A 55,924-nucleotide genomic window follows, 5' to 3' on the forward strand; every position below is an offset into this window, starting at 1 on the left:
ACTGCTTGCGCACCGAGGTGGTCTTCGCGTCACGGTCGGGGACGTCGATCCACTGCACGGTGTAGCGGACGCCCGGTGCGGTCGCCTGCGAGAGATCGGGCACGTGGGTGCCGTCGAGGAAGCACTTCATCGCCTGCAGGGTGCCGGCGGTGTCCCCGCCCGGCGACTGCGCGAGCGCGTGGAACGCACCCGGGCCACCGACGAAGCCCTGCGGCGGGGTCCACCGGTAGAACAGGCCGTTGGGGCCGCCTGCGTCCTCGGTGAGATAGACGGCGGTCGACGACGGGTCGACGGCGACCGCCTCGTGCGCGTACCGGCCGAGGAACTTCAGCGGAATCGGGCTCTTGCCGATGTTCGCGGCCTGGCTGGTGGGATCGACCTCGAAGACGTAGCCGTGGGCGAGGGTGAAACCGTTCGAGCCGGCGCGCGCCTCGGTCTCCTCGCACGTGAGCCAGGTGCCCCACGGGGTGATGCCGCCCGCACAGTTGTTCACCGTGCCCGCGACGCCGACGTACTGGCCCTGGCGTGCACCGCTGCGGTCGATCGCGGTGGTGGTGGTGCCACCGCGGGCACCCGGGTCGTAGGTGAGCCCGTCGACGGCCGGGACACCGTACGGTTCGTTGCTGCCGACCTCATGGTTGGTGACGATCGTGGTGCCGGTGCCGTTCGCGAATACACCGTTCGCATCGGGATCACTCGGGAACGGGACGCCACCGTCGAGCAGCGTCTCGCCCGAGCGGGAGACGATCGTGTACGAGAACCCCTCGGGCAGGGCGAGAATCCCGTTGGGGTCGGGGACGAGCGGGCCGTAGCCGATCACGCCGCCGGGCGCGGCGCCCGCGAGAGCGGGCCGGAACAGGGTGCCGACACTGCCCGCGAGCGTTACCCCGATTCCGGCCAGGGCGGTGCGTTCGAGGAACGTGCGGCGATTGAGCGGTGAGGTGGTCACTGTGCGGGTACCTCCCATTGGATAGTCAACGACGCGAGGACGGTAGGTCGGCAACCACAACGACGGAATGCCGCCGGATGGCCTGCCGATGAACCGGGCCGGAACTTCCTCGCGCTGGTACCGCCGCGCCGACGGTGACGGGCTCCTGCGCAGAGCCGCAGATCGAGGTCGGAGGCTCTAATCCCTTCGGACGCATATCGGAAATCCCCCACCGGCACCGCTGGTGGGGACGGCAGCTGTCGATCCCGCGGCCTCGACGCCTAGCCTCGGACCCGAGGCCCGGGACGACCGGCCGCACTGCGAAGGAGACCTTGTGACGACACCGATGCTCATCGCCCTCGGCCCGAAGCCCGACGACCTGCTGTCGGACGCCGTCGTCCGCGGTGGCGCTGAACTCGCGGACCTGGCGGACGCGCAGGCGCTCGTGTGGGACGGCGAGGACGCCACGAGTTTCCCGGCCGAGCTGCCCGAGTCGATTCGGTGGGTGCAACTCAACTCGGCCGGCGTGGAGCACTGGTTCGACGCCGGCGTCATCCAGCGGCACCCGGAGGTCGTGTGGACGTCGGCGGCCGGTGCCTTCTCGGCGACCGTCGCCGAGCACGCGTTCATGCTGCTGCTGGCGGGTGTCCGCGCGCTGCCCGAGCACCTGGCCGCGACCACGTGGCGGCAGCGCGAGTTCTTCGGCAAGGTCGGGACGCTGCGCGGGGCGCGGGTCGCGATCGTCGGGGCGGGTGGAATCGGGCGGGCGATGATCCCGATGCTCGCCGCGGTCGGCGCGACGGTGATCGCGGTCAACCGCTCCGGCCGCCCGGTGCCCGGCGCCGCCGAGACGATCCCCGCCGACCGCGTCGACGAGGTCTTCGGGCGGGTCGACCACGTCGTGGTCGCGGCCCCGGCAACCAACGAGACCCGGCACCTGGTCGGGGCCCGGCAGCTCGCCGAACTTGGCCCGCGGTCGTGGGTGATCAACGTCGCTCGGGGGTCGCTCGTCGACACCGATGCGCTGGTGACCGCGCTGCGGGACAACATGATCGGTGGCGCGGGACTGGACGTCACCGACCCGGAACCGCTGCCCGACGGCCACCCGTTGTGGACGCTGCCGAACGCGATCATCACCCCGCACGACTCGAATCCGCCCTCGGTGCGCCACTCCGCGTTCGCCGAGCACGTCGCGGAGAACGTGCAGCGCTTCGTCGCGGGCGAGGAGTTGGTGGCGCGGATCGATGCGTCGGTGGGCTACTGATCCGGGGTGACCCGTAACCGGTCGTGGTCGTCGCGGTGCTGCTGTTCTGGCTGTGCCAGCGGGCGAACTGTGTTCCCCGTGATGAAGTGGAGTTGCCACGCGTGCCAAGTCGGCCCGTGCGACCAGGTTCTCGTCACGTTTGCCCTCGTCACGGGTCCGGGAGAGTGGAACGGAGCGCGCACGTACTCAGCTGAGGTGAAGGACGCGCGAGGCTTCGCGCGTGGCGTCGAGGACGAGCGGGGCGAAGTGCTCGAGCTTGCCCGAACGCGCGTCGCCGCACAGTGAGATCGCGGCCACCGGGCGGTCGCGGAGGTGGACCGCGGCGCCCACGCAGGCGACGCCGCGAACCGCCTCGCCGCGCTCGTAGGCCAGCCCCCGGCGATGGCGGATCCGCCCCAACTCCAGATGCAGCGCGGAGATGTCGGTGATCGTGCGGTCGGTGCAGCGGCTCAGCCGGTTCTCGTAGAGTCCGTCGACCCGCTCCGGGTCGAGCCACGCGAGCATCGATTTTCCACCGGCGGTCGAGTAGGCGGGGCCGCGGCCACCGACGCGGGTCGGCAGCGTCGCGGCGAGGCGCCCGCCGACCTTGTCGAGGTAGACGCTCTGGCTGCGGTCCAGCACCGCCAGGTGGACCACGAGTCCGGTCTGCAGGTGCAGTTCGTGCAGTAGTGGCGCCGCCGCGGCGCGGATCTCGGTCTGGCTGTCGTCGTCGGCGGACAGGGCCATCGCGCGGCCCCCCAGGCAGTAGCCCGACGTCAGGTGCTCGAGCCAGTCCAACTGGACGAGTTTGTCGAGGATCCGGTGCACCGTCGAGCGGGGAAGTCGCGTGCGCCGGGTGACCTCCTCGAGGGTCAGCCGCGACGTGCGGCTGTCGAACGACTCGAGGATCAGGGTCGTGCGCTCGATCATCGAGACCGGGGGTTCGCCGCGTAGTTCGCGGGAAGCCAGGGGGCTCCGCGACCCGCCGACCGTCATCGACACCTCCACGTCTCGCCTTGTCTGGTCAGCCGATTGTTCGGACTGGCCGGATACATCATTGCCGAGAGGTGATGTGGCCGACGAGTCTGCCGCCCGGTTACGGCTATCCGTCGGCGAGCTCCCGCAGGATTCCGGCCAGTTCCTCGATGGCGGCGGAGGATTCCGCTGCGGGTCGTCGGAACAGCCCCACCGGCTCGGCGGTGCCCGGAGTCGGCTGCGGCAGCCGCACGAGAGTGCCGTCGTCGAGGTCGGTCTGCGGCACCCGCTCGGGGGTGAACCACACCGCATTGCCGCGGCGGGCGAGGGTGCGGGCCACGGTGACGTCGAGGGTTTCGACGCAGCCGGCCGGCAGGTGCAGGCCGTGCCGCTGCAGCAGCACCTCGGTGTGGTGACGCGGGACGGTGCCCGCCGTCGCGACCGCCAGGGGGTACTCGAGCACCGCGGGCATCGATGCCGGACCCGTGGACGCGGTGAGCGGGTGGTCGGGGCGGACGATCAACGCCAGCGATTCGGTGTAGAGCAGTTCGAAGGCGACATCCTGCAGCGCAACGGGTTCGGTCATGCGTCCGAGCGCGAGGTCGAGTTCCCCGGCGCGCACCGCGGCGAGCAGGACCGCGTTGGACCCGGTGGTGACCTGGACTCCCACGCCGGGATACCGCTCGTGCAGGCGGGAGATCGCGGCCGGCAGTAGCACGCTGGCGACCGTCGGCAGGGCGCCGACCCGGATCGGTGCGCTGGGGGTGCCCGCGCCGGCGAGGGCCGACGCCGCCGACTCCATCGCGTCGGTCACCTCCACCGCGTGCCGCAGGAACTGCTCGCCCGCGGGGGTGAGCCGGGCGCCGTGCCGACCCCGGTCGACCAGGCGCGTCCCGGCGAGTGCCTCGAGCTCGTTGAGGGTCTTGGTCACCGCCGGCTGGGTCAGGTGCAGCCGCTCGGCGGCCCGGCCGAGGTTGCGCTCCTGTGCCACCGCGACGAAGCACGTGAGGTGCCGCAGCCGGATCCGGTGCAGCAGTCGGGACGCGACGGGGGATTCGGGAGGCGGAACGAACCCGGCAGGCATAGCCGTAGGTTATGGAAATGAGCAGAAATGGTCAATTTACATGAGGTGAGCTCAAAAATAGTGTGGTCGGGAACCCGCTCGACAGGAGTATCACCATGACCATCGGCGAATTCGTCGAACGCGACGCGACGGTGCATCCGCCCGCGCTGACCCCGGGCTACAAGACCAGCGTGCTGCGCTCGCCGCGCAACGCGCTCATCTCGCCGCGGAACACGTTGTCCGAGATCACCGGGCCGGTGTTCGGCGCGCGCGAACTGGGGGAGAAGGACAACGACCTGATCCTCAACTTCGCGAAGGACGGGCTGCCGATCGGTGAGCGCCTGGTGGTCCACGGGTACGTGCGCGACGAGTTCGGCAATCCCGTCTCCGGCGCGCTGGTCGAGGTGTGGCAGGCCAACGCGGGCGGCCGCTACCGGCACAAGAAGGACCAGTATCTCGCGCCGATCGATCCGAACTTCGGCGGCTGCGGCCGGATGATCACCGACAGCAACGGCTACTACGTCTTCCGCACCATCAAGCCGGGACCGTACCCGTGGGCCAACAGCACCAACGCGTGGCGGCCCGCGCACATCCACATGTCGCTCAGCGCCAACGGCTGGGCCCAGCGGCTGATCACCCAGCTGTACTTCGAGGGCGACCCGCTGATCGAGCGCTGCCCCATCGCCAAGACGATCCCCACCGTCGAGCAGGTCCGCAGCCTGATCGCGCAGGAGGATCCGGCGAACCACATCCCGTTCGACGCCCGCACCTACCGCTTCGACGTCACCCTGCGCGGCCGGCGCGCCACCTTCTTCGAGAACACCCTCCCGGGAGCCCCGCGATGACCTTCGCCCTGCCCTCCGTCCCGCTGACCCCGCGCCCGATGGTCACCCGGTTCCCGGAGACGCCGTCGCAGACCGGCGGCCCGTACGTACACATCGGACTCGCGCCGCAGCAGGCCGGCTTCGAGATCTTCGGGAACAACTTCGGCAACGACCTGGTTGCGGACGACACCGTGGGCGAGCGGATCACGATCGAGGGCCGCGTGTTCGACGGCAGCGGCACCCTGGTGCGCGACGCGCTGCTCGAGATCTGGCAGGCCAACGCGTCGGGCAAGTACGCGCACCGCCTCGACCCGCAGGACAAGCAGCTCGACCCGACGTTCCGGGGCTGGGGGCGCACCGGCGCCGACTTCGACTCCGGCGTCTTCGAATTCCGCACGATCAAGCCCGGTCCGGTCGAGGCCGACGGCGGTCGCGTGCAGGCCCCGCACATCTGCGTCGTGGTGTTCGCCCGCGGTATCAACGTCGGACTGCACACCCGGATCTACTTCGACGACGAGGCCGCCGCGAACGCCGCCGACCCCGTTCTGGGCGGCATCGAGTGGGAGACCCGCCGCGAGACACTGATCGCGAAGCGTTCCGAGCGGGACGGAAAGGTGTTCTGCACCTTCGACATCCGGCTGCAGGACACCCCCGACGGCGGCGCGGAGACGGTCTTCTTCGATATCTGATCAGGGGACGGTGACCGGCAGCACGGTGCCCTGCGCGACGGCGCACAGGCGGGTGCTGCCGTCGTCGGCCACCATCTCCAGCTCGCACCGGCACACCGCGCGGCGTCGTCCGGAGTGGATCACCCGCGCGGTGGCGCGCAGTGTCCTTCCCTGGGCGGGGCGCACGTACTCGATGGTCATGCCGCCGGTGAGGACGCCGGGCCCCAGCGCCGTGCCGGCGGCGTAGGTGAGGGTGTTGTCGGCGGCGTAGGCGAGCACCCCGCCGTGCAGGAAACCGTTCTGCTGCAGCAGGTCCGGTCGGGCGTCGACCTCGAGAACGGCGCCGTCCGCGTCGAACGAGACCAGTCGGGCGCCGAGCAGGACGCTGAACGGCTGTGATGCGAGATGGGTGCGGGCGTCCTCGACGCTGAGCCGTGCCCCGCTACTCGACATGGAACCTCCTCGGCGATGTTCGACTGTCCGTCATCGACTATCGCACGTCAGCGACGGCGGTGCCGGTGACCAGTAGTCGAGCATCTCGGCGAACGTCTCGCACGCCGCGCCGGAGACGCCGTACGGCGCCTCGAGGTGCACGCCCAGCGGGAACCCCAGATCGTGGACCCCGTCGATCACGCGTCGGTAGAGATCCAGCAGCGCGTGTCGGCGCTGTTCCAGTGAACCGGCCGCAGTGTGGGCGACGAATTCCTGTTCCTGCCGGACCAGTTCGTTGCCCGTGTCGTGGATGAGCCAATCGATCAGCCGCACCTGCCGCTCCATGCCGGGCACGTATCCGAACGACAGCAGGATCTCCGGGCGGTGTGCGCTGCGCGCGGCGAACGTCTGCAGGAAGTCCACGATCCGGTCGGAGTACAGCAACTGGGTCAGCGCGAAGGTCGCGCCGCACTCGCATTTCTCGTCGAACCGGCCGACTTCGCCTCGGCGCGTGGGGATCATCACCACGCCGCGGTGGGGGATCAGGTCACGGAAGCGCATGAGCGCGTCCTGGGGCGTGATCCCCGGCGCGGCGGCGACCGGCATGCCGTGCGGCTTGCCGACGAAGGTGATGCCGTCCATGCCGGCGTCGCGCAACCGCCGCACGCGGTCGGTGAGTTGGCGTTCGTCCTGGAACACCGTGACCTGCGTGCACAGGCCCGCGACCGGGCCGAGCGCCGGACGGACCGCCGCCCAGAAGTCCAGCACGTCCATCCGCGGCGTCAGCGCGACGGGCCGATCCGCGTCCTCGGCGACGATGCCGGGCAGCATCACGTGGCTCACACGGCCGGTGAGCCCGTGGCGCCGACAGTGTTCGGCGGCCGCGCCGGTCTCCTGCCCGGCCCGGTCCGTGCCGCCGTCGAGTTCCGGTGGCACCAGTTCCAGTGCCACCGTGTTCATTGCGCGCGTACGGCCGTGGCCAGCCAGGCCGGGGCGAGGAGACGGTCCTGGGCGTCGTAGCCGAGTCTGTCGGCGACGGCGGCCAGCGGCGCGTCGGCCTGCCCGGCCATGTCGCCGCGGGTCATCGCGGTGGTGTACGTGGTGCGTTCGAGCCGTCTTATCGCCCATCCCGCACCCGCGAGCGTGTCGCGGAGGTTGCCTTCGCTGATCCGGAAGGGGCCGGGGAACTCGTCCGGAACCAGGTCCGAGAAACACAGGAGATGCAGTCGCGCGCCCGGTCGGCAGGCGCGGTGCAGCGCCGCGACGTAGCGGTGGCGCGTGTCCTCGTCGAAGCAGTGGTACAGCGCGCTGTCGATCGCGGTGGTGAATCGGTCGGTGTAGCCGGTCAGGGTGAGGGCATCGGCGACGTCGAAGTGGACGGCCTTCTCGAGCCCGCGCAGTCGGGCGCGTTCGCGGGCGATGTCGATCGCGGCGGGCGCGGCGTCGAGCCCGCAGACCCGGTATCCGCGGTCTGCGAGGAATATCGTGTTTTCGCCCGGCCCGCAACCGATGTCGAGAACCTCGCTCGCGATCTGACCGTCGGCCTCGAGGTTGCGGATCACCGGCTGGGCCTCGCCGATGTCCCACGGCACCTTGTCGAGCTGGAACCCGGGGTGTTGTGCGGTCTCGGTGGGCTGCGGGTTCTGGTTGAGGGCGTCGAAGTCGCCGCGATACAGCGCATCGAAGTCGGCGGGACCCGGTGGGGTGGGTGGTTGGGGCGCATTCGCGTTCACTTGCTGTTCCTTCCCGACGAGGCGGATGTCGAATCCTGGGTGGAGGCCGGGGCGCGGGCTCGCACGGTGAGCATGTTGCACCGCTGCCGGGTGTAGATCCGTTCACAGCCGAGCTGCTCGAGCAGGATGGCCGGGCCATCCGGGGCGAACATGCGTGCGCCGCCGAAACGTTCGGCCAGGTCCGTCAGCGGGCGGGCGACCACCGCGGCGGGTCCGTCGGGTCGGCACGGGACCATCACCAGCAGCCATCCGCCCGGTTTCACGATCCGGATCATCTCGGTCAGGGCGTCGACCGGTTCGGGCACGAGCATGATCACCAATGTGGCGCAGGCCGCGTCGGCGCAGTCGTCGCGCAACGGGAGGTGTGTCGCGTTTCCGCGGAGAAGTCCGATGTTCGGACGGGGCCGCTGACCCGCTCGCGCCAACATCGGCGCCGACAGGTCCACCCCGACCGCCAGCCCGTGCGGGCCGACCGCGTCGGCCAAGGTGGTGGTGACGTTGCCGGGCCCACAACCGACGTCGACGACCGTCTGCCCCGGTCGCAACCGGAGTTGGGCGGCGACGGTCGAGAATCCGGGGGCCATCACGGCGGCGGTCACCCGTTGCATTCGTTGGTACATCGCCGCGCCGAGCGACGTCTGCCACGCGGCCTGCGCGCGCCCCGGTGGGGGAACGGTCTCACCGGGCAGCGTGTCGAAATACCCGTCCGCCGTCGGCACCCACGTCACACCCGGCCGCAGCAGCTTTTCCAGCCGCTGCGGGGTCGCGAGGGTCGAGATCTGTTCCGGCTCCGTCGATCGATCCACGTGGATCATCTCCCTGGATTGCACCTGCCGAGGCCCGCCGCTGCCTCGGTCACACGGGCGACAGGTCCACTCCCGATGGTACCGAGAACCCGGTGACTGTCGGGGTGGCCGACGGCGACGCCCCCGCCGACAGGTGTCGGCGGGGGCGTCGAATTCGAATGGGTGAGGCGCTACTTCTTCGCCGCGGGCGCGGGCAGCTCGAGTCCCCGCTCGGTGAGGACGGTGCGCAGGCGGTCGGGGTAGTCGGTGATGATGCCGTCGACGTCGAGGTCCATCAGGGCATGCATGGTCTCGGGGTCGTCGACGGTCCACGGGATGACCTTGATGTCACGTGCGTGGGCCGAGTCGACCATCTCCTTCGTCACGTACAGCGTGAAGTTCGGGTCGGACACCTTGCCGTTCTGCGGGGTGCCCTGCACCGGCGAGTACGCCGACGCGCCGAACGTGGAGATCGCCGCGATGGCGTCGCCGCCGAAGTCGTCGATGTCGAGCCCGCCCAGCCACGGCGAGGCGCCGTCCTTGCCGATCTGCAGGAAGTCGCCGTTGGTGAGCGCGACGAGCGGGACGGACGGCGCGAGCTGACGGGTGAGCATGAGCGATCCCCAGTCGAAGCTCTGGATCGTGACGCGGTCGAGCATCCCGGCGTCGCGGATGGTGTTCAGCACGGTGCCGACGAACAGCTCACGGGGCGCGGTCTCCGACGGCGCGCCGGCCTCCACCTTGGTCTCGATGTTCATCTTGACGTCGGGGGCGTTGTACGACTTCACCAGATCGAGCACCTCGGTGAGGGTCTGCATCTTCGCGCCCGGGACCGTCTGCTGACCGGGGTGGTCGGCGAGCCGCAGCGAGCCGCAGTCCATGGTCTTGATCTGCTCGAGCGTCAGGTCCTTGATGTACTTGCCGACGTAGGGGAACTCCGGATCGCCCGGGGTTGCCGGGGCGGTGTCCTGACACTTCTTGTTCGAGATCTTGCGGTCGTGGGTGACGACGGCGATGCCGTCCTCGGTGACCTGCGTGTCCAGTTCCAGTGTGCTGACACCCATTTCGAGCGCGTTGGAGAAGGCGGCGAGGCTGCTCTCGGTGTACAGGCCGAGGCCGCCGCGGTGCGCCTGGACATCGAAGGTGGGCTCGGCCGGGGCGCTGCTGCCCGCCGATCCGAACCAGTCGAGGCTGCCGGTGGCGGACGCGGTGGCCGGGGCGAGGGCCGCGAGTGGCAGCGCGGCGAAGGAGGTGACCGCAAGTGCGGAGATGGCCCGACGAAGATTCATGCCGCGAAAGCTATGCGGAGGCCGTGGCCGCCCGATGGTCGTCAGGTGAACGACGAGTATTGATTCGGTCTATTTCCGGAATCGGAGGCATGATGTCCGCCATGTTCAGTGACACCGAAAATGGCGATCTCGCAATAGAAGCCGGTGACATTCGCGTCGGGATCTCGCCACGGCGCGGCGGCGCGATCACCCGCCTCGTCATCGACGGGGCTGAACTACTCGCGCAGGGCGACGGGTACGGGTGCTTCCCCATGGCGCCGTGGTGCGGGCGAATCGACAACGGCCAGTTGTCCGTCGGCTCGGTGACGCATCACTTCCCGCTCAATGCGGGCCCCCACGCCATCCACGGCACGGTACGGGACGGCGAATGGGACGTCGTCGACGCATCCGCCACACACGTGACGTTGCGGCAAGCGCTGGCCCCGCCGTGGCCGTTCGCGGGTCGGGTGACCCAGAGATTCCGCCTGACCGAGGACTTCCTCGACCTCTCCATGGAGGTGACCGCGGAATCGGATCCCTTTCCCGCACAGGTCGGGTGGCACCCGTGGTTCACACGCCACCTGCGCCGCGACACCGAGCCTGTTCGGATCGATTTCGCGCCCGACTGGCAAGAACTACGCGGCCCCGACTACCTTCCGTAGGGGCGCGCGGATCGCCCCCAGGCCGGGACCGTGGGACGACTGCTTCGGGATGGTCGACGGCGTGCACGTGGTACTGACGTGGCCGAGTCTGCTCCGGTTGGAACTCGGTAGCCCCGAGCAGTGGGTAGTGGTCTACGACATGGAAGATGACGCCGTCTGCGTCGAGCCGCAATCGGGACCACCCAACGGGGTCAACACGATGCCGCAACTCGTGACGCCGGAATCTCCCCTCGTTGCCGACTGCCGATGGACGTGGACGCGGCTCTGAGCCGCCGTGGAGTGCGGACAGGTGTGCCCCTATGCGTCCGGTCGGGTGTTGACCGCGATCAGGTCACGCATCCGTTGGAGCAGTGAGTCGCGCACCTCGGGTGGGGAGAGCACTTCGATGGTGGCCCCCAGGCCCAGGAGGTAGGTGACGAGCATATCGGTGTCGTTGCCGCCGATGACGACGATCGTGGAATCGGAGCCTCGAGCGGTATGCGTTCCGATCGTCGGTGGGACCACTGCCCGAGCACGCTCCATCGGTAGGGGGAGACGAATGGTCGCGTAGATCGGGTACACGACGCTGGAGATTCCTTCTGCCACAAATATTTCCGGATCCGGTGCGTCCAACGGCTCGGCCCGGCTGCCCGTGGTGCGGGTTTCGAGCACGCGATCCGCCCGGAAGCTGCGCCATGCCCCCTTCGACACGTCCTTGGCCACCAGGTACCAACGGCGGTTCCGTCGAACGAGGCGATATGCGTCCACCTCTCGAACGGAGTCCAACCCGCCGTGATTTCGGTAGGCCAGCACGAGCCGCTCGAATCGGCGGCATGCCGTCGCCAATCGCAGCAGGATGTCCGGATCGATCTGTGGCTCGCCGGCCTGTGCCGAATGCACGATCACGGTATCCATCGCACGCAGCCGGTCGGCCACACTCGCAGGCAGTACCCGGTGCAGTTTGAACAGCGCGGACAGCACGGCCTGATCACCGCCCAGCACGCCGGTGCCGGCCGCTTCGCGCAGCGCGACCGCCACCGCGAGCGCCTCGTCGTCATCGAGCACGAAGGGCGGAATCTGGCGACCGGATCCCAGCCGGTACCCGCCCCATGGTCCCGGATCCGATTCCACGACGTAGCCGAGTTCCCGCAACCGCGCGACGTCACGACGGATGGTCCGCGCATCGACATTCATCCGATTCGCCAACTCGGCGGAAGTCCATTGCACACGAGTGGACAGCAGGGCCAGCAGGTCGAGCAGCCGGGCAGAGGTACCGATCACAACACCATCTTCCCGAACAACCAGGACAGTAACTGTCCTTATCGGCTTCTATGGTGGCGCTCATGACGCACAACGTGACATCACCACCGCAAATCCGCTTCCTGTCAGTCGATTTCGACTGTCCGGACCCCGCAGAACTGTCTGCCTTCTACAGCTCGATGCTCGGGCTTCCGGTCCTGTACTCGAGTGACGACTTCGTCCTGCTGGGCCGTGGCGGCGAGCCCGGTCTCGGCTTCATTCGTGTCGCCGACTACCGCAGGCCCACGTGGCCGGACCCGGCAGAAGGAAAACAGGCACACATCGAACTAGGCGTCGACGATCTCGATGCGGCACAGGCGTACGTGCTGTCACTGGGGGCGGAGCTTCCCACGTTCCAGCCCGACATCGCCCACTGGAGGGTTCTGCTGGACCCGGCCGGGCACCCCTTCTGCCTCTCGCGCAACGGCTGAGCGGTCTAGGGGTCGGCCGCCGTCGTCGGATCGTCAGCCCGACATCCCCGTCCGCCATGTCGGGTACTTCGGTTCCCAGCCCAGGCCGCGTGCTTTCGCGTTCGACGCGCCCCGACCGTGGCCGGGCCCCAGGCCCGTCGGCTCCTGCGCTCCCACCCAGCGGCAGAACGTCGGCACCCAGGTGTCCGGTCCTGCGGGCTCGTCGTCGACGATGTTGACGATCCCGGTGGGCCAGTCGAGGGCCGCGACGGTGGGGGCGACGGTGTCGGCGATGTGCAGGAAGCTCTCGATGCCGTTGCCGGCGAAGACGCCGTCGCGTGCGGCGCGGCCGAAGTCGCCGTCGGGGGAGTACCACGTGCCGGGGCCGTACAGCTTGCCGTAGCGCAGGACCACGTGGTTCGGGATCTCGGCGGACTCGTGCTCCATGGCGACCACGCCCTCGACGGTCCGGGCGTTCGGCCCGGTGGCCTCCATGAGCGGGGCGGTCTCGTCGGCGAGACCTTCCCCGTCGGCGTACAGCCACGCGATGGACTGCGTGATCAGTCGCTCGACGCCGTACCGGCGCATCGCGTCGACGAGGGTGCGAGTGCCGACGATGCGTAGTTCCGCGTTGGCCTCGAGGTCGGCGCCGGACAGGTCGGTGAGCTGATGGATCACCGCGTCCGGGCGGGCCTCGGCGATCGCGTGTTCGACGGAGGCCGCGTCGAAGGCGTCCAACCGGACGACGGTGGCGCCCGCGTCGCGCAGTTCGGGACGCGAGTCCGGCTTGCGCGAGGTGCCAACCACCTCGTGGCCCTGCGCGATCAGTTCCCGGGTGAGTGGCAGTCCGACGACGCCCCCGGCACCGGCGATGAGGATCCTCATGGACACGAGCCTAGGAAACTCGCGCCGTCGCCGCCGGTTTCGCGGCCGATTCGAGACCCGCGGTCACGCGCCGGCCAGAGCCGCCTGCACCCGGTCCGCCGCTTCCGCCGGATCCTCGTGCTCCCAGATCCGCACCACGGTCCACCCCGCCGCGGCGAGTCGGGCGTCGGTGTCGCGGTCGCGAACGACGTTGGCCGCCAATTTGTCCGCCCACCACTGCGCGTTGTTCTTGGGCGCGGTGGCGTGCTGCGGGCAGCTGTGCCAGAAACAGCCGTCGACGTAGACCGCGACGCGGCGGCGCGGGAACACCAGATCGGCGCGCCGGCGCAACCCGGTCAGGGGAGCGCGGTCGACGAAGAACCGGGCCCCGCGGCGGTGCAGCTCGCGTCGCAGCGCGACCTCCGGGACGGTGTCGCGGCGGCGCTGCGCCCGCATCCGGGCGCTGGTCAGGGGATCGGTCGAGGGCATCGACACCATCCTCGCACCGGAATCAGGCGGCTGCTTCCGGGTAGCCACCCATCCGGTCGAGGTGGCTCTCGATGTCGTCGAGGAAGCCGGGCACGAAGCGCAGGCTGCCGGTGCGCGCCCGCTTGAGGAACCCGGCGGTGGCCCGGGCCGACAGCAGCTGCGAGTGCTCGAGGAACCCGCTGAGATCCTCGTACGGGTCCTGGACCGGCCAGTGCGACTCGTGGACCCGGAACGCCTGCCGGTTGCGGCCCCACGCGGCGCTGGGCCACGCGTCGCCCGGCTTCAACGGTGTCTCGTGGTCGGGGCTGTAGGGGATGCGTTCGGTGAGGCGGCCGCCCGCCCACGCGGCCATCCGGACGCTCACGGCGTTGCCGACCAGCCGCCAGCGGTGCCCGTTGCGAACCCCCTTGGCCTCGACGGCCGGTGCGGTCCAGTCCGGGTCGAAGCCCTGCAGGCGTTCGGCGTCGATCAGGCCGGGGGTGACGATCTCGCCGGACGGCAACCGCACCGCGGGCGGTGACGCGATCCCGACGGTGGAGCCGCCCTTGAGGGTGGGCACCGCGTTGACCGCCCAGCCGAGACCGCGGATGCCCTCGGTCCAGTAGAAGCCGCACGGATGCAGCGACGGATCGCCCTCGTCGGGGGCGCCGGCGTCCTGGCCGAACAGCACCTCGCGGGGATCGTCGGTGCGCGACGCGAGCATCAGCACGCGCTGGCGACGCTGCGGCAGGCCGAACGCGCGGGCGTCGACCACCCGGTACGCCCACGTGTAGCCGAGATCCTCGAGCGCGTCGGTGATGTGCCGCATCGCCGCGCCGCGGCTCAGCTGCAGCATGAACGGGACGTTCTCGATGAGCAGCCAGCGCGGGCCCTTCTTGCGCTTGACCAGGCGGAACACCTCGTCGACCAGCCCGGAACGGGATCCGGTGATGCCGGCGGTGCGGCCGGCCTGGGAGAGGTCCTGACACGGGAACCCGGCCGCGACCAGCTCGGTACGCTGCGGCAGCGAGCGCAGCCGGGTGACGTCACCGTGTAGTTCGACGCCTGCGAATCGGGTGCGCAGCACCTGCTGGGCGCCGGCGTCGATCTCGCACAGCAGTTCGGTTTCCCAGCCGTGGCTGCGGAGGCCCAACTCCACCCCGCCGATGCCGGCGAACAGCCCCACCATGTTCCCGGTCGACGTCACGGCACCCTTCCTCACGCACAAATACTGGGTGAACGTTACTCGAGAACTCCGACGACTTCGCGCACAGCGCCCGCCCGCCCGGGTCGGCGTCCCCTCGGGGTGGGTGGAAACAAGTTATCTGACTAAAGTCAGGTAAATGAGCGACCTATCGAAGGACACCGCGGCGCTGCGTTCGTTCAACATGGGCATCACCGAGCAGTTGGGCGTGCTGCACGATCGCTACCTGGATCTGCCGCGCCCGTACTCGCAGGCCAGGATCCTGTGGGAGGTCGGCCACGACACTGTCCGCGTGCGCGATCTGCGGGCGCGATTCGACCTCGATTCCGGCTACGCGAGTCGTCTGCTCGGGGCCCTCGCCGACGCCGGGGTCCTGCGGATCGAGCCCGATCCGGACGACGGGCGCGGGCGTGTGGTCACGCTCACCACGGCCGGTCGCGCCGAGTGCGACGCGCTGGAGAAGGCGTCGCAGGATCGGGCGGAGCGGATCCTGGGCGCACTGCCGGACCGTCAACGCGGCGAACTGCTCGCCGCGATGGGCACGGTCACGCGCCTGCTCGATGCCGCCGCCGTCGGCATCGCCGTGGCCGATCCGGACTCGGAGGCGGTCCGCTTGTGTTTCGGCCGCTACTTCGCGGAAGTCGACGAGCGCCTCGACGTCGGCTTCGATCCGTCGGCGAGCACGCCCGCCGACGGCGACGACCTGCGGCCGCCCAACGGGACCGTCCTGATCGCGGATCTGCGCGGCACCGCGGTCGGCTGCGGCGCCGTCAAGCTTCACGACGGGGTCGCGGAGATCAAACGCATGTGGGTGTCCCCGGACGCGCGCGGTCTCGGGATCGCCCGTCGTCTGCTCGACGCTCTCGAGGCCTACGCCGCCGACCACGGCGCACGGCTGGTCCGGCTCGACACCAACGCCGCGCTCAATGAGGCCGTCGCGCTGTACGAGCGGTCGGGCTATCGGCGCATCCCGGCGTACAACGACAACGCCTACGCCACCCACTGGTTCGAGAAGGACCTCATGTCCAGGTTCGAGAAGGGCCTCATGTCCAGGTTCGAGAAGGACCTCGCGTCCGCGGCGGACTGATCGCCCACCGCGGACGCGCGGGCCGCGGTCACGACTCCGACGCCGCGGTGGCCCCCGACTTCTCCGACTTGTCCGGCTCGGTCGGCAGCGAGCCCTCGCCCTTGCCGGGATGCACGACGCCGAGTTCGAGGCCGCCGTTCGCCGACACCCGGACGGTGTCGTCGGGTTCCAGCTCGCCCGACAGCAGCAGTCCGGCGAGCCGGTTGTCGAGCTCCTTCTGGATGGTGCGGCGCAGCGGCCGCGCCCCGAACTCCGGCTGGTAGCCCTTCTCGGCGAGCCAGTCGACGGCGTCCTCGGTGATGTCGAGCTCCACCTTCTGGGCGTGCAGCTGGCGGCGGGTGCTGTCGAGGATCAGCTCGATGATCTGCCGCAGCTCGGTCTGGTCGAGCCGGTGGAACACGATGGTCTCGTCGATCCGGTTGAGGAACTCGGGCCGGAAGTGCGAGCGCAGCCGCTCCATCAGCGTCGGCACCAGATCGTCGATGTCCTCGCTCTTGGCGCCGAGGATCAGGTCGGAGCCGATGTTGCTGGTGAGAATGACGATGGTGTTCTTGAAGTCGACGGTGCGGCCCTGCGCGTCGGTGACGCGGCCGTCGTCGAGCAGCTGCAGCAGCACGTTGAACACGTCCGGGTGCGCCTTCTCGACCTCGTCGAACAGCACCACCGAGTACGGCTGCCGCCGCACCTTGTCGGTGAGCTGCCCGGCCTCCTCGTAGCCGACGTAACCGGGTGGGGCGCCGACGAGTCGGGAGACGGTGTGCTTCTCCTGGAACTCGCTCATGTCGAACCGGATCATCCGGTCCTCGTCGCCGAACACCGCCTCCGCCAACGCCTTCGCCGTCTCGGTCTTGCCGACGCCGGTGGGGCCGAGGAACATGAACGACCCGATCGGGCGGTTCGGATCCGACAGCCCGGCGCGGGAGCGGCGCACCGCCTCGGCCACCGCGGTGACCGCCTCGGCCTGCCCGATCACCCGCTCGTGCAGGACATCCTCGAGCTTCATCAGCCGCTCGCGTTCCTCGGCCGTGAGGTCCGCGACCGGAATGCCGGTCTGCCGCGAGACGACGTGCGCGATGTCGAGGACCGTGACGTCCGGCGTGCTCTCCTCCGCCGTCTCGCCCAGCCGCTCCTCGGCCTCGGTGATCTGTGCCTTGAGCGCGTTGGCCCGCTCGTAGTCCTCCTGGCCGACCGCGGAATCCTTCTCCCGCTTGAGCCGCGACAGCTCCTCTTCCGCGGCGCGGGTGTCGAAATCGGGTGTGCGGGTGCGCAGCCGGACGCGGGCACCCGCCTGGTCCACGAGGTCGATCGCCTTGTCCGGCATGAACCGGTCGGTGATGTACCGGTCGGAGAGCTCGGCCGCCGCGACGAGGGCCTCGTCGGTGTAGTGCACCTGGTGGTGCGCCTCGTAGCTGTCGACCAGGCCGCGCAGGATCTCGATGGTGTCGTCCACGGACGGTTCCGCGACCAGCACCGGCTGGAAGCGGCGCTCGAGCGCGGCGTCCTTCTCGATGTGCTTGCGGTACTCGTCGATCGTGGTCGCACCGATCGCGTGGAGCTCGCCGCGCGCCAACGCCGGCTTGAGGAGGTTGCCGGCATCCATCGCGCCCTCGCCGCCGGCCCCGGCGCCGACGATCGTGTGCAGCTCGTCGATGAACAGGACCAGCTCGTCCGAGTGCGCCTTGACCTCGTCGAGGATCTTCGTCAGCCGCTCCTCGAACTCGCCGCGGTACTTCGTGCCCGCGACCAGCGAGCCGACGTCGAGCGCGACGACGCGCCGGTCCGTGAGCGTCGACGGCACGTCGCCGTTGACGATCCGCTGCGCCAGTCCCTCGACGATCGCGGTCTTGCCGACGCCCGGATCACCGATCAGCACCGGATTGTTCTTGCGCCGCCGGGACAGGATCTCGATGGTCTGCTCGACCTCGTTGGCGCGGCCCACCACCGGGTCGATGTTGCCGGCCCGGGCCTCGGCGGTGAGGTCGCGGCCGTACTCGTCGAGCGTCGGTGTCGAACTCGGCGGCGCCGACGCCTTCTCGCCCTCGATGGTGGCGCCCAGCAGCGCCTTGCCGGCGGGGCTCTCCGAGTTCGCGGCGATGCCGATCAGGATGTGCTCGGGGCCGATGTAGCTGCTGCCGGCCTCGCTGGCCTGCTGCTGCGCGGTCCGCAGTGCGAGCTTCGCGGCCGGACTGAGGCTCGGCGCGCCGGGTGTCGTCTTGGGGGTGCCGTGCTTGTCCAGATGGGCCGCCATCTTGGAGGCCAACTCGTCCGGATCCAGGTTGATGCTGCTGAGCACGCCGCGGGTCGGATCATTCTGCGCCGCCGCGTACAGCAGGTGTTCGGGGGTGATCTCGGTGTTGCCCCATTCGCTCGCCGCATCCCGCGCGACGGCGATCAGTCGCCGAGCGTCGTCATTGAGCAGCCGACCCAGATCGACGCGTTGGACCGGGGGCTGAGACGACAACCCCGATCCGAAGAACCTCGCGAAAATGTCGTCGAAGGGGCTGTCCATGCGTCCCCAGCCTTCGGTCATGTCCTATCCTCCAAATCTCTGACTACAGCTATCTGGTTCGGACTCGTCCTTACTTCCCGGTGGACCACCCTCAACCTTGCGACCACCGCGGGTGAAAGTAAAGAGTCCTCCGCCCCAGTTCGCGGCACGTGCCGCCGACACCTGCCGAAAGGGTTTGTGCCGCATGGTGACCGCGCCTGTTCCCACCCAACACCCGTCCAGTACCCGCAACCCGAGGCTGCTGCGTGACGCGCAGGCCGGCGCGCTGGTCGAGGCGTTCGCCGTCATCGGAATCCTGACGATCCTGGTGACCCGCGCGTACCTGTACGCGACCGGATTCCCTCAGATCGGTGGCGCGACGCTGCACATCGCGCACGCGCTGTGGGGCGGACTCGGGATGGTGGTCGCGCTGGTGGTCGTCTTCTCGTTCCTGGGCGCCCTGCCGCGGATGGTCGCGGTGGTGGCCGGCGGTATCGGCTTCGGTCTGTTCCTGGACGAGGTCGGCAAATTCGTTACGCAGACAAACGATTACTTCTTCCAGCCCGCGGTCGCGATCATGTACGTGGTCGTCGTGGCGCTGCTGCTGGTCAACCGGTGGATTCACGACGCCCGGCAGCAGACCACCGCCGAAGACCTCGTCAACGCCGCCAGCACCGCCGCGGACGGGCTGGTCCGCGGCCTCACGCCGCACCGCCAGGCCCAGGCTCGCCGGCAGTTGCGCCGGGCCGCGGCGTCCGGTGTCGACCCCGCGGCGATCGCGAGCGTCGAGGACCTGCTGTCCCGGTGTGCGCCGCGCCGGACCGGACGCCTCGACACCGTCGCCACGTGGCTCGGCGAGCGCCTGTCGCGGGTGTTCGACGGCACCCGCGCGCTGTGGATCGCCGCGATCGCGCTCGCCCTGTTCTCCACCGCCGGACTGGTCAACGCCGTCGTCACGCTCTCCGAGGACCTCGAGGGCGGCACCGGTACCGACATCACTACGATCGGCCAGATGTGCGGCTCGACCGTCGCGTTCGTGCTGTGTTGGGTCGCGATCGCCCGACTGCGGGGCGGTCGTATCTGGCCGGTCCGGATGCTGCGGGTCGCGGCGCTGGTGACGATCCTGCTGACGGAGGTCTTCAACTTCGTCGCCGAGGAGTTCGGGGCGCTCATCAACGTCGCGGTCGGGTTGAGTGCCCTCGTGGTCTTCTCGCGGCGCATCGCCGTGCTCGAGCGCGCCGAGGGGCGCGGCGAATTGTCCGAATGACGACCCGCGCGAACCAATCCCACCCACGGTCCACGCCTGGACGGCGTTCGTCGCCTACCGTAGACACCGTGAGCAACCCCGTCCCCGGTGCATCCCGGTCGTCCGCGAGCGCCCCGTCGCCTTGGCCTGCCGTTCTGACGTGGCGCGCCCACGCCGCGCCGCGGATGGAATCGGTGCGGGTGCAGTTGAGCGGAAGTCGGATCAAGGCCACCGGCCGCATCATCGGCGGCGAGTGCGCCGAGCATCCCGCGTTCAGCGCGTCCTACGACCTCGTCACCGACGAGAACGGTGTCACCCGGCGGCTGTCGCTGCGCACCGCGCTCGCGACGGGGGAGCGGCAGATGTCGATCAGCCGCGACGAGGAGGGCGTCTGGATGGTCGAGACCGGCACCACCCACCTGCGCTCCGGCTTCGCCGGCGCGAAGGACGTCGACGTCGTGCTCAGTCCGTTCTTCAACACCCTGCCGATCCGACGGTTCGGCCTGCAGCACGAGTCCGAGGACCTCCAGGTCCCCGTCGTCTACGTCAACCTGCCCGACCTCGCCGTGCAGGAGGCGTCCCTCACCTACAGCAGCGGCGCCGACGGCATCCACGTCCTCTCGCCGGTGTCGAGCTCGTCGATCACCGTCGACGAGGACGGCTTCGTCCTCGACTACCCGGGCCTGGCCGAGCGGATCTGAGCGGCCGGCCACCGGGAAACGGTCGACAGGCCGCCCCTGCGAAAGTGATTGCTGCCGTGTTCGATCCGCCGACTCTCGGAGATCTCCACGTCCGCCCGCGACTACCGGATACCCCTACCCCGTAGCTGTCACGTTACTGTCGACGGCATGGCTTGCAACCGGTTCGCGAAGACAGTCACGGCCCTCGTCTGCGCTCTGGCGGGGGTAGCGCTCCTCGCCGGATGTGCCACCACCGAACGCAACGAACCGTCCACGACCGCGGCCGAAGAACTGCTCGCGGAACACGACCTCGACGGACTCGACGCCCGCGAGGTGATCGCTCGACTCGACACCATGCCGGTCGCCGATCGCCCCGCCGATCTGCTCGCCTCGGTCAAGCCCCGCACGGTCGAACTCTCCGACGGCAGCGGTGCCACGGCGTCCCTGGCGCTACCCGACGAGCAGTTCTACGTCTCGATCGCGCCCTACGCCGACCGGACTCACGAGTGCTTCTTCCACAGCCTCACCACCTGTCTCGGCGAGATGCCGAACGAGGACATCCGGGTCGAGGTCACCGACCGCGCAAGCGGCGCCGTGCTCGTCGACGAGACGGTCCGCACCAACGACAACGGGTTCCTGGGGCTCTGGCTGCCGCGAGCCGTCGACGCGACCATCACACTCGAAACCGGCGGCCGCACGACCACCTCGGCGATCTCCACGCACGACGACGACCCGACCTGCGTGACGACGCTGCAGCTCACCTGAGCCGCTGGCGCGGGGTCAGCTGCTCACCGCCAGTGCGCAGGCGAGGGCCGCGGATTCGGCCGGATGCGAGCCGTGCCCGCCCGCGGTGGTGGGCAGGCCGATCAGCTGGATGCCGACCGGCGCGCCGTCGTCGATCGTGACCGGCGCCGAGATCGCCGGGATGCCGAGCGCGTTGAACGGACTGCACATGCGCAGCAACGGGGTTCGGGCCACGGCGGGATCGGTCGAGAGCGCCTGTTCCTGGGTGACGGCACGCAGGGGAGTGGTGGCGGTGATCAGGGCATCCAGGCCCAGGTCGCCGCGCAGCCGTGAGAGCGCCTGGCGGCGAAGCCGTTCCACGGTCCGCAGCGCGTGCAGGTACTCGACGGCGGGGCGATCCTTCTGCGCCGCCAGCAGCGCGGCCGTCGGCGACTGGTAGCGCTCGGGGGCGGATTCGAACCAGGCCCGGTGCGTCTCGTACGCCTCGGAGCCGGTGACGATCGGGTAGGCGTCCAGGAACTGCTGCGTCTCGGGCAGTTCCACGTCCACCACCTCGGCGCCCGCGTCCACCAGGGACCGGCACGCGGCCTCGACGGCCGCCGCGATGGCCGCGTCCGCGACGTCCCAGTTCTCCCCGCGCAGGCGCCCGACCCGCAGCCCCGCGACCGGGGTGCGGACGTGCGCGATACCGGGGATCGCGCCCCACGCGAGCGAGACGTCGAGGACGTCGGCGGCCAGCAGGCCCACGTGGTCGAACGTGGTCGACAGCGGGAACACACCGCCGGTCGGCAGCGCACCGAAGCTGGGCTTGAAGCCGACGACGCCGCACAGGGCGGCGGGAGTGCGTGCGCTGCAACCGGTGTCGGTGCCCAGCGCGAGCGGGACGACGCCCTTCGCGACCAGTGCCGCCGACCCGGACGACGACCCCCCGGTGATGAGCCCCGGATCGTGCGGGTGCGCCGCCGGGCCGGACGCGTTGACGGCACCCGTCGGACCGTAGGCGAACTCGTGCAGGTGCGTCTTGGCGACGACGATCGCGCCCGCCTCCCGCAGGCGCGTCACGATGCGGGCGTCGGACGCGGCGGGCGGGGCGTCGGCGAGGACGGCGCTGCCGCAGCGGGTCGGCATCCCGGCGACGTCGATGTTGTCCTTCACCGCGACCGTCACGCCGTGCAGCGGGCCGATCCAGTCGCCGGCGGCGATCGCGGCATCCGCGCGGGCGGCGGCGGCCAGGGCCGCCTCGTCGTCGCGCGCGGCCACCAGGTTCTCCCACGGCGTGCCCAGCAGGTCGTCGAGCGCGTCGAGCGTGGCCCGCACGTGCTCGGTGGCCGTCATCTCCTTCTTGGCGAGCAACTGGGCGACGTCTCGCAGCGTGGGCGTGCTCACGGCTGCAGCACCCCGCCGCGGCGTCCGGCGTCGCGCATCCGTTCGAGCCAGTTCGCGGAGCCGGGTTCGATGTCGGTGATGGTCCAGCGCTCCCGCTGCTCGTAACGCAGGCGGGCGTCGTGCCCGGACTCCACCAACTCGGCGAGCGTGCCCCGCGCGGCGAGTTCGGTGCGCGCCCGGTGCAGGACGTCGAGGGTCTCGTCCACGGCGGTAAGCAGCGCGTCGCGGTTGCCCTCGCACATCGCGCGCACCAGCCCGGGCGCGCTGCCGGCGACGCGGGTCCCGTCCCGAAACGATCCGGCCGCCAGCCCCAGCGCCAGGTCGCCGCCGGCCGCGCCGGACAGCGCGAGCGCCTCGGCCAGCACGTGCGGCAGGTGCGAGATGCGGGCGACGGCGGCGTCGTGCTCGACGGACTCCGCCGGCACCACCACCGAGCCGCAGTCCAGCGCCAGCCGCGCCACCTGCGACCAGATCTGCGGGTCGACGCCGTCGTCGGCGCTGACCACCCACACCGCGTCGCGGAACAGGTCCGCGTCCCCGGCGTCCCACCCGGACTGCGACGTCCCCGCCATCGGATGACCGCCGACGAACCGGTCCTGCAGGCCGTGCCGGGCGACCGCAGCGACCACCTCGGCCTTGACGCTGACGACGTCGGTGATCGGGCAGCCGGGCGCGTGCTCGGCGATCGCGGCGAGGGTCCCGTCGACGGCCGGCATCGGCACCGCGACCACGATCAGCGCGCCGGACCGCTCGGCGCGGCGCAGCACCGCGACCAGATCGGTGTCGGCGTCGAAGCCGTCCGCCCGGGCGGCGTCCACCGCCCCGGCCGACCGGTTCCAGCCCCAGCCGTCACGGCCCGCCTCCACCGCCGCGCGGAGCAGGGATCCCCCGATCAGACCCAGACCGAGAACACAGACTTCAGGTGCGGAAACGTCGTCAGCCACCCGAACAGGTTGGCACATTTGCCGCTGGACTTCTTATAGCGGCACCGCGCGGGCTACCGTTGCGCGCATGGGTGCACAGCGCGCGAACAATAACAGCGCCTCCGCGGGTTCGATCGAGGACTTGGACGGCTTCGGTATGGCTGTCGTCCGCGAGGAAGGCCGCTGGAAGTGCACGCCGCTGACCGGCGGTGCACTGACGAGTTTGCGGACCGCCGAGAAGGAACTGCTCGAGCTGCGTAGCTCCGGCGCCGTGTTCGGTCTGCTCGACGTCGACGAGGAGTTCTTCGTCATCGTCCGTCCCGCCCCGACCGGCACCCGCCTGCTGATCTCCGACGCCACGGCCGCCATCGACTACGACATCGCCGCGGACGTCCTCGAGTCGCTCAACATCGAGATCCCCGACATCGACCCCGACGAGCTCGACGACGTCGAACCGTGGGAGGAGGGCGACCTCGGTGTGCTCGCCGACCTGGGTCTGCCGGACGCCGTGCTCGGGGTGATCCTCGCCGAGACCGATCTGTACCCGGACGAGCAGCTCGCGATGGTCGCGCAGCGCTGCGGCTTCGAGACGGAGCTGTCGGCGGAGCTCGACAAGCTCTCGTCGCGCTGACCGCGGGCGGCCCGGCGTGAGCCTCCAGGACGACGAGCGGATGATCCGTGTCGCCCTCGACGCGGCCGCCGCCGCATCGGACGCGGACGTGCCGGTGGGCGCCGTGGTGTTCGACGCGGACGGTGTGGAACTGGCGCGGGCGGCGAACGCCCGCGAGGCCGCCGGTGACCCCACCGCGCATGCCGAGATCCTCGCGCTGCGCGCCGCAGCCAAGGTGCACGGCGACGGCTGGCGGCTCGAAGGCGCGACCCTCGCGGTGACGCTGGAGCCGTGCACGATGTGCGCCGGCGCGCTGGTCCTCGCCCGCGTCAAACGGGTGGTGTTCGGCGCGTGGGAACCCAAGACCGGCGCGGTCGGTTCGCTGTGGGACGTGGTCCGTGACCGTCGCCTCACCCACCGTCCGGAGGTGCGCGCCGGCGTCCTCGAGGACGAGTGCGCGGGCCTGCTCGAAAGTTTCTTTCAGGACCAGCGCTGACGGTTCTACCTGCAGCGATGTGGGTGATTGCCGCCCACATGGGCGGAGTTTCTCGGCAGAGTTCCGCAGATCGTGGTCTGGTGGAGGCAGGTGCTCGTGTGGCACCGGGACCGCAAGGTTCACGCAGATTCACGGAGGAGTGCTCATGGGAATCGCAGACAAGGCTCAGAACAAAGCGCAGGACCTCGGGGGCAAGGCCAAGGAGACCGCCGGCAAGGCGACCGGCGACGAGGACCTCAAGAACGAGGGCAAGGGCGACCAGGTCGAATCCGCCGTCAAGGACGCCGCGGAGAAGGTCAAGGACGCCGCCTCCACCGCCAAGGACAAACTGACTGGAAAGTGACGTTGACCTGCCGATTTCAGGCTGAGCGTCGGCTCCGGTACAGTTCTCGGCGGTGGCGTGTCCGAGCGGCCGAAGGTGCAGCACTCGAAATGCTGTGTGCGGTAACCCCGCACCGAGGGTTCAAATCCCTCCGCCACCGCCGAGAAAGTCCCTCACCCCTTCGGGGTGGGGGACTTTTCTGTTGTTCGCTGTGGTCGAAATCTGTCCGCCGAGAACGAAATCGGGGGACGCGGTCTCCATTGCCTACCTACCGTCGCGGTATGCCTCGCCCCGATCTTCAGCAGCTGACGCCTGCGCTGCATCGCCTCCGCATCCCCACCGGCCCAGCGCACCTGTTGAACTGCTACCTCTGGCTCGGCGCCGACGGTGTGACGCTCATCGACACGGGCTGGCCCGACAGCGCCGATCTGATCGCCGACGCGCTGTCGGTGCTCGGCCGGCAGCGCACCGACGTGACGCGGATCGTGCTCACGCATTTCCACGAAGATCACACCGGTTCGGCCGCCGAGATCGCGCGGTGGGCGGACGTCGAGGTCATCGCGGGTGCCGCTGACGCGCCGTTCGTGGCGGGTGCACAGCGCGGTCCTCTTCCCCGTCTGACGGATCGCGAGAAGACCATCCACGCCGAGTTCGACGAGCCGTCCCACGGACCTGCCTGCCGCGTGGACCGTGAGGTCCGCGACGGCGACGTCCTGGACTTCGCGGGCGGGACGCGAGTCATCGGCGTTCCCGGGCACACCCCCGGGAGCATCGCCCTGTACCTGCCCGACGCCGATGCCGTCCTCACGGGGGACGCGGTGGCCGAGTTCGACGGCGAGGTGATCCTCGGCGTCTTCGACGTCGACAGGGATGCTGCGAGCCGTTCTCTCGCGCAGATCGCGGCGACGCGCGCGCGGATCGCGGGATTCGGTCACGGCGAGGCCGTCCTCGAGGAGGCGCATGCGCGAATCGGCACCGCCACAGACCCGTTCGCGCCGTCCGCGGACGCACGCTGAGATCAACGGCGACTGCACGGTGTGTCAGCATGGTGCGCTGCCGCTGCGGCAGTCGCAAGACGATGACGAACGGTGGGGACGCGCACGATGCTGGAAGTGGTCAAGGGTTCGAAGACCGACCTGGCCGAGGATCGGTACACGGTCCGCTTGACCACGGCAGGGCAGCCGGGGATGGTCGACATCGCCGCGGTGCTGCTCGCCGACGACGGCAAGGTGCGTTCCGACGACGACTTCGTCTTCTTCAACAACCCGACGGCGCCGGGTGTCGCGCTCACCGCGGACGACAGCGTCTCGGTCGACCTGACCACGGTGCCGGCGGACATCCATCGGGTCCTGCTCACCGCCAGCACGGAAGCCCAGGGCATCGACTTCGGTGCGGTCACGGGTCTCTCGGTCGAGGTGCACGGTACGTCCCAGCGGCTCCGCTTCACGCCGTCGAGTCTGTCCACGGAGACGGTGCTGCAGGTCGTCGCGCTGTACCGGCGGGGAACCGGTTGGCGGATGGACGCGATCGGGCAGGGCTACAGCCATGGCCTGGCGGCGCTGGCCGGTGAGCACGGCATCGACGTCGACGATCCCGGGACGCCGGCCGACGCCACCTCGGCGCCTGCGTCGCCGTCCGCGCCGCCCACTCCGGAGATCGCGGCGCCCGCCGCGGCCGCGGCACCACCGATCTCCTTCGAGAAGGTGAAGGTGGCGCTCACCAAGGAGTCGCCCGATCGGACCGCGCGGATCGACCTGAGGAAGGGGCAGGGGGATCCGAACTGGGTCCTGACCGTCGGCCTCGAATGGGACGGGCGCGGCGCCACCTACGACCGCAACGGCAAAGTGAAGAAGTACGGCACCGGGGACCTCGACGTGTACTTCTTCTGCCGCAACGAGGACACCGACGAGTACGTCGTCATCAGCGGCGACAAGGGGCACCGGGGGAGCCTCGAGCACTGGCCGTTCATCCACCACTACGGGGACAGCCAGGGCCCGGGCAAGGGCAAGAAGCCGGCCGTCGAGCAGGTGCGGGTGCTGCCCAACGAGAACGGCGACCTGCTGGTCAACATCTATCAGAGCGTCGACAACGGGGCGGGCGCCCTGGACACCTTCGGTAATCCGCGCGTGGCGATCCGCTATGGTCGCGCCGGCAAGGACGGGCTGCCCGGCCCGGATGCCGACGAGATCCTCGTCTACGTGGGCAACAGCAAGAACTCGTTCTGGGCGACGGTCGCGCACATCGACGTGCAGGACGGGGTGCTCACTGTCGACGGCGAGACGCGCTACAGCCGCATCGGCAGCGAACGGATGCCCGGCCTGGACTCGAAGGGCAAGTGGGTGCGTAAGCCGTCCGGTGGTCCCACCGGGCGCAGCAAGAAGCGCAACGGCGGTCTCGGGCTGGACAAGTACAGCGGGAGGTGCCTGGCCTGATCCGGACGGTCGCGCCGGGTCGTCCGGGGCCGCGATCGTCGAATCCCCGACCCTCGGATGGGGATTCGGAGCGCGGCTCGTGTTTGATCGAGGTCGACGAGAGCAACTGAGGGAGGACGTTCGATGGCGGATACGAAGCAGGCCCGGCTCGATCTCGCGGCGGCCCGGCGCGCCGCGGACGCGGCGATCGATGCCGCGCGGCGGGACGGCAACCGGGTCAGCGTGACCGTCGTCGACGCGCGGGGACACGATCTGCTGGTGGTGCGCGACGACGGCGCCGCATGGTTCACCCCCGGGGTGGCACGCGCGAAGGCCGCGACCTCGGCGCTGATCGGCATACCCACGACCGCCTACTCCGGGCTGGCCGACGCCCATCCCGCGCTGGTCGACCTGATCGATGCGCAGACCCAGCAGTCGCTGACGACGCTGCCCGGAGGCCTGCCCGTGAGCGTCGACGGGGAGGTCGTCGGCGGGATCGGCGTGAGCGGCGCGCAGCCGGAGCAGGACGTCGAATACGCGCAGGCAGGTGTCGCCGCGCGCTGACCGGCGCCCGGCGGGCACCGCGAAGGTGTCACCGTCACGGTCGACGCCGTGACGACCCTGATCCGCATCGGGTTGTGTGGGGGTTGTCCCGTAGGCTCCCGATGCAGCTTGGTTGACGAACCTCGGGAGTAACACGTGGCACAGAAGGTAATTGTCGAGCTCATCGATGATCTTGATGGTGAGCCCATCGACTTCGGTGGCGAGACCATCAGTTTCGCTGTCAACGGCGTCGAGTACACCATCGACCTCAATGACAAGAACGCCACCGAGTTCCACCGCAAGCTGGACTACTACATCCGCCATTCCACCAAGGTCGGCGGACGCCAGACGACCCGTGCCGCGAAGCCGACGACAGATGGGGCCAGCACCCAGGAGATCCGGGAGTGGGCCGCCCGCAACGGTTATGTGGTGTCGACCCGCGGCCGGATCTCGGGTGACATCGTCAAGGCGTACGCGGCCGCCCACTAGTCATGGCGACCGTCAGTAAGCGCAAGAAGGCGGCTGCCGCGCCCGAACCCGTGGTCGCGGAGCAGTTGGACGCGGCCACCCCCGCGGTGGTCGCCGCGGATTCGCCCGTGGCGGAACCGGACGCGGCGGGCGCCGACGATGCCGACGATGCCGCCGCCGACGAGGCGCAGGGTTCGGATACGTCCTTTTCCCACGGCGATCCGATCCGGGTGTTCCTGTACGACATCCCGAACGACGGTGGCGAGTGGACCGCCCGCTACGAGGCCGGGATCACGCGCATCCGCAGCAAGAAGGTGGGCCCCGGCGTCTACCTGGATCTGCTGCACCGGGTGTTCCCCAAGCACGAGGTCCTCGTCAAGGGTGAGCTGCTCAGCGTCAAGAGCCGGCCGCATCCGGACGACCCCAAGGTCCTCACCGAGGTCGCGCTGCTCGTCTACCTGGCCACCGAGGTGGCCCTGTTCAAGGCGTTCCTCGACTGGGCCGGACAGGATGTCGCGCCGATGCGGATCACGGGGGACAAGCTCGACGACGTGGCCCGCAAGATCCACACCGACCTCTACCGCATCCACCTCTTCAAGCAGCGGCTCGTCACGGCCGGCATCGAGGACCCCGCCGAACTCGACGAGGACGTCGCGCGGCCGCTCGAGGTCATCAAGAGCGAGATCGACGCCATCCAGGACCTGCGCGTCTCCGTCAAGCGCTACCGCGACCGGGTGGTGACGGCCAAGCGGGAACGCGTGGTCAAGGAGAGCCAGAACCTCGTCGGCAACATCGAGATGGCGACCTGGGACTCGGTGCAGCGGCGCGAGGAGATGGTCGTGATGCGCGAGTGGGTGGACAACCAGCAGCGTCTGCTGCCCGTCGTGCGGGCCGCGAAACTGACCTGACCCGACCCCCTCCCGTGGCTGGTGTCACGCACCCGAGGGTGGAGATCGCCACACCTTCAATGTATGCTTGCCGACAAGCAAGTAAATTGGAGGTGGACGTTGACGAGCCTCTTCGACGACGACGAGGTCTCCCGGCTTCGTGTCGCACTCGGACGCATTTCCCGGCAGGTCGACCGGCAGACGTCCGGCGGTGAGCTGACCAAGACGCAGTTCTCGATCCTGACCACCGCGGTGCGCCGTGGGCCGATCCGGGCCAGCGAGATGGCCGAGATCGAGACCCTCAACCCGACGATGCTCTCGCGGATGATCGGCAAGATGGAGGCCGAGGGGCTGCTCATGCGCTCGGCCGATCCCGACGACGGCCGGGCCGTCGTCGTCGCCGCGACGCCCGCGGGGATCGCCCTGCACTCGCAGTTGCGGGACAAGCGGACCCAGTTGTTCGCCGAGTACCTCGCCCAACTCCCCGAGACCAAGACCCAGGATCTGCTCGACGCGCTGCCGGCCCTCGAGGCGCTCGGCGAACGGATGTGTCAGGCCCGGGCTACGGCCCGCTCATGACGGCCGCGGGAAAACTCGGACGTCAGACGTTCGCGGCGCTCGCGAACCGCAACTTCCGCCGCTTCATCAGCGGCCAGGCCGTCTCGCTCATCGGCACCTGGATGCAGCTCGTCGCGCAGTCCTGGCTGGTCCTCGAACTCACCGGCTCGGGCACCGCGATCGGCCTGGTCGTGGCGCTGCAGACGCTTCCGGTCCTGCTGCTCGGGCCGTACGGCGGTGTCATCGCCGACCGCACCGACAAGCGACGGCTGATGATCGTGCTGCAGACGATGATGGGCGTCCAGGCCCTCGTCCTCGGCGTCCTCACGATCACCGGCACCGTCCAGCTGTGGCACGTGTACGTGCTCGCGCTGCTGCTCGGCCTCAACAACTGCTTCGAGAACCCGGCACGGCAGTCGTTCCTGCTCGAGATGGTGGGTCCGGCGGATCTGCGCAACGCCGTCAGCCTGCAGTCCACGCTGGTCAGCGCGTCGCGCATCGTCGGTCCGGCGGTCGCGGGTGTCACGATCGCGGCCGGCGGGCTGGGCGTGTGCTTCCTGCTCAACGCCGCCAGCTTCGTCGCGGTGGTGACGTCGCTGCTGCGACTGAACGTCTCCGAGCTGCACCGCTCGCCGCCGATGGAACGCGCCCGCGGCCAGCTCCGCGAGGGCCTGCGCTACGTCCGCGGCAACCGCAATCTCGCGGTGCCGCTGCTGATGATGGCGTTCATCGGATGCCTCGCGTTCGAGTTCCAGGTGGTGCTCCCGATCGTCGCCGATCAAACGTTCGGCGCCGGCTCCGAGGCGTACGGGTTCATGACGGCCGCGATGGGCATCGGCGCGGTGTGCGGCGGCCTGCTGGTCGCCACGTGGGGTCGCACCGGCACTCGCGTCCTGATCGTCGCGGCCGCCGCGTTCGGTTTCTCGCTGGTGGCCGCGGCCGCCGCGCCCACGCTGGCGGTGGAACTGATCGCGCTGGTGATCGTCGGCGCCGTCAGCATCGCGTTCAACTCCACCACCAACAGCACCCTCCAGCTCGAGGCCGAACCACAGATGCGTGGCCGTGTCATGGCGCTGTGGGCCACGGCGTTCCAGGGCTCGACGGCCATCGGAGGCCCCGTCGCCGGCTGGGTCAGCCAGGAGTGGGGCGGCCGGGCCGGGCTGCTGCTCGGCGCGATCACGTGTCTGGTCGTCGCCCTGGTCGCGGCGATCGTGATCGGCCGCGGCAAGAAGGTCACCGCCCAGGCGCAACCGATCCCCGAGGATCCGGAGGAACCGACCGCCCCGGCCCCCGCGATCGCCGAGGGCCCGGCGTCCACCGAGGCCGTCCGTTCGAAAGCGGCTTGACCTTCAAGCTGGTCGAGACTCCATGATGGCCCGATGAGCGAATTCGGAACGGACAGGTTGATCACGATCGGCGTGCTCGCGCGAGCGAGCGGACTGACACCGAGCGCGCTGCGCTTCTACGCCGACTGCGGGCTACTCGTCCCGGCCTGCGTCGATCCGTCGACCGGGTACCGGTACTACACCGAGGCCCAACGCGACCAGGCCACGATGATCCGCCGGCTGCGGGAGATCGCCGTCCCGCTGGACGTCGTGGCGCGGATCCTCGACGGGGTCGACGACGCCGGGCGCCTGCTCGACGCACACGTCCGCGCGCTGCGGGAGCGGGCCGACGCCGCCGCCGCGGTCGCCGAGTCCGTCCGACAGGCGCCGCCGCCGCGGCCCTCGGCGTCGATCTGCGCCGCCACGCTCGCCGATGCCATCGGGCAGGTGCGGGTCGCTGTGGCGTCGGATCCCGCGTTTCCGGTCCTGGCCGGGATTCTCGTGGAGGTGGGGGACGGGGCCGTCACACTCACCGCCACCGACCGATACCGCCTGTCGACGCGCAGCATCGCCTGCCCCGGCGCGGGTGATCCGTGGGCCGTCGTCGTGGCCGCCGCCGAGCTTGCCGCGCTCGGCCCGTGGCTGCGTGGGTGCCGGGACGTCGTCCTCCGATCCGGATCCGATCGCTTGGTCGTCGCCGCCGGCGATGACGAAAGACGGTGCGCCACCATCGACGACGCGTTCCCCGACTACCGGGCGATGCTCACCGCCCTGCCCGCCGCGTCCACCCGGGTCGTCGTGTCCCGGGACGCCCTGCTCGCCGCGATCGAGGACAGTCCCGACGCGAGGATCCGGTGCACGATCGCCACCGACACCGTGGGGGTGTGTGTCGGCGAGGGCGAAACGCGCCTCACCGCCGAGGTGTCCGGCCCGGGCATCGAGGTGCACTTCGCGTCCGGCACCCTGCGCGCCGCGCTCGCCACGGCTGTCGGACCGGACGTCATGCTCGACCTCTCCGCCGCCGACCAGCCCGTCGTCATCCGCTCCGCCACCGTCGGCGACCTCACCACGCTCGCCATGCCCACTGCCCCGTAACTTCCACCGCGACAGGAGAACCGCGATGACCACGGACCTCACGACGGACGCGATCATCCGTGCCGTCACGCTCGGCCGCGACGGCGACCCGGACGCCGCCCGCGCCGATGCCCTCACGAATGACCGTGTCCGGCAACACCGCGCGGGTCTCGTGGTTCGCGGCTTCTATCCGTCGCTGCACCTCAATCTCGCCGACAACCTCCGGCAGCTCGGATCGTTCGACCAGGCGCGCGAGCATCGCGATGCGGCCGGTCGGTATTTCGACGCGCTCGGCGACGACGGGTACGGGGCGATGATCCGCACGGCCGTCGACGAGGTCGGCGTGGCCGTCACCGAACGTTCCGTCGAACCGAGGCCCTCGCACCCGTAGACCGCTGGACGTCGACACGGTTGCGTCAGGGCGTGTGCGTCGCTGTCGGTATCCAGTTGCCGTGGAATCCGGCCTCCGCGCAAACGGAAGACGCGGGATGAAAGACGAACTCCCCGATCGCCGATCGGGGATCGAAGTCGCGAGTGGCGGCCACGCCGCGGTCACGGTCCGTTCGGAGGCCAATGCCGCCAAGGGGGCGCAGTGGCCGGGCCACGTTGGCCGCGACGGCGCTTCGAACGTCGAACGTCACCGGCAGGTCGTAGACCACCACGTAGTCGCGACTCAGGGAGAAGGCGTGCATCATCGGACTGCCGCCGACGCGGATCGGGATCTTCTTCCGGAGGTGGCCGTCGGCGCCGATCACGTTGTACTGCACGGTGTTTCCCCTACCGAAGTGGTACGAAACCGCATGGAGCTCACCGGTTTCCGGATCCCCCGATGGGTGCGCTGTGTATCCGCCGCGAACGGTGCCGTCGAAGTCGCAGACATCGACGGTGTCGAGTTCCTCGGACAGTTCCACGCACGCCAGACCGCCCTCGACCAGGGCGAGCGTCTTGCCGGTGAACCCGATGACGTTCGTGTTCGCAGACGGTCCGTGCAGGGGTGATCGGCCGCGCTCGGAGGGGGCCAACCGTTGCAGGGTCGCCGACGTCGCTTCCGAGTCGACCCACCGGTTCCGGTACCACAGTGCCTGCCCGTCGCCGAGTCGGACGCCGTGAACCATGCCGTCGCCGGTGAACCAGTTGTATCCGGTCCGGAAGATCTTCCCGTGCGGGATACCTGCCAGACCGGTCCCGGCCGATCCGGCAGGCATCACCCGACGAGACCCGAGTCGGCGGCTACAGCAGCGGCGGGGCCGTTGCCGCGCTCGGAACCTCCAGACCGGTGGGCCGGAGCATGCGAGCGCGGCGTTCACCGAGACGCACCCCGTCTGGAACTCCAACGCGGAGGGACTCGCTCGCATTCGTCGTGTCCGGGAGCCCCGACCTCGTCCCACTCCTCGAACACGATGACCGGATCGGAGAACAGGGTGTCCACCAAAATGATTGAGAGTTTCGGCGCGGGCTGAGAACGAGTGGTGGGGGGCTCGCGGTGATTGCTCCAATGAGCCTGCCGCTCTCGAAAGTCTTGCTATCGTTCGCCTAATCCAGTTTCGAGATCTCGACGAAGAAGCCAGCTCTTTCGAGAGCTGCGGAAGGTGGAGTGATGTGCACCAGGGTGATCTGGCCGGACGCCGCAGGGGCTGTGCTCGTCGGGCGAAATATGGACTATCACCGAGATACCGGAACGAACCTGTGGTCGCTTCCCCGGGGAATCAAACGTGATGACGGCGTCGGTGGTTCACTCAGCTGGGCCGCCGAATACGGCAGTGTCGTGGCCGGTGCGTTCGACATGATGACGGTGGACGGCATGAACGAGGCGGGGCTGGCGGGGCACGTCCTGTGGCTCGCGGAGTCCGAGTACGGCACCCATGACAAGTCGCGGCCGGCTCTGAGCATGGCGATCTGGCTTCAGTACTTCCTGGACAACTTCGCCACGGTGGCGGACGCCGCCGCGTGGATCACCGAGTCCGACGTTCAGGTTGTACCGCTCGGGGACCCGGCGACCGGCGAGGTGCCCGCGGTACACCTCGCGCTGGATGATGCGACCGGAGATTCGGCGATCATCGAGTACGTCGACGGCAAGGCCACCGTCTGGCACGACCGCGCCTATCGCGTGATGACCAATTCGCCGACCTACGACAAGCAGATCGAACTGCTCGAGGAGATCGACGGGTTCGGTGGGACCAGGCCCCTGCCCGGGACCACGCTCGCGACCGACCGGTTCGCCCGCGCCGCGTACTACGTGGGCCGGTTGCCCGAGCCCAAGACCGAGGTCGAGGCGGTCGCGGGAATGTTCAGCGTCATCCGCAATGCCGCCCAGCCTTTCCGCATCCCCGATCCCGACAAGCCGTATGCGTCGCAGACGATTTGGCAGACGGTTGCCGACCTGACCAACAAGCGGTTCGTCTTCGACTCGACGACACGGCCCAACATCGTGTGGGTGGACCTGGACAAGCTGGATTTCGGGGTGGGCGCGCCGGCGGGCAAGCTTGACCTGATGAGCGATACGGCGCTCGAGGGCGGACTCGCCGGCAACGTCACCGGCCGCTTCGCGGAAACGGCCCCGATGCAGTTCCTGACTCTGCCGTCCTGATCTTCAGGCTCGAACCCACTGCACGATCCCCGAGGGGTGCACCTATGGACACCGCTGATCAGCAGCCTGCCGTTCGTGTGACAACCGAGAGCGCGGACGAGGCGCTGCTGCGAGCGAGCTGGTTGCCGCTGATTCTCGTGTGTTTCACTGGTCTCGTCTCGGTGTTCAACGCGTCGGTGCTACCCATGGCGATCAGCGGCGTGGTCGAGGGCCTGGACACCACGATCTCGAACGTGCAGTTGGCGATCGTCGCGTACGGGGTGTTCGTTGCCGCCTTCACGGTCACGGGCGGCAAGATCAGCGGAGTCCTCGGTGCCAAGAACACCCAGCTGCTCGGCTTGACCGTCTACATCGCAGGCATGCTGATCTGTCTCCTGGCCCGGGATGTCTCGGCGCTGATCGCGGGCGAAGCGGTCGCGGGACTCGGTGGCGCGCTGCTCGTTCCCAACGCGCTGGCGATTCTCGGTCAGGCCTACTCCGGCACACAGCGCACCGTCGCTGTGTCGATCCTGGCGGGCAGCACGGGTATCGGTGCTGCGCTCGCGCTGTTGGTCGGTGGATTCCTCGTGCAGACCTGGGGCTGGCGGGCGCCCTTCCTCCTTCTGCTCGTTGTCATCGCGGGGACCATCGTCATCGCTTCCCGGGTGGTTCTGCCCCGGACTCCCTTCCGGGGCTCCATCGACAAGGCGAGTATCGCGCTGTCGGCGGTCGGTGTGCTCTTGTTGGTCGCGGCGATCAACCAGATCGGCGCATGGGGACTTCTCCTGGCCGCCGAGTCGGCGCCGGTGAGTGTGCTCGGCCTGTCGCCCGTGCTGGCATTTTTGCTGCTCGGCGTGCTGGTGCTGCATGTGTTCGCCGCGCGGCAGCATTCGCTCGTCGACGGTGGCAGGACGGCCCTGCTCGACCCCCAGGTGTTCGGGTCGGGGCTCAACCGTGCCTGCCTGATTGGTCTGGTCGCGGTGAACCTGCTGATGGCCGGCGTGAGTTACCTGTTGCCGTTGTACACCCAGATGGTATTGGGCAAGACGCCCGTGGGTTCGGCACTGATGCTGGTGCCGATCTCCCTCGCCGCGCTCGTCTCGGCGGCTGCGACACCGGTTCTGATGCGATTGTTCGCGTGCCGCTGGCTGTTGACCGGTGCCCATGTGCTCGCTGCCGCAGCCGTGATGCTGCTGGCACTGACCATTTCGAATCAGTGGTCGGGTGTGTGGACCGGGGTCAGCGAGGTGTGCCTGGGTCTCGGTATCGGAGTCGGACTGAGTGCGGGAAGTGCACTGCTCATGGAGACCAGCCCGCAGTCGCTCTCCGGAGAGATCGGCAGTGCTCGGGGTATGGCGAACTTCCTCGGACTCTGCACCGGTACTGCCGTCGCGGGAGCCGTGCTGATGTCCGTGCTCGCCCAATCCGCCTCGGGCCGTGTCGCTGACGACCCGGATCTGCGGTCCGACAGCAGAATCGAAGTGACCACCAGTTCGGTCAGCTTCGTCGCGAACGATGACCTCCGCGGCCGTCTCGCCGGACTGGACTTGACCTCGGCACAGCTCGACCGCGCGGTGGAGATCAACGTCGATTCCAGACTGGTCGCGCTGCGCGCGAGCCTGTTCGTGCTCGGACTTGCGGTATTGCTGCCACTCGTGACGTTCCGCCAACTGCCCACTCGACGGGAACAGTGAAGGGAAAAATGGAACAGGGCTGGCACCCACAGGGCGTGAGCGTTGTCGCGTGGGTGAGGGTGGTAGTTCCGGTCGAGTGGACGATCTCGTCCACCCCGGTCAGGCGTCGCTGACGTTTCCCGACGATCTACGGGTCGAACGAGGCATCGGTGACTCTCGATACTTCCCGCCAGGCTCACGCCCGGCGTGTCAGACCACGACCGGATCCACCGTTTCTCAGGCAGTCCCACTAGCCTCGATCTTTCGTGAGCGCGGCGTGCCGGCCTGATCGAGTTCGGATTTCTTGTCCCGGTGATGGTTCCGGTTTCCGGACGTGGCGGGGTGGCCGACGCGGTCGGGTTGCGTCGGGGTCCACGGCCCCGAATGATGGTGCTCCTTTCGTCCCGGCGGGGAAGATTTCCGCTGGTCAGGTCACTGTTTTTGGTGTCGTCACGCGTGTGATCGCGGCGACGAGCAGGTCGACGTGGGGTGCGTGGGCGGCGAGTTTGAGGTGGATGCGTCGGGCGTGACGGACGATGCGGCCGGCGATGTGGAACAGCCGGAGTCGGAGTCGTTTCGGTTCCCAGCGTCGGGCGGTTTCGGTGTCGAACGCGAGGAGTTGTGTCCAGGCGATCAGTTCGCCGGCGAGTTGCACGATCTGCAGCCAGATCCGGTTCTGGTCGAACCCGTGTAGCGGAAGGTTCTGCAGGCCAGTGTCTTTCGCGCCCCGGATCCGGTCCTCGCAACGGGCCCGGCGGCGGTGCCGCAGCTCGAGATCCGGGAGTTGGCCGCGGGTGGTGTTGGTGGCGAACGCGGTCAACCGCAGACCCTCGTGGTCGGTGAACCGCAGTTGCGCGCCGGGGTGCGGCCGCTCCTTGCGGACGATGACCCGCATCCCAGCGGGCCAGGTAGACAGGTCGATCAGCCCGGTGAGCTCGGCGACCCAGGCGCCGTCACGGACCTTCCCGTCGGCGTCGTAGGCGGGCGTCCACACGGTCTTCGGGATCAGGTCGATCGCCGCGGTCATGGTGTCGGTGAGCCCGAACCCGATCGAGTACGCCAACCGCCGCTTGGTCAGGTAGTCGAGAAAGTCGTGCGTGCCGCCGGCGCCATCGGTGCGGATCAACACTTTCTTCCCGACCCGGTAGCCCGGATCGAACGGCAACTGCGCCAACGCATCCTTGACCACGGTCACATGGTCTGCAGCGGTGTTCGAGCCGGCATTTCCGGGCCGCAGGAGCATCGCCACCGGCTCACCGGTCCCGCCATCACCGTGGTCGACGAACGCGCACAACGGATGAAACCCGAAGCCACGCTTGAATGTCGGGGCTGCGGATTCCTTCTCCGAGTGCGCGGTCACCAGGGTGGCATCGATGTCGACGACCAGCGGATCCTTCTCGTCGATCCGATGATCGGGTGTCCGGTCTCCGGCCGCGGCCCATGCACGGCGTCGGGCCGCAGCGCGAGCACTCCCGATCGCCGCGAGTGCGGCGCCGGGGTCCGCGGCCAGCGCGGTGACCAGCCTCGATACGGTCGGGTCGGAGGCGACCGGACCGAACACCTGCGGGTGCGCCCGCAACTGCGCGATGTCGGCCAGGCAGTCACCGCCGAGCGCGAGCGTGACCGCGAGATCCAACACGATCTTGCCCGGGTCGTGCGTCGCGAGGGGCTTGCGCCACGGCTCGAGCGCGGCCGACAGGGCGGTGGTCAGGCCTGTTTTCTCGGCGGTACGCAGCAACAAGACCGTCCCGGCATGCGACACGACGCCGGTTCCGGTGGCCGATGCGGACAGGTGTGGGTACGGGGACGTAGACTTGGCCACCTGAAAGGTGCTCCTTGATCACGCGATTGTTCAACCTTAGACAAGTCGAATTATCGCAGGTCGGAGCACCTTTCTTCGTCAGTGACACAGGTGTTCAGCCGAATTACCGTGAAAGCGGCAGGCTAGGCAGCCAACACCGCCGGCGCGGGCGGGGCGGTGTTGGTTCTGCTCGCGGTTCAGCTCGGCACGGCCACTTGTCTGGCGAAGTCGGGTCTATCAGATCAGGCCACCTCGAATGTCGAAGCGGCTGTGGGTCGCTGCTAACGGCAGCGCGTCAGGTAGTCGATCGGCGTCTGGGTAGTCGATCGAGGAGTCCATGTCGGGCTACAGCAGTGGCGGGACCGTTGCTGCGATCGGAACCTCCAGAACGGTGGGGCCGGAGCGTGCGAGCGCGGCCTTCACCGCGATCTGCACCTCGTCCACGGTCTCCGCTCGTTCGCCTGCGCATCCGTATCCCTCTCCGAGGGAGACGAAGTCGAGGGACGGGATGTCGAGTCCCGGCACTCCTGGCGTCTCCTCCAGCTTGGCGAACGCCTTGAGGATGGCGTACTCCTCGTTCCGAGGAACCACGTAGAGGATCGGTAGTTCGTGGGCGGCGGCGGTCCACAACGCCTGGATGGCGTACTGGAACGATCCGTCGCCTATCATCACCACCACCGGGCGATTGCGGCCTGAATCACGTTCCGCGAGACAGATACCCACACTGGCCGGCAGATTCCAGCCGAGGCTGCCGCTCGCGGCGGTGTAGAACGAGTCGGGCTTCTCGATGGGCCACGCGGTGTGCAACTCCGCGATGTTGGACGGCGACTCCTCCATCAGGACGGTGCCGTCGGGCACCACGGACCGGATCGCCTCGAACACCTCGAGCGCGGTCAGTGTCCCGCCCGCCTCGCCCGCCTCGGCGACAAGCGGCGCCGGATGCGGGGCCATGCGGTGCGGATTCACGGCGACGGGGCCACTCGGGGCCCGTTCCTCGACCCGCTCGAGCAAACCCTCGAGGGCCAGGACCGCATCGCACAGCAGACTGTCGCCGACCGGGGCCTTCCCTGCCTCGGCGGGGTCGTCGGTGACGTGCAGGAGTGACATGCCCTCCGGTAGATACTCTCCCGGAACGTACGGGTAGTAGCGGAACACCGGTGCCCCGATGACGATTCCGATGTCGTGGCCCGCCAGTCGTTCCGACAGGGGGCCGATGGCGAACGGCAGCCCGCCCCTGTACTTGGGGTGGTTCTCGGGGAACGGCGGGCGCTCCGAGGACGGTGCCGCCCACACGGGTGCACCGAGCTTCTCCGCCAGTGCCACCGCCTGTGCCCAGCCGTCCCCGCGCGCGATCGAGGAGCCGTAGATGAGCACCGGGTTCTTCGCGTCGGACAACCGGCGGGCGAACTCCTCGATTCGGTCGGGGTCCGGTCCGATCCGCGTCGTCACCGAGCGAAGCACCGGGGTGCTCGCCGCGGGTCGGTCCCAGTCGTCCAGCGGGATCGAGAGGAAGACCGGACCGGCCGGCGGCTGCATCGCCATCGCGTACGCACGCATGAACGCCGCGGGCACGTCCTCGGCGCGCACCGGTTGGTAGCTCCACTTGGCCCAGGGCTTCGTCAGCATTTCGGGCTCGACGTTGGTCAGCCACGGCTCCATCAGGAGCATTTCTCGCGTCTGGTTTCCGGCGGTCACGATGAGCGGGGTGTGATTCATCGCCGCAGTCATGATGTTGCTCATCGCGTTGGAAATGCCCGCCGATGTGTGCACGTTGACCAGCGCGGGGGAGCGGGTGGCCTGAGCGTAGCCGTCGGCTATGGCGACTGCTGAAGCCTCCTGCAGCGCCAGGATGTATCTGAAGTCGCTGGGCAGATCCTTCAGGAATGTCTCCTCGGTCGAACCTGGATTGCCGAATACCGTGGTAATTCCGAGTTTGCGCAGAAGATCGAACGTGACGTCGCGAATCGTACTCATTGAGATCCATCCTCCCCGTGGCCGCCCCGAAGCGGGGTTCGGTGATGTCCGGCTTGGTCTTGATGGGTTTTCGATCTGCAGTGCTCATCAGCCTTGTCGAGTGAATCATGGCCGGAGTGTTCCGATTCGGAAGTCGACGGATGAATCGACGGATGAATTCGATGCGGCGACGATGCGGGATTCTGAACACGAGGTCGACCGGGCCCGGCGTTTCGAGGCGGACGTGCGGGGCCGAGCGGCGCACCGGTGGTCGAGACCTCACCGGGCGGCGACGTAGCCGTGGTGCCTACCCCGTCGTGCTCATACGCTGTGCCGATGAAGAAGTGGTGGCTCATCGGTGGCGCGGTCGTGGTGGTGCTCGCAGGTGTTCCGGCGGGCCCCTGGATCTACGGTGAGTTCATCGCCGAGGACGACGCCCCGGCCGCGAGCGTGTCCACCGAGGGTGCACAGGCGGCGTCGGTTTCGGCGCGCGGGTCACTGTCGTCGGCGCCACCGACCAGGTGGCCGGGACCGCCGACGTCTCCGGTGAGAAGCTTTCCGGCGCCCAGGTGGTGGTCCAGGTGGCCGCCATCGCCACCGACAACTCGCGTCGCGACGGACAGTTCCGCGGCAACGTCATGGCCGCCGACACGTTCCCGACCGCGACGTTCACCCTCACGACGCCGGTCGATCCGGCCTCGCTACCCACCGACGGAACCGCCACCACCGTGAAGGCGGACGGGAGGCTGACCCTCGAGGACCAGACCCGGCCGGTGACCGTCGACGTGAAGGTCCTGCACGCCGGCGACAAACTGGTTGCGTCCGGCAGCGTCCCGGTCACGTGGTCCGACTACGGAATCACGCCGCCGTCACTGGGATTCGTGACCATCGACGACGCCGGCACGGTCGACTTCCTGGTGAGCATGGACCGCGCCTGACGATGCGACTGGGCGTCGGCGCCGATCCGACATCGTCCACGGCAGCAGGCCGCCGAGCGAGAGGATGAAGCCGACGCCGAGCCACTGAACCGGGTCGAGGCGTTCGCCGAGAACAAGGGCCGCGCTGACGATGCCGAAGATCGGTTCGAGAAGACCGATCATGCTCATCGCCACCGATCCCAGACGCCGCATCGCGTAGAACGCGCAACCGATTCCGACCGGATTGAGCAGTAGCCCCTGCACGACAGCGACGTGCCATACACCCTGTGGCACGGCGAAACTCTGGCTCGTCGCCACAGCGACGATTCCGGTTGTGATCGTCGCTCCGACGGTGACGAGCAGTGCCGCGTTGACAACTCCGACCGATCGTCCCCATTCTTCGCCCAGGACCAGATACACCGCGTATCCGGAGGCGCTGAGCAATGCCGCGCCGACACCGATCACCGTGATCGAGGACGACGCTGCACCGCCACCGGCGACGAGGCCGATCCCGCAGAGCATCGGCACACACAGCGCCACCGTCCACACGTTGACGCGTTGTCGGCGGGCCAGCCACACCAGCAGCAGCACGAACAACGGGTAGATGTGGACCAGCGCCAGCGCCACCTGGGCGCCGGTGGCTTGCACCGCCGCGAAGTAGGCCAGGATCTGGACTCCGAAGAGTGGACCGCACAGGAAGAGCAGCGCCGCTGCCGGTCGCCGGCTGATGCCCCGAAGGCGGCCGGTTCCGGCAGCGATCAACAGCAGCACCACGGAACCGCACACTCCCCGTAGGGTGACGAGGACGGACGGCGAGACTCCGTCGTGGTACGCGAGGACCGCGACCACGGGAGTCAGACCGTACGCCGCGGCGGACGCGAGCCCGGCGGCCCAGGCGCCTGTCCCTAGCGAACGCGATCCGGCGTTCACGGCGGCGCCTGGGCCTCGGCTCATCAGAGCTTCCGGGAAATGATGAGCCGCATGATGTCGGAGGTGCCTTCCTCGATCTCCTCGAGCTTGACATCCCGCATCCACTGCTCGACCGGGTACTCGCGCGAGTAGCCCCAGCCGCCGAGGGTCTGGACGGCGGCGTGGGTCACGAACATTGCGGTCTCGGACGCGGTCAGCTTGGCCATCGCTGCCAGCCCGGTGGTGTTCACGCCCGCGTCGATCGAGCGCGCGGCGTGATGGACCATGAGCCGTGACGCCTCGATCCGGGTTGCCATGTCCGCCAGTCGGAATGCGACGGCCTGGTGCTCAATGATCGGCTTGCCGAACTGCTTGCGGGTGCGGGCGTACTCGAGCGCGTACTCGTAGGCGGCGCGGGCAGCTCCCACGGCGGCCGCACCGAGGACGATTCGTGAGATGTCGAAGGTCTCCATGAGACCGTAGAAGCCCTGGCCCTCGTCGCCGAGCCGGTTCTCCTCGGGGACGAACACATCGTCGAAGAACAGCTCGCGGCAGACGATCGCACGCTGCCCCATCTTCTTCATCGGTTCACCCCATGTGAAGCCGGGCGTGTCCTTGGTGAGCAGGAATGCGGTGACGCCCTTGGACCGTTCGTTGCGATCGGTCTTGGCGAACACCACGTACTGGTCGGCAGCGCCCGCATTGGAGATCCACGCCTTCTGGCCGTTGATCCGGTACCCGCCGTCCACGCGGGCGGCGGTGGTGATGATCGACGCGGCGTCCGAGCCCGAGCCGGGCTCGGTGGTGGCCAGCGCCGTCATCAGCGGATTGGTGCCGGTGAGCGGCCGCAGCCACTTCTCCTTCTGCTCGGCGGTGCCGAGTGCCATCAGGGGGTCGGAGAAGAAGCCGTTGGAGCACACCAGGTTTCCGATGCCGGGGTCGCCCCAGCAGAGCTCCTCCTGCACCAGGCACTGCGTGAACACGTCGGTCATGCCGCCGCCACCGAACTCCTCGGCGATCATGAAGTCGGTGATGCCGACCTGGGCGGCCTTGGCGAAGATGTCGACGGGCGTGACCACGTCGGCCTCGTCGACCTCGCGGCCGCGCGGGCGGATCTCCTTCTCGGCGAAATCACGGCAGAGCTTGACGGTCTCGCGCTGCTCGACGGTGAGCGGCCACGGATCGAACTGGGTGCTGGTCATGGGGAGCCTCTTTCGGCGTTGGTGAAGGTGTGTGTTGCTGAGGGGGAATCAGGGGAGTCGGCGGTCCATCGTCAGAGTTGGACAGCCGTCAGTTCGGTGTATTCGTCGATGCCGACGCGGCCCAACTCTCGACCGAGGCCGGAGTTCTTCCAACCGCCGAAGGGGGCCAGCGGATTGAAATCGGCACCGTTGACGTCGACCTGACCGGTGTCCATGCGACCGGCCACCGCCAGCGCGCGATCGCGGTCCGCCGACCAGACTGCGCCGGCAAGTCCGTACTCGCTGTCGTTGGCCGTTTCGATCGCGTCGTCGTCGCCGTCGTGGGGAAGGACCACGAGCACCGGGCCGAAGATCTCCTCCCGGGCAATCGGGTCCGCCCGGTCGACGTCGGCCAGGACCGTGGGGCGAAGGTAGTGTCCGCGGTCCGAAATCGTCTGAGTGCCACCGGCAGCTAATCGAGCGCCACGGGCGAGTGCGCGCTCGACCGAGTCCGCAATCGCGGCCCGCTGCTGACCGGAGACCACCGGCCCCAGTTGGGTGTTGCGATCGAGCGGGTCGCCCACGGTCATCGCCTCGGAATGGGCCGCCGCCATCTCGACGGCCTCGGCGTACCGCTGCCGCGGAACCAACAGCCGGGTCCAGGCGCTGCACGTCTGCCCGCTGTTGAGCATCGCAGCTTCCACCGAGCCGACGACCGCACTCGACAGGTCGGCGTCATCGAGGACCACGCTGGCCGACTTGCCTCCCAGTTCCAGGCACGCACGCTTGAGTTGCTCACCCGCCACCCGCCCCACCTGGCGGCCCACCGTCGTCGAACCGGTGAACGAGACCACGTCCACGCCGGGATGCTCGACGATGGCGGCACCGACGACCGATCCGCGCCCGGGAACGAGATTGACGACACCCGAAGGCATTCCGGCCTCGAGTAGAGCGTCGCAGAACAGGTACGTCGAGAGCGGGGTGAGCTCGGCAGGCTTGACGACCGTGGTGCACCCGGCGGCCAGCGCCGCGCCGACCTTCGCCGCCAGTTGGTACAGAGGGTAGTTCCAGGGCGTGATGCAGCCGACCACCCCGGCCGGGCGCCGTAGGATGGTCGAGTTGCCGATCGTGTCGTGTGCCGGCATCCGTCGGGCGATGTCGGCGAACGATGCGATGATCTCGATCGCCAGGTCGACGTGCGAGGCCTCGGCGACGGTCACCGGGGCGCCCACCTCCGCGACCGTGGCGGCCACGAGTCGATCGCGCCCGGAGACCAACTGAGCATGGAGGGCGTCCAACAGGTCGGCGCGGGTGCCGGTATCGGTTCGGCCCCAGTCCTTCCCCGCGTTCCGTGCGGACCGCACCGCCGCATCGACATCGGCGATCGATGCTGTCGCGGCGCTGCCGACGACCTCCTCCGTCGCCGGGTTGTACACGTCGGAGACGGTCGGGCAGCGGCGCCACTCGTTGTCGATCAGGACCGCGTCACGCATCCACGATGTCGTCACTGCTCCACCTCTTCCTCGCGCACATGGATCAGGGTCGGACGGTCCGCAGTGAGGGCGGCCGCGACCGCGGGACCAACTTCCTCCGAGGATCCGACAGCTACCCCGTAGCAGCCGAGAGCGCGAGCCAGCGCGGGGAAGTCGGGGGTGCCGAGGTCGACGGCGTGGACCCGGTCGTCGCGGTCGACCATCTCGTTGCGGATCTCCCCATAGCCGCCGTTGTCGACGATCACCACGGGGATCGGCAGCCGGGCCTCGGCCGCCGCGGCGAGCTCGGCGATCGTGAACATCACCCCGCCGTCACCCAGCATCGCAACCACCTGCCGCTCCGGTGCACCGACTTTCGCTCCGATCGCCGCGGGCAGGCCGTAGCCGAGGGTGCCGAGCCCGGTGGGGTAGAGGAAGGACCGCGGCCGGTGCAGCGGAAGGTTCGACAGCGCTCCGTAGTAACAGGCCATTGCACTGTCGGCGGCCAGCACGGCGGTGTCGTCGAGCACCGCATCGAGCGACCTACACAGCCGCACGTAGCGAGCCCCCTCGTCGCGCGCATCCGCCTGCAGTCGCTCGCGCCACAGTTGTGCTCTCGCGGCACCGTCCCGCGGAGCTCCCGTGTACGCGGCGGTCAACGCAGCGAGGGATTTCGCGGCGTCGCCGACGATGGCAACGGTGGGCCGCGCATTGGTCGAGACCGAGGTGGGGTCGACATCGATCCGGATCAGCGTGGTGTCGGCGATAGGCCCCCACCACCAGTCCGAGGGAGCGAGCTCGGTGCCCACCGCAATCACCAGGTCGCTGTCGGCGACCAGTTTCGCGACCGACGGGTGCTGCAGTCCCGCACCGAGGGCGAGCGGATGCGATTCCTCCAGTGTGCCTTTTCCGTTCGCGGTCGTGATCACCGGTGCGCCCAGCAGTTCGGCTAGCGCACGAACCTCGGAGGCGGCCCCTGCTGCACCGCCACCGACGATCAACAGTGGCTGCTCGGATCGGCCCAGCAATGCCTGAGCCTCGTCCAGGAGCGATGGTGCCGGTGTGATGATGGAGGGGCTCACCGGCGCGACGGGAATCACGGGGGCGCTTTCGTCGAGCAGATCGAGAGGAATCTCGAGGTATGCGGGACGCGGACGTCCGGTTGCCATGGCGGCGAAGCACTGCGCAACGGCGAGAGGGATTTCCGCGACGCTCGTGACGCGTTGTGCGTGACCGACGACGGAGTCCATCGCCCGAAACTGGTCCCGGACCTCGTGCAGGTAGCCGTTGCCGTTGCTCGGGTGACCGAGCGGCAGGCCGGGCGCGACGAACAGGACCGGCACCGAATCCGAGTATGCTTGCGCCGCAGCAGCTGCCGCATTCAGGATGGCGGGACCGGTTGTCGTGATACAGACCCCGGGGCGACCGCTGACGCGGGCGTACCCGTCGGCACCGTATCCCGCGCCCTGCTCGTGACGCGGTGAGACGTGTTCGATGCCGGACTCGGCGAGAGCGGCGTAGATCGACAGATTGTGCGTGCCCGGAATCCCGAACACCACGTCGACGCCGTGTCGAGCCAGGGCGTCGACGAGCGCCTGCCCGCCGGTGCGAACTGTGCTCTGCATGTCACGCACCCTTCGTCGGATCGGTGTAGATGGCCTTGCCCAGCCACTGGCCGCCGTCGACGACGAGGACGTCGCCCGTCACGTACGCGGCCCGCTCGGAGAGCAGGTAGGCGGCGGACTCGGCCACCTCGTCGGGCGTGGTGAAACGCCCGGCGGGGACGCTCGAGAGCACCTGACTGCGCGCCTCCTCCGTGGGCCACAGCGCGGCCCCGGCGCCGGCGGTCTCGGTCGGACCCGGGGCGATGCAGTTGAGGCGAACGCCTCGCGCAGCCCACTCGACCGCGAGCGTGCGCGTCATCGCGACGACGCCGGCCTTGGCTGCGGCACTGTGGACGGTGCCGGGGTGGCCGTGCCAGGCGTATGTGGCGATCACGCTGAGGATCGACCCGGAGCCGGCGGCGAGCATGTGGCGGGAGGCGGCCCGGGTGCAGTAGAAGGTTCCGTTGAGCACGATGTCGATGACGGCCTTCCAGCCGTTCGGAGACAGGTTCTCGCCCGGCACCACGAAATTGCCCGCGGCGTTGTTGACCAGCGCGTCCAGCCGTCCGGTCCGTTCCACAACCGAGTCGATCGCCGCGTCGACGGCGGCGGCGTCGCGCACGTCGCAAGGCAGTGCGATGCCCTTGCCGCCGGCCTGCTCGGCGAGGGCGACGGTCTCGTTGAGGGCGTCTTCGCGGCGTCCCATCACGGCGACGGTGCCGCCGGCGGCCGCCCAGCGCACCGCGACGGCCCGGCCGATCCCGGATCCGCCGCCGGTGACGACCGCCACGCGGTCGGCGAACTCGGCTCTGATGTCAGGTGCAGTCATGAATCGTTCCTTGGATACGGGGGGATACGGGATGGGTCGGTCAGTGATGGGTCAGTACTGCTGCTCGATGACGAGCGCGTCGACGGCGAGGACCCCGTCGGGGCCCACCCGAAGCGGGTTGATCTCGATTTCGGCGATGCCCGGGTGCGCGGCGGCGAGTTGGGACACCGCGGCCACTGCGGAGGCGAGGGCCGCGACGTCGACCGCCGGCCGTCCGCGCCAGCCCTGCAGGAGCGGGAAGCAGGTGAGGCGCTCGAGCATCTGCCGGGCCGTGCCGGTGTCGACAGGGGCCGACTCGACGGCGACGTCCCGGTACACCTCCGCCTCGGTACCGCCGGCGCCGACGACGACCACCGCGCCCAGGTCGGGGTCGCGCCGGGCACCGAGCAGGATCTCCACCGTGTGTGGGCGGGTGTCGAGTTCCTCGACGACGTAGTCGCCGTCACCCAGGGCGGCGTGCATGGCATCGAACGCGGCGGCCAGTGCGGCGGCGTCGGGCAGGTTGACCCGGACACCGCCGACCTCGCTCTTGTGCTCGAGCCAGGCGGCCTTGAGGACGTACGGTGGTGTGAGCCGCGCGGTTGCGACCGCGAGGTCGTCGCGCCCGCGCACCGGTACGCTCCCGGGAAATCGGATTCCGGTGTCGCCCAGAAGTTTCTGTGCTCCCAGATAGCCCGCATCGAGGATGTCGGTGCGTTGTGTCGGGTGGCGCTGCTCGCGTCCGGCCTCGGCCAGTCGGACACCGTGCGCGAGCGCGCGGACCGTGGCGTCGATCGCCGGGTAGGTCGGGACCGACCGGGCGGCCATCTCCTCGGTGGCGGCGTTGCCGTCGACCATGGTGTGCACCAGCAGCGGCTTGCCGGACACCGAGGCCGCCGTGCCCAGGGCGCGTACGATCTCGAGCTCACGGTCGGCGAGCGACGGGGTGTCCGCGCCGTAGGTGCCGAAGTACCCGGTGAGCACGACGGCGTCCACCTCGTCGGACGCGAGCAGCAGCGAGACGACGTCGGAGTAGGACGCCAGGTCGCGCTCACCCGCCCCGGCGAGGTCGACCGGGTTGCTGCACGCCGCTCCGGACGGGAGTTGCCTCGCGAGAGCCGATTCCAGGTCGGGCGAGAACTCGGGAACCTGCAGCCCGGCGTGCGCCGTGACGTCCGCCGCGATGCCGGTCTGGCCTCCGCTGTCGCCGACGATGGCCACCCGGCCGCCTCCCGGCAGCGCGCTCGAGAGGAGTAACCGAGCGAGGTCGACGAGTTCGGTGGGGGTGGCGACCCGGACGGCGCCCGCGACCCGCAACGCGGCGTCGACGACGTCGGTGCTCGACGTGAGCGAACCGGTGTGAGAGCGGGCCAGGCGGGTGCTGGCCTCACTCCCGCCGACGGTCAGTACGACGGTGTGCTTGCCGGCCCGCCGGAGTCGGCCGATCGCGTCGACGATCTCCAAGCCGCCCGCGAACGACTCGAGATAGAGGGCGACCACGCGGGTGGACTCGTCGGTGGCGAGCGCGTCGAGCAGCTCCGCGGCCCGCACGTCGGTCTGGTTGCCGATCGAGACGAACCGGGAGATCCCGAGCCCGGCGCGGGCGGCGAGCAGCGCGATCTCGGAGCCCACCTGGCCGCTCTGTGAGACCACCGCGATCGGCCCGGGGGTGAACTGTCCCCAGGCCAGGCACAGTTCGGCCGCGCTGTCGTAGAGACCGAGGCTGTTCATGCCGACCAACCTGGCCCCGCCGGCGTGGATACGGGCGGCGATGTCGGGCTCGTCCGGAACGCCGGCCGTGATGCCCAGGAAGCCGCGGACGCCGAGCGCGAGGCCCTCGTCGACCACCGCTCCGATGTGTGCCGCGGGCACGCACAGGGCCACGAGTTCCGGTACATCCGGCAGCTCACTGAGACTGCCGTAGCTTGCTTCACCCAGGATCTCCGCCCTCGTCCGGTTGACGAGGTGCACCTGACGGCGATGGCGCCCGGTCAGGGCGCCCCGAGTGAGCCAGTAGCCCCACTTGGCGGGATCGGCGGTGGACCCGACGACGGCCACCGACGCGGGGTCGCTGAAGACCCTCAGATCGGTGCCGGTCGTCGGCGACGGTGTGGATGCCATGGCAACAGCTCCTGGGCGAGATCGCGTGTGTACGAGTGGGGGATCAGAAGGTGGGGAACTGACGGGTCAGTTCGGTCAACTTGTCCGAAGCCAGCGCGAATGCGGCGGCCCGAGCACTGATTCCGTGCCGGTCGGCATAGTCGAACATCTGGTCGCTCAGTGCGCGCATCCGATTGCTGATCTTCTGGAAGGACTGCTCGGCGCTGCCGTCGATGTCTCCGAAGAACACCCACCACCACCAGGCGTTGGTCGCCGAGTTGGCCACGAAGTCGGGCGAGACCACGACGCCCCTGGCGACGAGGGACTCCTCGGCGCTCGGCGTGATCGGCATGTTGGCGGCTTCGACGACGAGGACGGCACGCACCTCGGCCTGGTTGGAATCGTCGATGCAGTACGACGTCGCGGCCGGGATCAGGACCTCTGCTTCGATCGAAAGCCACTGGGAGGAGCTGAGTTCCGTGTCACCGTCCGCCAGCTGCGTGCGGTCGACCCCACCCGTCGCATCACGCGTCAGGAGGAGCTTCTCGACGTCGAGGCCGTTCGGGTTCGCGACCACTCCGTGCACGTCGGCAATACCGACGATGCGCACGCCGGCCTTCGCGAGGTAGCGCGCCGTGGCGCCGCCCATGGATCCGAAGCCCTGCACCACGGCCCGCGATGCCGCGGGATCGAGGCCCTGACGCGCCATGGCGGCGAGAGCAGCCTCGGCGACGCCGTAGCCGCCGACCAGTTCGTCGAGCGAGACCCCGTCGACCACCGTGGTGAACGCCGTCTTCATGCGGGCGGCCGCCGCGGCGGCGTCGTCGATGACGCGATGCGCGGCCTGGACGGAGCTCTCGACTCCGATCTCGGCGAGTGCTGCGTCGACGGCGTCCTGCCGAATCCCGAAGTCCTCGCCCATGTTCCAGCGCTGCTCGATGAGCGGAGCCATGGCCTCGAGGTAGCGGCGCAGCACGCTGTCGGCGTCGGGGTGGTACGGGTCGAAGTCGATGCCGCCCTTGGCGCCGCCGAGCGGGACGTAGTGGGCGCCCTCCTCGAAGTGGATCGCTTCCTTGAGGGTCATTCCGCGTGCGAGCCCGCGGACCTCGTTGAGGGTGCAGCCGGCGCGCATTCGCAGGCCGCCGCTGGAGATGCCACGGACGAGCCGGTCGATGACCAGGTATCCCGTTGCCTCGCTTTCGGTATCGCGCCAGATTGCCTCGAAGAACGGGTCGTCGGTGCGGTTGGCATCGGTCGAGCCGATGGCGTTCGGAAGGGTCAAGGACATGGAGCGTTCCTGTTCTCTCAGCTACTAACTGATTGCTCAGTCAGTATGCGAGAGTGGGGTCGGTCACGTCAAGGGTTCATTTCAGGTCAGTCCCGGTGGCCCACCGAACGCGAAGGCCTGGCGGTGGCCGTGCGGATCAGATCCCCAGCTCGGAGCGGACGGCCTGATCCATCCACTCGGCCGCATCCTTCTTCGAGACTCCGCCGTCGAGCGCGACGAGCTGGACCGCGAGCCCGTCGAGTAGGGCGGTCAGCCGCCAGGCCGCACCCTGCGGATCCTCGGTGCGGAAGTCGCCGGCCGCCACCCCGGCGCGGATCAGGTCGGCCACGACTTCACGCCAGCGGAGATCGAGCCGGTGCGTGACATCGCGCAGCGCAGGCTGGCGCAGACACGCGGACCAGGTCTCGATCCATAGCCGCCAGCCGACGGCCCGGCCGGTGGGGCCGTACTCGTACAGGACGGCGCGCAGCCGGGTCTCGATGTCGCCGTCGGTGTTTGCCAGGACGTTGTCGAGGTTGTCGAGGTCGTTCTCGGCGGCGAGTTCGAATGCGCTGACGACCACGTTCTCGAGCGTCTTGAAGTGGTAGAAGATCAGCGCGGTGCTGATTCCCAGTTCCTTGGCGATGTCCGCAGCGCGCAGCCGATCGATCCCGGACTCGGTGATCAAGTCGAGTGTGGTGGACAGGATCTCGTTACGTCGATCCTGGGTTTCTTTCCGCTGCTTCGTCTGCTTCGACACACTGGTCAAGCTACTGCACCGGGCCGGGCGGGTGGACGGCTGTCCGTGCAGGCGTGCGACGACACGCGGGAACGGGGCGTGCCGGGCAGCTCGTCCAGAGCTGCCCGGCACGCCCCGTTCCCGAGGATTGGATGATCAGACCCTCGCGGCCATGGAGGTGTCGTCCGGGAACGTCTCCGGATGGGCTCGCGCCGAGCGTGACAGCCGGAGCACGGTTTCCACCAGCGTGATCACGAGGATGTTCACGACCAGACCGCTGATCCCGGTGTTGATATCCGGACCGTGGATCGGTGAGAAGGTGAACAGGATCACTACGAAGACGCCCGCACACAGCCCCGCGATGACCGATGCCTTGTCCAGCTTGCGCTTGAGCAGGAGCACCGCAGCGATCGCGGGGACCACCTGGGTCGAGCCGCTGAAGGTCAGTAGCAGCATGTTGCCCAGGAGGTTCGGCATCGACAGCGCCAGGACGAGGGCGGCGAGTCCGAACACCACCACGACGATCTGGTTGACGGCGAACTTCTTCTTCTCATCCTTGATCATGAAGACGTTGTTGACCGCCAGGGGCGCGATCGCGATCAGAAGTGCAGCGGACGGAACCATCGCCGTGGCTGCCGCGGCGGTCAACACGACTCCCATCGCCCACGGCGGCAACGCTTCCGATGCCATCTGCAGCATCGCGGAGTCGCCGTCCTGATCGATGCCGAACGCGACGATCGCCGTGTACCCAAGCAGCATCGGGATGCTGGCCAGCGCACTGTAGATCGGCAGGTAGATGAGATTCCGGCGAACCGCCCTCTCGCTGTTGCTGGCCATGACGGCCGGCCAGTTGTGCGGCAGCGCGTAGAACATGACGCCGATCATGCTGATCGCCATGCTCGTGATGAACCACCAGGTGCCGTATGTGCCGTTCTGGACGTAGAGCAGTTGCGGCATCTCGGCGGCGATGGTGCTCATTCCGAAGTCGATCCCGCCGTTGAAGTGCATCGGGATCGCGACGCTGATCACGAGCATCACGATGATCATCAGCACGTCCTTGAAGTAGGACGTGCGGGCGACACCGTGCAGGCCGGACCACAATACGAAGGCGATGACGAGAACGAACGCGACTATGCTGCTGAGCTTTCCGTCGAAAGCCCCGCCGGTGGCGGCCTTGACGATCAGGCCGAGCCCCGTGATCTGCAACTGGAGGTACGGGAGCAGGAACACGATCCCGAACACCGCGGACAGCAGTCCGAGAGCGGGGCTGTCATAGTTGCCGCGGAGGAAATCGGATTGGGTGACGTAGCCGGACGCCTTCGCCTGCCGCCACAGCTTCGGTGCGATCCAGTACATGACGATGTAGGCCAGCGGGATGTACGGAATGCAGTAGAACGCCGAGGCTCCGAGCGAGACGACCAGCCCGACCGTTCCGAGGAAGGTGAAGGTCGTGAAGGTTTCGCCCGCCTGGAGGATCCAGGTCGTCATGACGCCGAAGCGGCGACCCGCGACCGCCCACTCGCCCATGTCCTTCACGGGCTGACGTCGCCCCCAGAATCCGATCGCCGCGATCAGGACGATGCCGAGAATTCCGATCGTCAACGTGACGTTCATGCCTCACTCCCGTCCTCGTCGAGGTCTTTCCGGGTGTATTCGAAGTAGGCGAGGACTCCGGAGACGCCGACACTGCTGACGAGCGTGACCCAGAGGAACAGGGATGGGGATCCAAACCACACGTGGGGCCCGTTGATCTGGGGGAGCCACGTGACCAGGAATATGAGGATGAACGGAATGGATCCGACTATCCAGTACTTTCGCATGAGAACCGCCTTGGTGGGGTGAGGTCAGCGTCCCGAAATGAACTGCTCGCGCAGCGTCGGGTCTGTGGCGATGTCGACGATGGTCCAGGCCATCGCCGTGGCCCCGTCCACGAGCGCACGGTCGGCCGACGGGCCGGCGCAGTGCGCTGCGAACTCGGGCTGATGGTTCACGGATGCTCCGCAGTCGAGAGCGACATTCGGGTGGATCGCGGGGATCACCCGCGACACGTTGCCCATATCGGTCGAGCCGAGCGGCGAATGTGCTTCTTCTACCGGGGCGAATGACCGGCCGAGTCGCACCGCATTTCGCTCGTACAGTCCGGCGAGTGCGGTGTCGTTGCGGAACTCGGAGTAGTCGGGGGAGGTGTGCGAGGTGGTCAGTTCGCACCCTGTGGCGAGTGCGGCGGCCTCGAAGCAGCGTTGTACGCGTTCTTCGAGTGCCTTCAGCGCATCGAGATCGGATGCTCGAATGTAGTAGTGCGCACCGGCTTTCGCAGGAATGATGTTCGGAGCTTCACCACCGTTCGTCACGATGCCGTGGATCTGGTCTCCGGGGCGGAACTGCTGCCGGAGAAGGCCTACGGCGACCTGGGCGAGCGTGACGGCGTCGCCGGCGTTCACCCCCTCGTACGGTGCCGCCGAGGCGTGCGCGTTCCGTCCAGTGAAGTCAACGAGGACGTCGCCGATGGCGAGTGCGTTCGTGTACACCTGGTCGACCGTGGACGGGTGAATCATCATCGCGGCGTGGGTGCCGTCGAACACCCCGGCCTCGAGCATGCGCACCTTGCCGCCCCCGTTCTCCTCGGCGGGGGTTCCGAACACCTTGACCGTGATTCCGAGATCATCGGCGAGCGGGGCCAGCCCGGACGCGGCGGCGACCGCCGCCCCCGCGATGACGTTGTGCCCGCACGCATGACCGATACCGGGGAGCGCGTCGTACTCGGCGCAGATGCCGATGACCAGGGGGCCACTGCCGGCGGTGGCCACGAGCGCAGTGGGCATTCCGGCTACATCGGGGTTCACCGTGAACCCTGCTTCCGACAGCGCGTCGCCGACCCAGTGGGAGGCGCGGACTTCCTCGAAGCCGATCTCCGGATGGGCGTGGATGCGATGACTGAGTTCGACGGCGGACTGCTCGGCTCGCCCGATGTGGTGCCGGACGGCTTCCTTCAGGTCCACGATGTCTCCTTACTGACTAATTGATCAGTCAGAGTATGAGACGCCACTCACACTCGCGTCAATGGATTGCGCGAATAAATCTTGAAACTCGGCACGAGGGCGGGTGCGGAAAGCCGTGGGATCGTGGGCGTTCCGAGTCGTCAGGGGCCCGTGCTCTCGGGGGCGACCGAGCGGTCAGTTTTCGGTTGGGGCTCGACCGCGCCCGACGGCGCCCATCCGGGCGGGCCGAACGTGTAGCCCAGGCGGTCGCGCCACGACGCGGCCGCACGGACGTCGCGGGCGATCGCCGCGTACTCGTGGGTCTGCAGCCTCCATATGTCGTAGGTGCCGACCGGTTTCGTCAGACCGTAGGTGGGGCGCTGCTTCTCGGCCTGGAACGTGCCGAACATGCGGTCCCACACGATGAGGATCCCGCCGTAATTGCGGTCCAGGTATTCGGGATCGCAGCCGTGGTGCACGCGGTGGTGCGACGGGGTGTTGAACACGAACTCGAGCAGTCTCGGCAACTTCCCGACCCGCTCGGTGTGCACGAAGAACTGGTACACCAGATTCACCGAGAACCCGACGAAGATCATCCACGGCGGAATGCCGATCAGCGGCAACGGAATCCACATCAGGATCTCGCCACTGTTGTTCCACTTCTGACGCAGCGCGGTGGAAAAGTTGAAGTACTCGCTCGAATGGTGCGCCTGATGAGTCGCCCAGATCAGCCGGATCCGGTGCGCCATGCGGTGATACGTGTAGTACAGCAGGTCGATGCCGACCAGCAGGATCACCCACGTGTACCAGGCGTTCGCCGGCAGGTGCCACGGCGCGAGATACACCCAGATCGCGGAGTAGCCGATGAGGGCGAGGAACTTCCAGAAGGCCGTCGTCGCGATCGAGACCAGGCCCATCGAGATCGACGCCCGCGCGTCGCGGAACTCGTAGCCCGCGGTAGGCGGGAACGCGCGACCGTCGCGGACGTCGGCGGCCTCGAGCTTGCGGGCCGCGAACCACTCCAGCCCCAGGAAGACGAGGAAGGCCGGTATCGCCAGGGTCACCGGGTCGCCGAGCGGTTCGAGCAGCGAACCCCACGCGGTGGTGAGGGTCTCCCACATGTGTCCTCCAGGCTGTCGCGCACCTGTCGGGAAATCTACCGGGTGGAGTGACCTGGGTCACCGTCCGGTCGGGGATCGGTAGGATTCCCTACCGAGACGGTGGGGATCGACCAGGGGGTGCCAGTGCATATCACCGCGCGAGTCGACTACGCCGTCCGCACGCTCGTCGAACTGGCGGCCGTCGGGCCCACGCCCGCGAAGGCCGAGTTCCTGGCCGGCGCCCAGTCCATTCCCCACAAGTTCCTCGAGGCCGTGCTCGCCGACCTACGTCGCGGCGGCCTCGTGAACAGCCGCCGCGGTCCCGACGGCGGCTACTGGCTGGCCCGACCGGCCGAGGAGATCACCGTCGCCGACGTCATCCGTACCGTCGAGGGGCCGCTGGCGTCGGTGCGTGGCGAGCGCCCCGAGGACGTCACCTACGACGGCCCGGCCGAGCCGCTGCAGCAGGTGTGGATCGCGGTCCGGGTGAACCTACGGTCCGTGCTCGAGGGCGTCACGATCGCCGACGTCGCGGCCGGGGCGCTGCCCGCATTCGTCGACGATCTCACCGCGGATCCCGGGGCGTGGCGGCGGCGCTGAGTTGCCAGGCCACCGAGATCGTCCCGCGGCTCCGTGCCGGACGGGCGAGTTGTCCGGTCCGGAGCCGCGGTGCAGAGGGACGGGCCGATGCCGCCCATGTCATCGCCGTATCGGCAGCGATGCCGGGGCTCAGGCCGAGAGCCGCACCGGAAGCGTCTTCCACGTTTGCAGCGTGTTGTTCACGCCCCTCTCGGGGGCGCCGG

General features: G+C 68.9%; 56 protein-coding genes, 1 tRNA gene and 1 pseudogene (2 of these 58 only partly in view). 27 read left to right on the plus strand and 31 right to left on the minus strand.

Features of this window, described 5'->3' with window-relative positions; genetic code table 11:
• Positions 1 to 949, minus strand: the 5' portion of a protein-coding gene (locus HUN07_RS01795) for an alkaline phosphatase PhoX (RefSeq protein ID WP_174907581.1). The gene continues 521 nt to the left of window position 1, outside the view; 949 of the gene's 1,470 nt are visible here — the first part of the coding sequence; its start codon is at positions 947 to 949; its stop codon lies beyond the left edge, outside the window.
• A 325-nt stretch (positions 950 to 1,274) separates the two neighbouring features.
• Here HUN07_RS01795 and HUN07_RS01800 point away from each other — a divergent pair, with 325 nt between their 5' ends.
• Positions 1,275 to 2,192 carry a D-isomer specific 2-hydroxyacid dehydrogenase family protein gene (locus HUN07_RS01800; protein ID WP_174914338.1) on the plus strand — a complete coding sequence of 306 codons (918 nt, stop codon included), beginning with the start codon at positions 1,275 to 1,277 and terminating at the stop codon, positions 2,190 to 2,192.
• Between the two features lie 186 nt (positions 2,193 to 2,378).
• On the opposite strand, the gene HUN07_RS01805 is transcribed toward HUN07_RS01800, so the two are convergent.
• The gene (locus HUN07_RS01805) at positions 2,379 to 3,167 is read right to left on the minus strand and encodes an IclR family transcriptional regulator (RefSeq protein ID WP_441346794.1); all 789 of its coding nucleotides are present in this window, start codon (positions 3,165 to 3,167) and stop codon (positions 2,379 to 2,381) included.
• A gap of 106 nt (positions 3,168 to 3,273) precedes the next feature.
• The gene (locus tag HUN07_RS01810; RefSeq protein ID WP_174907582.1) at positions 3,274 to 4,230 is read right to left on the minus strand and encodes a LysR substrate-binding domain-containing protein; all 957 of its coding nucleotides are present in this window, start codon (positions 4,228 to 4,230) and stop codon (positions 3,274 to 3,276) included.
• 95 nt (positions 4,231 to 4,325) lie between these two features.
• Here HUN07_RS01810 and pcaH point away from each other — a divergent pair, with 95 nt between their 5' ends.
• Both pcaH and pcaG read left to right on the plus strand, forming a co-directional pair.
• Entirely contained in the window at positions 4,326 to 5,054 is a 729-nt protein-coding gene (pcaH, locus tag HUN07_RS01815) for a protocatechuate 3,4-dioxygenase subunit beta (protein WP_174907584.1), read from the plus strand.
• Complete coding sequence (gene pcaG, locus HUN07_RS01820; protein ID WP_254622737.1) at positions 5,051 to 5,722, plus strand: protocatechuate 3,4-dioxygenase subunit alpha; 672 nt, start codon at positions 5,051 to 5,053, stop codon at positions 5,720 to 5,722. The genes pcaH and pcaG overlap by 4 nt, the downstream gene beginning before the upstream one ends.
• On the opposite strand, the gene HUN07_RS01825 is transcribed toward pcaG, so the two are convergent.
• The 5 genes from HUN07_RS01825 to HUN07_RS01845 form a co-directional block, all read right to left on the minus strand.
• Complete coding sequence (locus tag HUN07_RS01825; protein WP_174907586.1) at positions 5,723 to 6,154, minus strand: PaaI family thioesterase; 432 nt, start codon at positions 6,152 to 6,154, stop codon at positions 5,723 to 5,725.
• 30 nt (positions 6,155 to 6,184) lie between these two features.
• Complete coding sequence (locus tag HUN07_RS01830) at positions 6,185 to 7,093, minus strand: mycobacterial-type methylenetetrahydrofolate reductase (protein ID WP_114723806.1); 909 nt, start codon at positions 7,091 to 7,093, stop codon at positions 6,185 to 6,187.
• Positions 7,090 to 7,866 carry a class I SAM-dependent methyltransferase gene (locus tag HUN07_RS01835; protein ID WP_114723807.1) on the minus strand — a complete coding sequence of 259 codons (777 nt, stop codon included), beginning with the start codon at positions 7,864 to 7,866 and terminating at the stop codon, positions 7,090 to 7,092. The genes HUN07_RS01830 and HUN07_RS01835 overlap by 4 nt, the downstream gene beginning before the upstream one ends.
• Positions 7,863 to 8,672 carry a class I SAM-dependent methyltransferase gene (locus tag HUN07_RS01840; RefSeq protein WP_174907588.1) on the minus strand — a complete coding sequence of 270 codons (810 nt, stop codon included), beginning with the start codon at positions 8,670 to 8,672 and terminating at the stop codon, positions 7,863 to 7,865. Before HUN07_RS01840 ends, HUN07_RS01835 begins: the two co-directional genes overlap by 4 nt.
• A 170-nt stretch (positions 8,673 to 8,842) precedes the next feature.
• Complete coding sequence (locus HUN07_RS01845) at positions 8,843 to 9,940, minus strand: glycerophosphodiester phosphodiesterase family protein (RefSeq protein ID WP_114723809.1); 1,098 nt, start codon at positions 9,938 to 9,940, stop codon at positions 8,843 to 8,845.
• A 101-nt stretch (positions 9,941 to 10,041) separates the two neighbouring features.
• Here HUN07_RS01845 and HUN07_RS01850 point away from each other — a divergent pair, with 101 nt between their 5' ends.
• Positions 10,042 to 10,581, plus strand: a complete 540-nt coding sequence (locus HUN07_RS01850; RefSeq protein ID WP_254622738.1) for an aldose epimerase family protein — start codon at positions 10,042 to 10,044, stop codon at positions 10,579 to 10,581.
• Positions 10,582 to 10,642: 61 nt separating this feature from the next.
• Positions 10,643 to 10,849 (plus strand): hypothetical protein, encoded by a 207-nt coding sequence (locus HUN07_RS26740; RefSeq protein ID WP_254622739.1) that lies wholly within the window; start codon positions 10,643 to 10,645, stop codon positions 10,847 to 10,849.
• 29 nt (positions 10,850 to 10,878) lie between these two features.
• Here HUN07_RS26740 and HUN07_RS01855 read toward each other — a convergent pair whose 3' ends face one another.
• Positions 10,879 to 11,841: a helix-turn-helix transcriptional regulator gene (locus HUN07_RS01855; protein ID WP_174907590.1), complete on the minus strand. Its 963-nt coding sequence runs from the start codon at positions 11,839 to 11,841 to the stop codon at positions 10,879 to 10,881.
• A gap of 62 nt (positions 11,842 to 11,903) precedes the next feature.
• Between HUN07_RS01855 and HUN07_RS01860 the strand changes: the two genes are divergently transcribed.
• On the plus strand, positions 11,904 to 12,290 hold the full coding sequence (locus tag HUN07_RS01860) for a VOC family protein (RefSeq protein ID WP_174907592.1): 387 nt from the start codon (positions 11,904 to 11,906) through the stop codon (positions 12,288 to 12,290).
• A gap of 33 nt (positions 12,291 to 12,323) precedes the next feature.
• Here the strand turns inward: HUN07_RS01860 and HUN07_RS01865 are convergent, their stop codons facing one another.
• The 3 genes from HUN07_RS01865 to dcm form a co-directional block, all read right to left on the minus strand.
• A complete protein-coding gene (locus tag HUN07_RS01865; RefSeq protein WP_114723811.1) occupies positions 12,324 to 13,154 on the minus strand; it encodes an NAD-dependent epimerase/dehydratase family protein in 831 nt (276 codons plus the stop codon).
• Positions 13,155 to 13,217: 63 nt separating this feature from the next.
• Positions 13,218 to 13,622 carry a very short patch repair endonuclease gene (locus tag HUN07_RS01870; RefSeq protein WP_114723873.1) on the minus strand — a complete coding sequence of 135 codons (405 nt, stop codon included), beginning with the start codon at positions 13,620 to 13,622 and terminating at the stop codon, positions 13,218 to 13,220.
• 22 nt (positions 13,623 to 13,644) lie between these two features.
• Positions 13,645 to 14,808: a DNA cytosine methyltransferase gene (gene dcm / locus HUN07_RS01875; protein WP_114723874.1), complete on the minus strand. Its 1,164-nt coding sequence runs from the start codon at positions 14,806 to 14,808 to the stop codon at positions 13,645 to 13,647.
• Between the two features lie 136 nt (positions 14,809 to 14,944).
• Here dcm and HUN07_RS01880 point away from each other — a divergent pair, with 136 nt between their 5' ends.
• Positions 14,945 to 15,892: a helix-turn-helix domain-containing GNAT family N-acetyltransferase gene (locus HUN07_RS01880; RefSeq protein ID WP_174907593.1), complete on the plus strand. Its 948-nt coding sequence runs from the start codon at positions 14,945 to 14,947 to the stop codon at positions 15,890 to 15,892.
• A 28-nt stretch (positions 15,893 to 15,920) separates the two neighbouring features.
• Here the strand turns inward: HUN07_RS01880 and HUN07_RS01885 are convergent, their stop codons facing one another.
• Positions 15,921 to 18,422, minus strand: coding sequence for an ATP-dependent Clp protease ATP-binding subunit (locus HUN07_RS01885; protein WP_254622740.1), 2,502 nt, complete (start codon positions 18,420 to 18,422; stop codon positions 15,921 to 15,923).
• A gap of 163 nt (positions 18,423 to 18,585) precedes the next feature.
• Between HUN07_RS01885 and HUN07_RS01890 the strand changes: the two genes are divergently transcribed.
• The 3 genes from HUN07_RS01890 to HUN07_RS01900 all read left to right on the plus strand — a co-directional run bounded on the left by HUN07_RS01890 (position 18,586) and on the right by HUN07_RS01900 (position 21,071).
• The gene (locus tag HUN07_RS01890; RefSeq protein ID WP_174907595.1) at positions 18,586 to 19,647 is read left to right on the plus strand and encodes a hypothetical protein; all 1,062 of its coding nucleotides are present in this window, start codon (positions 18,586 to 18,588) and stop codon (positions 19,645 to 19,647) included.
• Positions 19,648 to 19,715: 68 nt separating this feature from the next.
• Positions 19,716 to 20,327, plus strand: a complete 612-nt coding sequence (locus tag HUN07_RS01895; protein ID WP_174907597.1) for a putative glycolipid-binding domain-containing protein — start codon at positions 19,716 to 19,718, stop codon at positions 20,325 to 20,327.
• Between the two features lie 147 nt (positions 20,328 to 20,474).
• Positions 20,475 to 21,071 carry a CueP family metal-binding protein gene (locus HUN07_RS01900; RefSeq protein ID WP_114723816.1) on the plus strand — a complete coding sequence of 199 codons (597 nt, stop codon included), beginning with the start codon at positions 20,475 to 20,477 and terminating at the stop codon, positions 21,069 to 21,071.
• Between the two features lie 15 nt (positions 21,072 to 21,086).
• Here the strand turns inward: HUN07_RS01900 and HUN07_RS01905 are convergent, their stop codons facing one another.
• Positions 21,087 to 22,436, minus strand: a complete 1,350-nt coding sequence (locus HUN07_RS01905; protein WP_174907598.1) for an amidase — start codon at positions 22,434 to 22,436, stop codon at positions 21,087 to 21,089.
• Positions 22,433 to 23,398, minus strand: a complete 966-nt coding sequence (locus HUN07_RS01910) for a prephenate dehydrogenase (protein ID WP_174907600.1) — start codon at positions 23,396 to 23,398, stop codon at positions 22,433 to 22,435. The genes HUN07_RS01905 and HUN07_RS01910 overlap by 4 nt, the downstream gene beginning before the upstream one ends.
• A 49-nt stretch (positions 23,399 to 23,447) precedes the next feature.
• Between HUN07_RS01910 and HUN07_RS01915 the strand changes: the two genes are divergently transcribed.
• The 13 genes from HUN07_RS01915 to HUN07_RS01975 all read left to right on the plus strand — a co-directional run bounded on the left by HUN07_RS01915 (position 23,448) and on the right by HUN07_RS01975 (position 32,444).
• Entirely contained in the window at positions 23,448 to 23,990 is a 543-nt protein-coding gene (locus HUN07_RS01915; RefSeq protein ID WP_174907602.1) for a tRNA adenosine deaminase-associated protein, read from the plus strand.
• 16 nt (positions 23,991 to 24,006) lie between these two features.
• Positions 24,007 to 24,465 (plus strand): nucleoside deaminase, encoded by a 459-nt coding sequence (locus HUN07_RS01920; protein WP_114723819.1) that lies wholly within the window; start codon positions 24,007 to 24,009, stop codon positions 24,463 to 24,465.
• Positions 24,466 to 24,610: 145 nt separating this feature from the next.
• Entirely contained in the window at positions 24,611 to 24,808 is a 198-nt protein-coding gene (locus HUN07_RS01925) for a CsbD family protein (protein WP_114723820.1), read from the plus strand.
• Positions 24,809 to 24,859: 51 nt separating this feature from the next.
• Positions 24,860 to 24,947, plus strand: a tRNA-Ser gene (locus HUN07_RS01930).
• Positions 24,948 to 25,068: 121 nt separating this feature from the next.
• Positions 25,069 to 25,803: an MBL fold metallo-hydrolase gene (locus HUN07_RS01935; protein WP_174907604.1), complete on the plus strand. Its 735-nt coding sequence runs from the start codon at positions 25,069 to 25,071 to the stop codon at positions 25,801 to 25,803.
• Between the two features lie 87 nt (positions 25,804 to 25,890).
• The gene (locus HUN07_RS01940) at positions 25,891 to 27,219 is read left to right on the plus strand and encodes a TerD family protein (RefSeq protein WP_174914346.1); all 1,329 of its coding nucleotides are present in this window, start codon (positions 25,891 to 25,893) and stop codon (positions 27,217 to 27,219) included.
• 123 nt (positions 27,220 to 27,342) lie between these two features.
• On the plus strand, positions 27,343 to 27,762 hold the full coding sequence (locus HUN07_RS01945; RefSeq protein WP_174907606.1) for a GlcG/HbpS family heme-binding protein: 420 nt from the start codon (positions 27,343 to 27,345) through the stop codon (positions 27,760 to 27,762).
• A 135-nt stretch (positions 27,763 to 27,897) separates the two neighbouring features.
• Positions 27,898 to 28,230 (plus strand): histone-like nucleoid-structuring protein Lsr2, encoded by a 333-nt coding sequence (locus HUN07_RS01950; RefSeq protein WP_114723824.1) that lies wholly within the window; start codon positions 27,898 to 27,900, stop codon positions 28,228 to 28,230.
• Between the two features lie 2 nt (positions 28,231 to 28,232).
• Positions 28,233 to 29,117 (plus strand): hypothetical protein, encoded by an 885-nt coding sequence (locus HUN07_RS01955; protein WP_174907608.1) that lies wholly within the window; start codon positions 28,233 to 28,235, stop codon positions 29,115 to 29,117.
• A 99-nt stretch (positions 29,118 to 29,216) separates the two neighbouring features.
• Entirely contained in the window at positions 29,217 to 29,675 is a 459-nt protein-coding gene (locus tag HUN07_RS01960) for a MarR family winged helix-turn-helix transcriptional regulator (protein ID WP_114723826.1), read from the plus strand.
• A complete protein-coding gene (locus HUN07_RS01965; RefSeq protein ID WP_114723876.1) occupies positions 29,672 to 31,000 on the plus strand; it encodes an MFS transporter in 1,329 nt (442 codons plus the stop codon). The genes HUN07_RS01960 and HUN07_RS01965 overlap by 4 nt, the downstream gene beginning before the upstream one ends.
• Before the next feature lie 33 nt (positions 31,001 to 31,033).
• Positions 31,034 to 32,074, plus strand: a complete 1,041-nt coding sequence (locus HUN07_RS01970) for a MerR family transcriptional regulator (protein WP_174907612.1) — start codon at positions 31,034 to 31,036, stop codon at positions 32,072 to 32,074.
• Between the two features lie 25 nt (positions 32,075 to 32,099).
• On the plus strand, positions 32,100 to 32,444 hold the full coding sequence (locus HUN07_RS01975) for a hypothetical protein (protein WP_174907614.1): 345 nt from the start codon (positions 32,100 to 32,102) through the stop codon (positions 32,442 to 32,444).
• Between the two features lie 25 nt (positions 32,445 to 32,469).
• Here HUN07_RS01975 and HUN07_RS27560 read toward each other — a convergent pair whose 3' ends face one another.
• On the minus strand, positions 32,470 to 33,258 hold the full coding sequence (locus HUN07_RS27560) for a carotenoid oxygenase family protein (protein WP_174907615.1): 789 nt from the start codon (positions 33,256 to 33,258) through the stop codon (positions 32,470 to 32,472).
• 392 nt (positions 33,259 to 33,650) lie between these two features.
• Between HUN07_RS27560 and HUN07_RS01985 the strand changes: the two genes are divergently transcribed.
• Positions 33,651 to 34,640 carry a linear amide C-N hydrolase gene (locus HUN07_RS01985; protein WP_174907617.1) on the plus strand — a complete coding sequence of 330 codons (990 nt, stop codon included), beginning with the start codon at positions 33,651 to 33,653 and terminating at the stop codon, positions 34,638 to 34,640.
• Positions 34,641 to 34,684: 44 nt separating this feature from the next.
• Positions 34,685 to 36,313 carry an MFS transporter gene (locus tag HUN07_RS01990; protein WP_174907619.1) on the plus strand — a complete coding sequence of 543 codons (1,629 nt, stop codon included), beginning with the start codon at positions 34,685 to 34,687 and terminating at the stop codon, positions 36,311 to 36,313.
• Between the two features lie 406 nt (positions 36,314 to 36,719).
• On the opposite strand, the gene HUN07_RS01995 is transcribed toward HUN07_RS01990, so the two are convergent.
• Both HUN07_RS01995 and mdlC read right to left on the minus strand, forming a co-directional pair.
• Positions 36,720 to 38,114, minus strand: a complete 1,395-nt coding sequence (locus tag HUN07_RS01995) for an IS1380 family transposase (RefSeq protein WP_174907620.1) — start codon at positions 38,112 to 38,114, stop codon at positions 36,720 to 36,722.
• A 324-nt stretch (positions 38,115 to 38,438) separates the two neighbouring features.
• Positions 38,439 to 40,067: a benzoylformate decarboxylase gene (mdlC, locus tag HUN07_RS02000; RefSeq protein ID WP_174907622.1), complete on the minus strand. Its 1,629-nt coding sequence runs from the start codon at positions 40,065 to 40,067 to the stop codon at positions 38,439 to 38,441.
• Between the two features lie 315 nt (positions 40,068 to 40,382).
• On the opposite strand from mdlC, the pseudogene HUN07_RS02005 reads away from it, so the two are divergent.
• Positions 40,383 to 40,984: pseudogene (locus tag HUN07_RS02005) on the plus strand (YceI family protein).
• Here the strand turns inward: HUN07_RS02005 and HUN07_RS02010 are convergent.
• The 12 genes from HUN07_RS02010 to HUN07_RS02065 all read right to left on the minus strand — a co-directional run bounded on the left by HUN07_RS02010 (position 40,916) and on the right by HUN07_RS02065 (position 55,142).
• On the minus strand, positions 40,916 to 41,917 hold the full coding sequence (locus HUN07_RS02010) for a DMT family transporter (protein WP_174907624.1): 1,002 nt from the start codon (positions 41,915 to 41,917) through the stop codon (positions 40,916 to 40,918). The pseudogene HUN07_RS02005 and the gene HUN07_RS02010 overlap by 69 nt on opposite strands.
• Positions 41,917 to 43,074 carry an acyl-CoA dehydrogenase family protein gene (locus HUN07_RS02015; RefSeq protein WP_174907626.1) on the minus strand — a complete coding sequence of 386 codons (1,158 nt, stop codon included), beginning with the start codon at positions 43,072 to 43,074 and terminating at the stop codon, positions 41,917 to 41,919. Before HUN07_RS02015 ends, HUN07_RS02010 begins: the two co-directional genes overlap by 1 nt.
• Positions 43,075 to 43,145: 71 nt before the next feature.
• Positions 43,146 to 44,561, minus strand: a complete 1,416-nt coding sequence (locus HUN07_RS02020; RefSeq protein WP_254622742.1) for an aldehyde dehydrogenase family protein — start codon at positions 44,559 to 44,561, stop codon at positions 43,146 to 43,148.
• The gene (locus tag HUN07_RS02025; protein WP_174907628.1) at positions 44,558 to 46,150 is read right to left on the minus strand and encodes a thiamine pyrophosphate-binding protein; all 1,593 of its coding nucleotides are present in this window, start codon (positions 46,148 to 46,150) and stop codon (positions 44,558 to 44,560) included. The genes HUN07_RS02020 and HUN07_RS02025 overlap by 4 nt, the downstream gene beginning before the upstream one ends.
• Before the next feature lies 1 nt (position 46,151).
• The gene (locus tag HUN07_RS02030; protein ID WP_174907630.1) at positions 46,152 to 46,958 is read right to left on the minus strand and encodes an SDR family oxidoreductase; all 807 of its coding nucleotides are present in this window, start codon (positions 46,956 to 46,958) and stop codon (positions 46,152 to 46,154) included.
• 51 nt (positions 46,959 to 47,009) lie between these two features.
• Positions 47,010 to 49,058: an acetate--CoA ligase family protein gene (locus HUN07_RS02035; protein ID WP_174907632.1), complete on the minus strand. Its 2,049-nt coding sequence runs from the start codon at positions 49,056 to 49,058 to the stop codon at positions 47,010 to 47,012.
• 43 nt (positions 49,059 to 49,101) lie between these two features.
• Complete coding sequence (locus tag HUN07_RS02040; RefSeq protein WP_174907633.1) at positions 49,102 to 50,325, minus strand: Glu/Leu/Phe/Val dehydrogenase dimerization domain-containing protein; 1,224 nt, start codon at positions 50,323 to 50,325, stop codon at positions 49,102 to 49,104.
• 136 nt (positions 50,326 to 50,461) lie between these two features.
• On the minus strand, positions 50,462 to 51,064 hold the full coding sequence (locus HUN07_RS02045) for a TetR/AcrR family transcriptional regulator (protein WP_174907635.1): 603 nt from the start codon (positions 51,062 to 51,064) through the stop codon (positions 50,462 to 50,464).
• Positions 51,065 to 51,199: 135 nt separating this feature from the next.
• A complete protein-coding gene (locus HUN07_RS02050) occupies positions 51,200 to 52,657 on the minus strand; it encodes a sodium:solute symporter family protein (RefSeq protein WP_174907637.1) in 1,458 nt (485 codons plus the stop codon).
• Positions 52,654 to 52,863, minus strand: coding sequence for a hypothetical protein (locus tag HUN07_RS02055; RefSeq protein ID WP_114723841.1), 210 nt, complete (start codon positions 52,861 to 52,863; stop codon positions 52,654 to 52,656). The genes HUN07_RS02050 and HUN07_RS02055 overlap by 4 nt, the downstream gene beginning before the upstream one ends.
• Positions 52,864 to 52,887: 24 nt before the next feature.
• Positions 52,888 to 54,036, minus strand: coding sequence for a M20 family metallopeptidase (locus HUN07_RS02060; protein WP_174914349.1), 1,149 nt, complete (start codon positions 54,034 to 54,036; stop codon positions 52,888 to 52,890).
• Between the two features lie 146 nt (positions 54,037 to 54,182).
• Positions 54,183 to 55,142: a sterol desaturase family protein gene (locus HUN07_RS02065; RefSeq protein ID WP_174907639.1), complete on the minus strand. Its 960-nt coding sequence runs from the start codon at positions 55,140 to 55,142 to the stop codon at positions 54,183 to 54,185.
• A 123-nt stretch (positions 55,143 to 55,265) separates the two neighbouring features.
• Here HUN07_RS02065 and HUN07_RS02070 point away from each other — a divergent pair, with 123 nt between their 5' ends.
• Positions 55,266 to 55,721 (plus strand): RrF2 family transcriptional regulator, encoded by a 456-nt coding sequence (locus HUN07_RS02070; RefSeq protein WP_114723843.1) that lies wholly within the window; start codon positions 55,266 to 55,268, stop codon positions 55,719 to 55,721.
• Positions 55,722 to 55,850: 129 nt separating this feature from the next.
• Here HUN07_RS02070 and HUN07_RS02075 read toward each other — a convergent pair whose 3' ends face one another.
• Positions 55,851 to 55,924: the end of a cytochrome P450 gene (locus HUN07_RS02075; RefSeq protein ID WP_174907640.1), read on the minus strand. It continues 1,126 nt past the right edge of the window; 74 of the gene's 1,200 nt are visible here — the last part of the coding sequence; the start codon falls outside the window, past its right edge — the gene reads right to left on this strand; the stop codon is at positions 55,851 to 55,853.

It is taken from the genome of Rhodococcus sp. W8901 (genome assembly GCF_013348805.1).
Lineage (GTDB): Bacteria > Actinomycetota > Actinomycetes > Mycobacteriales > Mycobacteriaceae > Prescottella.

Bases quoted from the DNA above. Each gene is read 5' to 3' on its own strand.
- HUN07_RS01800 (WP_174914338.1), top strand. From the start codon at position 1,275: ATGCTCATCGCCCTCGGCCCGAAGCCCGACGACCTGCTGTCGGACGCC.
- HUN07_RS01830 (WP_114723806.1), bottom strand. From the start codon at position 7,093: ATGAACACGGTGGCACTGGAACTGGTGCCACCGGAACTCGACGGCGGC.
- HUN07_RS02030 (WP_174907630.1), bottom strand. From the start codon at position 46,958: ATGACTGCACCTGACATCAGAGCCGAGTTCGCCGACCGCGTGGCGGTC.
- HUN07_RS01940 (WP_174914346.1), top strand. From the start codon at position 25,891: ATGCTGGAAGTGGTCAAGGGTTCGAAGACCGACCTGGCCGAGGATCGG.
- HUN07_RS01990 (WP_174907619.1), top strand. From the start codon at position 34,685: ATGGACACCGCTGATCAGCAGCCTGCCGTTCGTGTGACAACCGAGAGC.
- HUN07_RS01885 (WP_254622740.1), bottom strand. From the start codon at position 18,422: ATGACCGAAGGCTGGGGACGCATGGACAGCCCCTTCGACGACATTTTC.
- HUN07_RS01845 (WP_114723809.1), bottom strand. From the start codon at position 9,940: ATGAATCTTCGTCGGGCCATCTCCGCACTTGCGGTCACCTCCTTCGCC.
- HUN07_RS02025 (WP_174907628.1), bottom strand. From the start codon at position 46,150: ATGCAGAGCACAGTTCGCACCGGCGGGCAGGCGCTCGTCGACGCCCTG.
- HUN07_RS01900 (WP_114723816.1), top strand. From the start codon at position 20,475: ATGGCTTGCAACCGGTTCGCGAAGACAGTCACGGCCCTCGTCTGCGCT.
- mdlC (WP_174907622.1), bottom strand. From the start codon at position 40,067: ATGAGTACGATTCGCGACGTCACGTTCGATCTTCTGCGCAAACTCGGA.
- HUN07_RS01975 (WP_174907614.1), top strand. From the start codon at position 32,100: ATGACCACGGACCTCACGACGGACGCGATCATCCGTGCCGTCACGCTC.
- pcaH (WP_174907584.1), top strand. From the start codon at position 4,326: ATGACCATCGGCGAATTCGTCGAACGCGACGCGACGGTGCATCCGCCC.
- HUN07_RS01915 (WP_174907602.1), top strand. From the start codon at position 23,448: ATGGGTGCACAGCGCGCGAACAATAACAGCGCCTCCGCGGGTTCGATC.
- HUN07_RS01850 (WP_254622738.1), top strand. From the start codon at position 10,042: ATGTTCAGTGACACCGAAAATGGCGATCTCGCAATAGAAGCCGGTGAC.
- HUN07_RS01935 (WP_174907604.1), top strand. From the start codon at position 25,069: ATGCCTCGCCCCGATCTTCAGCAGCTGACGCCTGCGCTGCATCGCCTC.
- HUN07_RS01965 (WP_114723876.1), top strand. From the start codon at position 29,672: ATGACGGCCGCGGGAAAACTCGGACGTCAGACGTTCGCGGCGCTCGCG.
- HUN07_RS02035 (WP_174907632.1), bottom strand. From the start codon at position 49,058: ATGGCATCCACACCGTCGCCGACGACCGGCACCGATCTGAGGGTCTTC.
- HUN07_RS02040 (WP_174907633.1), bottom strand. From the start codon at position 50,325: ATGTCCTTGACCCTTCCGAACGCCATCGGCTCGACCGATGCCAACCGC.
- HUN07_RS02055 (WP_114723841.1), bottom strand. From the start codon at position 52,863: ATGCGAAAGTACTGGATAGTCGGATCCATTCCGTTCATCCTCATATTC.
- HUN07_RS01970 (WP_174907612.1), top strand. From the start codon at position 31,034: ATGAGCGAATTCGGAACGGACAGGTTGATCACGATCGGCGTGCTCGCG.
- HUN07_RS02050 (WP_174907637.1), bottom strand. From the start codon at position 52,657: ATGAACGTCACGTTGACGATCGGAATTCTCGGCATCGTCCTGATCGCG.
- HUN07_RS01955 (WP_174907608.1), top strand. From the start codon at position 28,233: ATGGCGACCGTCAGTAAGCGCAAGAAGGCGGCTGCCGCGCCCGAACCC.
- HUN07_RS01945 (WP_174907606.1), top strand. From the start codon at position 27,343: ATGGCGGATACGAAGCAGGCCCGGCTCGATCTCGCGGCGGCCCGGCGC.
- pcaG (WP_254622737.1), top strand. From the start codon at position 5,051: ATGACCTTCGCCCTGCCCTCCGTCCCGCTGACCCCGCGCCCGATGGTC.
- HUN07_RS27560 (WP_174907615.1), bottom strand. From the start codon at position 33,258: ATGCCTGCCGGATCGGCCGGGACCGGTCTGGCAGGTATCCCGCACGGG.
- HUN07_RS01880 (WP_174907593.1), top strand. From the start codon at position 14,945: ATGAGCGACCTATCGAAGGACACCGCGGCGCTGCGTTCGTTCAACATG.
- HUN07_RS01890 (WP_174907595.1), top strand. From the start codon at position 18,586: ATGGTGACCGCGCCTGTTCCCACCCAACACCCGTCCAGTACCCGCAAC.
- HUN07_RS01810 (WP_174907582.1), bottom strand. From the start codon at position 4,230: ATGCCTGCCGGGTTCGTTCCGCCTCCCGAATCCCCCGTCGCGTCCCGA.
- HUN07_RS01825 (WP_174907586.1), bottom strand. From the start codon at position 6,154: ATGTCGAGTAGCGGGGCACGGCTCAGCGTCGAGGACGCCCGCACCCAT.
- HUN07_RS01985 (WP_174907617.1), top strand. From the start codon at position 33,651: ATGTGCACCAGGGTGATCTGGCCGGACGCCGCAGGGGCTGTGCTCGTC.
- HUN07_RS01805 (WP_441346794.1), bottom strand. From the start codon at position 3,167: ATGACGGTCGGCGGGTCGCGGAGCCCCCTGGCTTCCCGCGAACTACGC.
- HUN07_RS02065 (WP_174907639.1), bottom strand. From the start codon at position 55,142: ATGTGGGAGACCCTCACCACCGCGTGGGGTTCGCTGCTCGAACCGCTC.
- HUN07_RS02010 (WP_174907624.1), bottom strand. From the start codon at position 41,917: ATGAGCCGAGGCCCAGGCGCCGCCGTGAACGCCGGATCGCGTTCGCTA.
- HUN07_RS01870 (WP_114723873.1), bottom strand. From the start codon at position 13,622: ATGCCCTCGACCGATCCCCTGACCAGCGCCCGGATGCGGGCGCAGCGC.
- HUN07_RS01925 (WP_114723820.1), top strand. From the start codon at position 24,611: ATGGGAATCGCAGACAAGGCTCAGAACAAAGCGCAGGACCTCGGGGGC.
- HUN07_RS01910 (WP_174907600.1), bottom strand. From the start codon at position 23,398: ATGTGCCAACCTGTTCGGGTGGCTGACGACGTTTCCGCACCTGAAGTC.
- HUN07_RS01860 (WP_174907592.1), top strand. From the start codon at position 11,904: ATGACGCACAACGTGACATCACCACCGCAAATCCGCTTCCTGTCAGTC.
- HUN07_RS01865 (WP_114723811.1), bottom strand. From the start codon at position 13,154: ATGAGGATCCTCATCGCCGGTGCCGGGGGCGTCGTCGGACTGCCACTC.
- HUN07_RS02015 (WP_174907626.1), bottom strand. From the start codon at position 43,074: ATGACCAGCACCCAGTTCGATCCGTGGCCGCTCACCGTCGAGCAGCGC.